52 protein-coding genes, 2 tRNA genes and 2 pseudogenes (2 of these 56 cut by a window edge) are annotated in these 56,749 nt (G+C 70.4%); 21 read left to right on the forward strand and 35 right to left on the reverse strand.

From position 1 onward, the window contains the following. Window positions 1–1,207: the 5' portion of a DAK2 domain-containing protein gene (locus G6N48_RS11655; protein ID WP_179969938.1), read on the reverse strand. 455 nt of this gene lie to the left of the window's left edge; 1,207 of the gene's 1,662 nt are visible here — the first part of the coding sequence; it begins with the start codon at window positions 1,205–1,207; its stop codon lies beyond the left edge, outside the window. A gap of 277 nt (window positions 1,208–1,484) precedes the next feature. On the opposite strand from G6N48_RS11655, the gene rpmB reads away from it, so the two are divergent. Further along, window positions 1,485–1,679: a 50S ribosomal protein L28 gene (gene rpmB, locus G6N48_RS11660; protein ID WP_085268014.1), complete on the forward strand. Its 195-nt coding sequence runs from the start codon at window positions 1,485–1,487 to the stop codon at window positions 1,677–1,679. 21 nt (window positions 1,680–1,700) lie between these two features. On the opposite strand, the pseudogene G6N48_RS11665 reads toward rpmB, so the two are convergent. The 3 genes and pseudogenes from G6N48_RS11665 to G6N48_RS11675 all read right to left on the reverse strand — a co-directional run bounded on the left by G6N48_RS11665 (window position 1,701) and on the right by G6N48_RS11675 (window position 4,338). Then, window positions 1,701–2,654 (reverse strand): annotated as a pseudogene (locus G6N48_RS11665) (NADP-dependent oxidoreductase). A 5-nt stretch (window positions 2,655–2,659) separates the two neighbouring features. Next, window positions 2,660–3,343 carry a uracil-DNA glycosylase gene (locus tag G6N48_RS11670; protein WP_085268013.1) on the reverse strand — a complete coding sequence of 228 codons (684 nt, stop codon included), beginning with the start codon at window positions 3,341–3,343 and terminating at the stop codon, window positions 2,660–2,662. A gap of 23 nt (window positions 3,344–3,366) precedes the next feature. After that, on the reverse strand, window positions 3,367–4,338 hold the full coding sequence (locus G6N48_RS11675) for a thiamine-phosphate kinase (protein ID WP_085268012.1): 972 nt from the start codon (window positions 4,336–4,338) through the stop codon (window positions 3,367–3,369). 112 nt (window positions 4,339–4,450) lie between these two features. Here G6N48_RS11675 and G6N48_RS11680 point away from each other — a divergent pair, with 112 nt between their 5' ends. Then, window positions 4,451–5,011: a DUF3515 domain-containing protein gene (locus G6N48_RS11680; protein WP_085268011.1), complete on the forward strand. Its 561-nt coding sequence runs from the start codon at window positions 4,451–4,453 to the stop codon at window positions 5,009–5,011. On the opposite strand, the pseudogene G6N48_RS28905 reads toward G6N48_RS11680, so the two are convergent. From G6N48_RS28905 to G6N48_RS11695, 3 genes and pseudogenes are all read right to left on the reverse strand, one after another. After that, window positions 5,012–5,219 (reverse strand): annotated as a pseudogene (locus G6N48_RS28905) (2-isopropylmalate synthase); the annotation flags it as partial. It lies immediately after the preceding gene. 2 nt (window positions 5,220–5,221) lie between these two features. Continuing rightward, window positions 5,222–6,331, reverse strand: a complete 1,110-nt coding sequence (locus tag G6N48_RS11690) for a D-alanine--D-alanine ligase family protein (protein WP_085268010.1) — start codon at window positions 6,329–6,331, stop codon at window positions 5,222–5,224. 101 nt (window positions 6,332–6,432) lie between these two features. Continuing rightward, window positions 6,433–7,464: an NAD(P)H-dependent glycerol-3-phosphate dehydrogenase gene (locus G6N48_RS11695; RefSeq protein WP_163670823.1), complete on the reverse strand. Its 1,032-nt coding sequence runs from the start codon at window positions 7,462–7,464 to the stop codon at window positions 6,433–6,435. A gap of 99 nt (window positions 7,465–7,563) precedes the next feature. Here G6N48_RS11695 and cofC point away from each other — a divergent pair, with 99 nt between their 5' ends. The 3 genes from cofC to mutT1 all read left to right on the forward strand — a co-directional run bounded on the left by cofC (window position 7,564) and on the right by mutT1 (window position 11,530). Then, window positions 7,564–8,226, forward strand: coding sequence for a 2-phospho-L-lactate guanylyltransferase (gene cofC / locus G6N48_RS11700; protein WP_085268008.1), 663 nt, complete (start codon window positions 7,564–7,566; stop codon window positions 8,224–8,226). 87 nt (window positions 8,227–8,313) lie between these two features. Continuing rightward, entirely contained in the window at window positions 8,314–10,506 is a 2,193-nt protein-coding gene (locus tag G6N48_RS11705) for an RNA degradosome polyphosphate kinase (RefSeq protein WP_085268007.1), read from the forward strand. Window positions 10,507–10,588: 82 nt separating this feature from the next. Next, window positions 10,589–11,530: an 8-oxo-(d)GTP phosphatase MutT1 gene (gene mutT1, locus G6N48_RS11710; RefSeq protein ID WP_085268006.1), complete on the forward strand. Its 942-nt coding sequence runs from the start codon at window positions 10,589–10,591 to the stop codon at window positions 11,528–11,530. Between the two features lie 69 nt (window positions 11,531–11,599). Here mutT1 and G6N48_RS11715 read toward each other — a convergent pair whose 3' ends face one another. From G6N48_RS11715 to leuC, 3 genes are all read right to left on the reverse strand, one after another. Further along, entirely contained in the window at window positions 11,600–12,220 is a 621-nt protein-coding gene (locus G6N48_RS11715) for an HU family DNA-binding protein (protein WP_085268005.1), read from the reverse strand. A gap of 212 nt (window positions 12,221–12,432) precedes the next feature. Then, window positions 12,433–13,029 (reverse strand): 3-isopropylmalate dehydratase small subunit, encoded by a 597-nt coding sequence (leuD, locus tag G6N48_RS11720; RefSeq protein ID WP_085268004.1) that lies wholly within the window; start codon window positions 13,027–13,029, stop codon window positions 12,433–12,435. 22 nt (window positions 13,030–13,051) lie between these two features. After that, entirely contained in the window at window positions 13,052–14,500 is a 1,449-nt protein-coding gene (leuC, locus tag G6N48_RS11725) for a 3-isopropylmalate dehydratase large subunit (protein WP_085268076.1), read from the reverse strand. Window positions 14,501–14,586: 86 nt separating this feature from the next. Between leuC and G6N48_RS11730 the strand changes: the two genes are divergently transcribed. Together G6N48_RS11730 and G6N48_RS11735 are read left to right on the forward strand one after the other, a co-directional pair. Further along, a complete protein-coding gene (locus G6N48_RS11730; protein ID WP_085268003.1) occupies window positions 14,587–15,288 on the forward strand; it encodes an IclR family transcriptional regulator in 702 nt (233 codons plus the stop codon). A gap of 75 nt (window positions 15,289–15,363) precedes the next feature. Further along, window positions 15,364–15,873: a pyridoxamine 5'-phosphate oxidase family protein gene (locus tag G6N48_RS11735; RefSeq protein ID WP_085268002.1), complete on the forward strand. Its 510-nt coding sequence runs from the start codon at window positions 15,364–15,366 to the stop codon at window positions 15,871–15,873. A 7-nt stretch (window positions 15,874–15,880) separates the two neighbouring features. Here the strand turns inward: G6N48_RS11735 and G6N48_RS11740 are convergent. The 4 genes from G6N48_RS11740 to G6N48_RS11755 form a co-directional block, all read right to left on the reverse strand. Continuing rightward, window positions 15,881–15,953 (reverse strand) — tRNA-Glu (locus G6N48_RS11740). Between the two features lie 72 nt (window positions 15,954–16,025). Further along, window positions 16,026–16,097 (reverse strand) — tRNA-Gln (locus tag G6N48_RS11745). Window positions 16,098–16,237: 140 nt separating this feature from the next. Beyond that, entirely contained in the window at window positions 16,238–17,704 is a 1,467-nt protein-coding gene (gene gltX / locus G6N48_RS11750; RefSeq protein WP_085268001.1) for a glutamate--tRNA ligase, read from the reverse strand. Further along, the gene (locus G6N48_RS11755) at window positions 17,701–18,498 is read right to left on the reverse strand and encodes a fumarylacetoacetate hydrolase family protein (RefSeq protein ID WP_085268000.1); all 798 of its coding nucleotides are present in this window, start codon (window positions 18,496–18,498) and stop codon (window positions 17,701–17,703) included. Before G6N48_RS11755 ends, gltX begins: the two co-directional genes overlap by 4 nt. Window positions 18,499–18,602: 104 nt before the next feature. Here G6N48_RS11755 and G6N48_RS11760 point away from each other — a divergent pair, with 104 nt between their 5' ends. Next, window positions 18,603–19,907: an MFS transporter gene (locus G6N48_RS11760; protein WP_085267999.1), complete on the forward strand. Its 1,305-nt coding sequence runs from the start codon at window positions 18,603–18,605 to the stop codon at window positions 19,905–19,907. Here G6N48_RS11760 and G6N48_RS11765 read toward each other — a convergent pair. Further along, complete coding sequence (locus G6N48_RS11765; RefSeq protein ID WP_085267998.1) at window positions 19,807–20,817, reverse strand: 3-isopropylmalate dehydrogenase; 1,011 nt, start codon at window positions 20,815–20,817, stop codon at window positions 19,807–19,809. The genes G6N48_RS11760 and G6N48_RS11765 overlap by 101 nt on opposite strands. Next, window positions 20,814–22,400, reverse strand: coding sequence for a phosphoglycerate dehydrogenase (gene serA, locus G6N48_RS11770; RefSeq protein ID WP_085267997.1), 1,587 nt, complete (start codon window positions 22,398–22,400; stop codon window positions 20,814–20,816). The genes G6N48_RS11765 and serA overlap by 4 nt, the downstream gene beginning before the upstream one ends. Before the next feature lie 139 nt (window positions 22,401–22,539). Between serA and wrbA the strand changes: the two genes are divergently transcribed. Further along, window positions 22,540–23,142, forward strand: a complete 603-nt coding sequence (gene wrbA, locus G6N48_RS11775; RefSeq protein WP_085267996.1) for an NAD(P)H:quinone oxidoreductase — start codon at window positions 22,540–22,542, stop codon at window positions 23,140–23,142. Window positions 23,143–23,213: 71 nt separating this feature from the next. Here wrbA and ilvC read toward each other — a convergent pair whose 3' ends face one another. From ilvC to G6N48_RS11790, 3 genes are read right to left on the reverse strand one after another with little or no spacing between them, the layout of a single operon-like run. Beyond that, window positions 23,214–24,215 (reverse strand): ketol-acid reductoisomerase, encoded by a 1,002-nt coding sequence (gene ilvC / locus G6N48_RS11780; RefSeq protein ID WP_085267995.1) that lies wholly within the window; start codon window positions 24,213–24,215, stop codon window positions 23,214–23,216. Window positions 24,216–24,270: 55 nt separating this feature from the next. Then, window positions 24,271–24,777: an acetolactate synthase small subunit gene (gene ilvN, locus G6N48_RS11785; RefSeq protein ID WP_085267994.1), complete on the reverse strand. Its 507-nt coding sequence runs from the start codon at window positions 24,775–24,777 to the stop codon at window positions 24,271–24,273. Next, a complete protein-coding gene (locus G6N48_RS11790) occupies window positions 24,777–26,642 on the reverse strand; it encodes an acetolactate synthase large subunit (protein WP_085267993.1) in 1,866 nt (621 codons plus the stop codon). Before G6N48_RS11790 ends, ilvN begins: the two co-directional genes overlap by 1 nt. A gap of 306 nt (window positions 26,643–26,948) precedes the next feature. Here G6N48_RS11790 and G6N48_RS11795 point away from each other — a divergent pair, with 306 nt between their 5' ends. Then, complete coding sequence (locus G6N48_RS11795; protein WP_085268075.1) at window positions 26,949–27,287, forward strand: PH domain-containing protein; 339 nt, start codon at window positions 26,949–26,951, stop codon at window positions 27,285–27,287. A gap of 7 nt (window positions 27,288–27,294) precedes the next feature. Here G6N48_RS11795 and G6N48_RS11800 read toward each other — a convergent pair whose 3' ends face one another. Beyond that, window positions 27,295–28,152 carry a DoxX family protein gene (locus G6N48_RS11800; protein WP_085267992.1) on the reverse strand — a complete coding sequence of 286 codons (858 nt, stop codon included), beginning with the start codon at window positions 28,150–28,152 and terminating at the stop codon, window positions 27,295–27,297. Window positions 28,153–28,402: 250 nt separating this feature from the next. On the opposite strand from G6N48_RS11800, the gene G6N48_RS11805 reads away from it, so the two are divergent. Further along, entirely contained in the window at window positions 28,403–29,533 is a 1,131-nt protein-coding gene (locus G6N48_RS11805; RefSeq protein WP_085267991.1) for a PQQ-dependent sugar dehydrogenase, read from the forward strand. 87 nt (window positions 29,534–29,620) lie between these two features. Here the strand turns inward: G6N48_RS11805 and gatB are convergent, their stop codons facing one another. The 4 genes from gatB to gatC all read right to left on the reverse strand — a co-directional run bounded on the left by gatB (window position 29,621) and on the right by gatC (window position 34,457). Further along, window positions 29,621–31,135, reverse strand: a complete 1,515-nt coding sequence (gene gatB, locus G6N48_RS11810) for an Asp-tRNA(Asn)/Glu-tRNA(Gln) amidotransferase subunit GatB (protein WP_085267990.1) — start codon at window positions 31,133–31,135, stop codon at window positions 29,621–29,623. Between the two features lie 475 nt (window positions 31,136–31,610). Beyond that, window positions 31,611–32,642 carry an ATP-dependent 6-phosphofructokinase gene (locus tag G6N48_RS11815; RefSeq protein WP_085268074.1) on the reverse strand — a complete coding sequence of 344 codons (1,032 nt, stop codon included), beginning with the start codon at window positions 32,640–32,642 and terminating at the stop codon, window positions 31,611–31,613. Between the two features lie 37 nt (window positions 32,643–32,679). Continuing rightward, entirely contained in the window at window positions 32,680–34,161 is a 1,482-nt protein-coding gene (gene gatA, locus G6N48_RS11820; protein ID WP_085267989.1) for an Asp-tRNA(Asn)/Glu-tRNA(Gln) amidotransferase subunit GatA, read from the reverse strand. Continuing rightward, window positions 34,158–34,457 (reverse strand): Asp-tRNA(Asn)/Glu-tRNA(Gln) amidotransferase subunit GatC, encoded by a 300-nt coding sequence (gatC, locus tag G6N48_RS11825; RefSeq protein ID WP_085267988.1) that lies wholly within the window; start codon window positions 34,455–34,457, stop codon window positions 34,158–34,160. The genes gatA and gatC overlap by 4 nt, the downstream gene beginning before the upstream one ends. Window positions 34,458–34,562: 105 nt before the next feature. Here gatC and G6N48_RS11830 point away from each other — a divergent pair, with 105 nt between their 5' ends. Next, window positions 34,563–35,219 carry an ACT domain-containing protein gene (locus G6N48_RS11830; RefSeq protein WP_139825653.1) on the forward strand — a complete coding sequence of 219 codons (657 nt, stop codon included), beginning with the start codon at window positions 34,563–34,565 and terminating at the stop codon, window positions 35,217–35,219. Between the two features lie 98 nt (window positions 35,220–35,317). Here the strand turns inward: G6N48_RS11830 and ligA are convergent, their stop codons facing one another. Both ligA and G6N48_RS11840 read right to left on the reverse strand, forming a co-directional pair. Next, window positions 35,318–37,396 carry an NAD-dependent DNA ligase LigA gene (ligA, locus tag G6N48_RS11835; RefSeq protein WP_085267986.1) on the reverse strand — a complete coding sequence of 693 codons (2,079 nt, stop codon included), beginning with the start codon at window positions 37,394–37,396 and terminating at the stop codon, window positions 35,318–35,320. 30 nt (window positions 37,397–37,426) lie between these two features. Next, window positions 37,427–38,464 carry a uroporphyrinogen decarboxylase/cobalamine-independent methonine synthase family protein gene (locus G6N48_RS11840; protein ID WP_085267985.1) on the reverse strand — a complete coding sequence of 346 codons (1,038 nt, stop codon included), beginning with the start codon at window positions 38,462–38,464 and terminating at the stop codon, window positions 37,427–37,429. 95 nt (window positions 38,465–38,559) lie between these two features. On the opposite strand from G6N48_RS11840, the gene G6N48_RS11845 reads away from it, so the two are divergent. Continuing rightward, window positions 38,560–39,195, forward strand: coding sequence for a sensor domain-containing protein (locus G6N48_RS11845; protein ID WP_085267984.1), 636 nt, complete (start codon window positions 38,560–38,562; stop codon window positions 39,193–39,195). Between the two features lie 9 nt (window positions 39,196–39,204). Here G6N48_RS11845 and G6N48_RS11850 read toward each other — a convergent pair whose 3' ends face one another. Further along, window positions 39,205–39,462 (reverse strand): hypothetical protein, encoded by a 258-nt coding sequence (locus G6N48_RS11850; RefSeq protein ID WP_232066601.1) that lies wholly within the window; start codon window positions 39,460–39,462, stop codon window positions 39,205–39,207. 245 nt (window positions 39,463–39,707) lie between these two features. On the opposite strand from G6N48_RS11850, the gene G6N48_RS11855 reads away from it, so the two are divergent. Beyond that, entirely contained in the window at window positions 39,708–41,096 is a 1,389-nt protein-coding gene (locus tag G6N48_RS11855) for a HAMP domain-containing sensor histidine kinase (RefSeq protein WP_085267982.1), read from the forward strand. A 16-nt stretch (window positions 41,097–41,112) separates the two neighbouring features. Here G6N48_RS11855 and G6N48_RS11860 read toward each other — a convergent pair whose 3' ends face one another. After that, complete coding sequence (locus G6N48_RS11860; RefSeq protein WP_085267981.1) at window positions 41,113–42,363, reverse strand: COG4705 family protein; 1,251 nt, start codon at window positions 42,361–42,363, stop codon at window positions 41,113–41,115. A gap of 80 nt (window positions 42,364–42,443) precedes the next feature. Then, window positions 42,444–43,109: a response regulator transcription factor gene (locus tag G6N48_RS11865; RefSeq protein WP_085267980.1), complete on the reverse strand. Its 666-nt coding sequence runs from the start codon at window positions 43,107–43,109 to the stop codon at window positions 42,444–42,446. A 294-nt stretch (window positions 43,110–43,403) separates the two neighbouring features. On the opposite strand from G6N48_RS11865, the gene G6N48_RS11870 reads away from it, so the two are divergent. Further along, window positions 43,404–44,711 (forward strand): MFS transporter, encoded by a 1,308-nt coding sequence (locus tag G6N48_RS11870; RefSeq protein ID WP_085267979.1) that lies wholly within the window; start codon window positions 43,404–43,406, stop codon window positions 44,709–44,711. Between the two features lie 11 nt (window positions 44,712–44,722). On the opposite strand, the gene mnmA is transcribed toward G6N48_RS11870, so the two are convergent. The 4 genes from mnmA to G6N48_RS11890 are packed head-to-tail and all read right to left on the reverse strand — an operon-like array spanning window position 44,723 to window position 48,751. Further along, window positions 44,723–45,799, reverse strand: a complete 1,077-nt coding sequence (gene mnmA, locus G6N48_RS11875; RefSeq protein ID WP_139825652.1) for a tRNA 2-thiouridine(34) synthase MnmA — start codon at window positions 45,797–45,799, stop codon at window positions 44,723–44,725. Further along, window positions 45,800–46,978 carry a cysteine desulfurase family protein gene (locus G6N48_RS11880; RefSeq protein WP_085267977.1) on the reverse strand — a complete coding sequence of 393 codons (1,179 nt, stop codon included), beginning with the start codon at window positions 46,976–46,978 and terminating at the stop codon, window positions 45,800–45,802. It lies immediately after the preceding gene. Window positions 46,979–47,024: 46 nt separating this feature from the next. Beyond that, window positions 47,025–47,906, reverse strand: a complete 882-nt coding sequence (locus G6N48_RS11885) for a lysophospholipid acyltransferase family protein (protein WP_085267976.1) — start codon at window positions 47,904–47,906, stop codon at window positions 47,025–47,027. Beyond that, entirely contained in the window at window positions 47,903–48,751 is an 849-nt protein-coding gene (locus tag G6N48_RS11890; protein ID WP_085267975.1) for a GNAT family N-acetyltransferase, read from the reverse strand. Before G6N48_RS11890 ends, G6N48_RS11885 begins: the two co-directional genes overlap by 4 nt. Window positions 48,752–49,013: 262 nt before the next feature. Between G6N48_RS11890 and G6N48_RS11895 the strand changes: the two genes are divergently transcribed. Next, window positions 49,014–50,498: a cryptochrome/photolyase family protein gene (locus G6N48_RS11895; protein WP_232066603.1), complete on the forward strand. Its 1,485-nt coding sequence runs from the start codon at window positions 49,014–49,016 to the stop codon at window positions 50,496–50,498. A gap of 7 nt (window positions 50,499–50,505) precedes the next feature. Next, complete coding sequence (locus tag G6N48_RS11900; RefSeq protein ID WP_085267973.1) at window positions 50,506–50,880, forward strand: SRPBCC family protein; 375 nt, start codon at window positions 50,506–50,508, stop codon at window positions 50,878–50,880. Window positions 50,881–50,887: 7 nt separating this feature from the next. Here G6N48_RS11900 and G6N48_RS11905 read toward each other — a convergent pair whose 3' ends face one another. Both G6N48_RS11905 and G6N48_RS11910 read right to left on the reverse strand, forming a co-directional pair. Further along, window positions 50,888–51,844 carry an electron transfer flavoprotein subunit alpha/FixB family protein gene (locus G6N48_RS11905; RefSeq protein ID WP_085267972.1) on the reverse strand — a complete coding sequence of 319 codons (957 nt, stop codon included), beginning with the start codon at window positions 51,842–51,844 and terminating at the stop codon, window positions 50,888–50,890. A 48-nt stretch (window positions 51,845–51,892) separates the two neighbouring features. Continuing rightward, window positions 51,893–52,693: an electron transfer flavoprotein subunit beta/FixA family protein gene (locus G6N48_RS11910; protein WP_085267971.1), complete on the reverse strand. Its 801-nt coding sequence runs from the start codon at window positions 52,691–52,693 to the stop codon at window positions 51,893–51,895. A 226-nt stretch (window positions 52,694–52,919) separates the two neighbouring features. Between G6N48_RS11910 and G6N48_RS11915 the strand changes: the two genes are divergently transcribed. The 4 genes from G6N48_RS11915 to G6N48_RS11930 all read left to right on the forward strand — a co-directional run. Continuing rightward, the gene (locus G6N48_RS11915; RefSeq protein ID WP_085267970.1) at window positions 52,920–53,735 is read left to right on the forward strand and encodes a class I SAM-dependent methyltransferase; all 816 of its coding nucleotides are present in this window, start codon (window positions 52,920–52,922) and stop codon (window positions 53,733–53,735) included. A gap of 26 nt (window positions 53,736–53,761) precedes the next feature. Further along, entirely contained in the window at window positions 53,762–55,315 is a 1,554-nt protein-coding gene (locus G6N48_RS11920; RefSeq protein WP_179969939.1) for a 1,4-alpha-glucan branching protein domain-containing protein, read from the forward strand. 94 nt (window positions 55,316–55,409) lie between these two features. Continuing rightward, window positions 55,410–56,654 carry a glycosyltransferase family 4 protein gene (locus G6N48_RS11925; RefSeq protein WP_085267968.1) on the forward strand — a complete coding sequence of 415 codons (1,245 nt, stop codon included), beginning with the start codon at window positions 55,410–55,412 and terminating at the stop codon, window positions 56,652–56,654. Between the two features lie 4 nt (window positions 56,655–56,658). After that, window positions 56,659–56,749, forward strand: the beginning of a protein-coding gene (locus G6N48_RS11930) for a TIGR01777 family oxidoreductase (protein WP_085267967.1). 1,262 nt of this gene lie beyond the right edge of the window; the window shows 91 of its 1,353 coding nt (coding positions 1–91); the start codon lies at window positions 56,659–56,661; its stop codon lies off the right edge, out of view.

The following is a 56,749-nucleotide window of genomic DNA, read 5'->3' on the forward strand; positions in this document are numbered from 1 at the left end:
CCCAGCCGATGGCCGCGGTGCAGCCGGCGACCAGCTCTTCGGCGGCCACGTAGCCGTTGGGCAGCAGCATCACCTGCGCGGCGCCGGTGTCGACCACCGCCCGCATCAGCCGGTGGGCGCTGACGTCGGTCGCGGGATCGCTCGCCGACGGGCCCGGGCGCAGCACGCTGGCCCCCTCGCCCGAGAACAGCTCGGCCGCGCCGTCGCCGTCGACCACGGCAAGCACCGCCCGTTCCCTGGTCCAGCCGCCCGCCGGCAGCCCGGTGACACCGGAGCTCAGGGCCGAGATCACGATGCGGCTCAGCCGGCCGGCCGCCAGCCCCGCCTCGACGGCGGCGCCCGCGTCGTCGGTGTGCACGTGCACGGAGTAGGTGGCCCGGCCGGTCGCGGGCGCGGCGGTGATGGCCACCGAGTCACCCAACTCCCCCAGCCGGTCGCGGAGCACGTCCGTGGCGGCGGCGTCACAACCGTCGAGCCGGTACATCACCTCGAACTGCGGCGCCGGGCGGTCGGCGACGGCTTCGGGTTCCGCGGCCCGCGGCGAGAGCTCGTACACCGTGCGGGCGGGCGCCTGCCCGCTGACGGTGGAGCGCAGGGCGTCCAGCAGCACCAGCAGGCCCCTGCCGCCGGCGTCCACCGCGCCGGCGTCGGCGAGCACGTCGAGCTGCTCGGTGGTCTTTTCCAGCGCGACGACGGCCGCGTCACCGGCCGCGGTGATCGCCGCGCCCAGCCCGTCCCCGGCGCAGTCGCGCGCGGCGCCCGCGGCGGCCCGCAGCACCGAGACGATGGTTCCCGGCACCTCCTGCCCGCCCATCGACGAGATGACCAGCTCGACGCCGCGCTGGAGCGCGGCCGCCAGGGTGGGCGCATCGATGTGAGGCAGTTCACCGCCGGCTCCGGCGGCCGCGGTCGCGGTGACGTCGGCGATGCCGCGCAGGATCTGCGACAGGATCACGCCGGAGTTGCCGCGGGCGCCGTTGAGCGCACCGGCCGACAGGGCCGCGGCGGCGCGGGCGACACACGCCGTCCCGTCGGCGCCGGCTCCGGCGTTCGCCTCGGCCAACGCCGAACGCATGGTGAACAGCATGTTCGCCCCGGTGTCGGAGTCGGCGACCGGGAAGACGTTGAGCCGGTTGATCTCGTCGATGTGGGTGATCAGGTCGCTGACGGCGGTGTGCGCCCACTCCCTGAGGGTCACCGCGTCCAGCAGGCGATCCTGCGACGTGCCAGAAGTGCCCAGAGTGACCCACCTCCTCTGTCTCCTCCGTGCATCCCGGTGCGCGCCAGCGTAGCCCGGCGCGAGGCGCGCCGGCTGACCGTCAATCACCGCGGGCGAGCCGGCCCATCGAGCCTAGCCAGACCCGACGACAGTGGTGGCGACCGTTTTGGCGGTAGCCGCAACTGTCGGTATCCTGGTACGGCCCGGTCAACCTGGGCAGTCCCGGCCCGCTTGCCGGACCCCCGAGATCTGAGGAGCTTGAACAATGGCCGCTGTGTGCGACATCTGCGGGAAAGGCCCCGGCTTCGGTAAGTCGGTGTCGCACTCCCACCGCCGCACCAGCCGCCGTTGGGACCCCAACGTCCAGACCGTGCACGTGGTGGCGCGTCCCGGCGGCAACAAGCAGCGCCTCAACGCCTGCACGTCGTGCATCAAGGCGGGCAAGGTCGTCCGCGGCTGAACGCGCCGCACTCTTGCGCCGTCAGTCGGCCAGGCGCGGCGGTCCGTCGGCCCGCACGACGATGACGGTCTTGCCCGCACCCCGGGCCGGGCGCCCGCGGCTCTCGAACGCCTCGCGGCCCTGGGCCATCGCAAAGGTGGCCGCCACCGGGACCCGCAACCGGCCGGAGTCGACGAGCGTCGCCAGTTCGGCGAGCTGATCGCGGTTCGGCGTGACGACGAAGAACATCGCGCTGACCCCGTACTCGCCGGCCATACCGCCCGGCGGGGGCGCCGACAGGGTGACCAGCCGGCCGCCGCGGCGCAGCATCCCGAACGACCGCAGCAGCGTGTCGCCGCCGACGGTGTCGATGACGACGTTGTACGCGCGAGCGTCGTCGAAGGGTTCCGCGCGGACGTCGACCACCCGGCGGGCGCCCAGGTCCCGGACCAGCCCGGCGGTGTCGCTGCGGACGGTCGCGGTGACGTCCGCGCCCAGTGTCGCGGCCAGCTGCACAGTCAACGCGCCGACCCCGCCCGCGCCGCCGAGCACCAGCACCGCCTCCCCGGGCCGTACCGCGGCGTGGTCCACCAGGGCCTGCAGCGCCGTCAACCCCGCCAGCGGCAGCGCGGCGGCGGCGACGTGCGACACCGTCGAGGGCTTCCGGGCCAACCCGGCCGCCGGCACGGCGACGAAATCGGCCGCCGCACCGTCCCGGTCGAAGTCGATCAGCCCGTACACCTCGTCGCCGGGCCGCAAATGCGTTGCCTACGAACCGATCTCGGACACCACGCCGGACACCTCGTGTGACGGGATGATCGGGACCCGGCTCATGCCGTCGCGGGTCCACGTCTGCTCCCACGTCAACTCGTCGAACGTGATGGCGGCTGCGTGGACGGCCACCAGGACTTCGCCGGCGCCCGGGACCGGCACGGGCGCCCGCTCGACGACCAGTTCCTCGGGACCCCCGCGGCGGTGCGCCCGTAGCGCCGTCATCTCCCTCAAGGCAGCCGCCAGTCGACCGGGTCGGCGCCCATCTTCGTCAGCAGGTCATTGGCGCGGCTGAACGGGCGCGAGCCGAAAAACCCCCGCGACGCCGACAGCGGCGACGGGTGCGGCGACTCGATCGCCGCGCAATCGCCCTCGGCCAGAATGGGTTTCAGCGTGGACGCGTCGCGGCCCCACAGGATCGCCACCATCGGCTGCGAGCGCCCGACCAGCGCGCGGATCGCGCACTCGGTGATCGCCTCCCACCCCTTGCCGCGGTGCGAGGCCGGCGTGCCGGGCCGCACCGTCAGCACCCTGTTCAGCAGCAGCACGCCGCGCTGCGCCCAGGGCGTCAAATCTCCGCACGACGGCGGGGGGTGGCCCAGGTCGGCGGAGTACTCGTCGAAGATGTTGGCCAGGCTGCGGGGCAGCGGACGCACATCGGCGGCCACCGAAAAGCTCAGCCCGACAGCGTGTCCCGGTGTCGGGTAGGGGTCCTGGCCGACGATCAGCACCCGGACGGCGTCGAACGGGAAGGTGAAGGCGCGCAACACATTCGGGCCCGCGGGCAGATACCGGCGCCCGGCGGCGACCTCGGCGCGCAGGAACCGCCCCATCTCGGTCACCCGGTCGGCGACGGGCTCGAGCGCCGTTGCCCAACCCGGGTCGACGAGTTCGTGCAGCGGTCGTGCCGTCATCGCGCCACCCTCCTCAAGTCCGTTCATCTCCCCTCGTAGGACTGCCAGCCGGCATACCCGCTCCACTCCCGCCCGTCGACCAGCACCCGGGCCGGGCCGGGGAGCACGCGTCCGATCGCCCGCCACCCGGGCGGCACCGGACCCGCGAAACAGGCGACCAGAGCGTGGTCCTCGCCGCCCCCGAGCACCCACGGCCAGGGGTCGGCGCCGGCGGCGGCCGCGGCTTCGGCCACCGCGTCGTGGTCGGCGCGAAGCGCCTCGGTGGCCAGGTCCATGGCCACCCCGGACGCCGCGGCGACGTGCCGCAGGTCGCCGATCAGGCCATCGGACACGTCGATCATCGCCTGCGCGCCGGCGGCCGCGGCCGCCGCGCCCTGCCCGTAGGGCGGCTGGGGAACCAGGTGCCTGCGCCGCAGCCCCCCGAAGCCGCCGATCCCCCGCTCCCACAAGGCATAGCCGGCCGCCGAGCGGCCCAGTTCACCCGCGACGGCGATCACCGAGCCGGCCTTCGCACCGGAGCGCAGCACCGGGGCGCGGCCGTCCAACTCGCCGAGCACCGTCACCGACAGCACCCACTGCGGGCAGCTGACCAGGTCGCCGCCGGCGATGCCGGCGCCGACACGCTCGGCCTCGTCCCACATCCCGTCCACCAGCTCGTCGGCGGCCGCGGCAGGGGTGTCGCCGGGCGCCGCGAACCCGACGACGAACGCTGTCGGGCGCGCGCCCATCGCCTCGATGTCGGCGGCGTTCTGCGCGATGGCCTTGCGGCCGACGTCGTGCGGTGTCGACCAGTCCAGCCGAAAGTGCCGGTCCTGCACGAGCATGTCGGTGGACACCACCGTGCGACCGTCCCGGGCGGCCACCACCGCCGCGTCGTCACCGGGCCCGAGCTGGACCGCGGGGGGCTGCCGGCGCCCGCGCACCATGCGGTCGATGACGGCGAACTCGCCGAGGCGCCCCAGCGTCGGCGGCTCCCCCGAGTTATCGTCGCGCACGCCACCTCCTTGGGGCCTCTGCGGCCGGGGCACGGTCGCCGACCTGCGGTACGTTGGGAGCCTGCTGCAACGGACGGCCCGCGCCAGTGTATGAGACAGGAGGTGCCGGCCGGTGAAGGCCGCATCGGATCCCGACGCGGGGCCCCCGCGTGCGGCGATCGTCGCCGCGGTGGCGCTGGCCGTCGCGGTGATCGGCGCGATCCTGGTCATCGCGGCGACCCGGCAGGGGCCGCCGCAACCGGTCGCCGTCCCCGACGCCCCGGCGCCGCAGGCCGCCGATCCCGCGTGCCAGGCGCTGGCGGCCGCGCTGCCGCCGCGGCTCGGGGACTACCGGCTCGCGCCGCTGGCTCAACCGGCCCCGCAGAGCGCCTTCGCCTGGCGGACGGGGTCCGACGGCGAGCCGGTCGTGTTGCGCTGCGGGCTGGACCGCCCGGACGAGTTCGTGGTCGGTTCGCCCATTCAGGTCGTCGATCGGGTGCAGTGGTTCGAGGCGCGGCCCGAACAGCAATCCGCCGGTGACGCGGGCACCTCCACCTGGTACGCGGTCGACCGGCCGGTGTACGTGGCGCTCACGCTGCCGTCGGGGTCGGGGCCGACGCCCATCCAGCAACTCTCCGAGCTGATCGACCGCACGATGCCGGCGGTGCCCATCAAACCGGGACCGCCGCGCTAGGTGGCGACCCGCTTCGCCCGGCCCCGCCGCGCTCGCGATCGCCACGTACCCGATGGTGACGACCCGCTTCGCCCGGCTCCGCCGCGCTCGCGATCGCCACGTACCCGATGGTGGCGACCCGCTTCGCCCGGCTCCGCCGCGCTCGCGATCGCCAGGTTCGATGGTGGCGACCCGCTTCGCCCGGCTCCGCCGCGCTCGCGATCGCCACAGCTAACGCAGGCCCACCCCGCGCGCCAGCGCCGTGTCGACCATCGTCGACAGCAGCGTGGCGTAGTCGACGCCGCTGGCCGCCCACATCCGGGGATACATCGAGATCGTGGTGAAGCCCGGCATCGTGTTGATCTCGTTGATCACCGGGCCCTCCTCGGTGAGGAAGAAATCGACCCTCGCCAGGCCCTGGCAGTCGATGGCCTTGAACGCCCGGATCGCCAATTGGCGCACGGCGTCGGCGATGTGGTCGTCGACCTTCGCGGGCACATCCAATTCGGCTGCGTCGTCGAGGTATTTGGTCTCGAAGTCGTAGAACGAGTCCTCGCGCCCGCGCACCCCGGCCACGCGGATCTCGCCGACGGTGCTGGCCTCGACTGTGCCGTCCGGCATTTCGAGGACGCCGCACTCCAGCTCACGCCCGTTGATCGCCGCCTCGACGATCACCTTGGGATCGTGCCGGCGCGCTTGGGCCACCGCGGCGGGCAGCTGGTCCCAGCTCGCCACCCGGCTGACGCCGATCGACGAGCCGCCGCGGGCCGGCTTGACGAACACCGGCAGCCCCAGCCGTTCGCACTCCTCGGGGTGCAGGGTCCGCCGCGTGGGGCGCAGCACGGCGTGCGCCCCGACGGGCAGTCCCTCGGCGGCCAGCAGCTTCTTGGTGAACTCCTTGTCCATCCCGGCCGCGCTGGCCAGCACGCCGGCGCCCACGTAGGGCACGCCGGCGAGCTCGAGCAGGCCCTGAACCGTGCCGTCCTCGCCGTACGGACCGTGCAACACCGGGAACACCACGTCCACCGACGCCAGCACCTCGCCGGCCCCGGGCGCCAACGAGACCAGCTGGCCGCCGCGCCGAGGGTCCGCGGGCAGCGCCAGTTCGGCGCCGGATTCGGCGGTCACCTCGGGCAGTCGCCGATCGCTGATGGCCAGCGCGTCCGGATCGCCGTCGGTGAGCACCCACGACCCCTGCGGGGTGATGCCGACCGCGACCACGTGGAACCGCCGGGGGTCGAGATTGCGCAGGATGCTGCCCGCGGACACGCACGAAATGGCGTGCTCGTTGCTGCGCCCGCCGAAGACGACGGCCACACGCACCCGGTCGCTGGCGTTCACAACCTCTAGAGGCTACCGGCCGCCCCGCGAGCATGCGTGTTTGCACGACGACACGCCGCCCGGCCCGTACGCCCGCGCCCGCGCGGGGGCGCGGCCGGGCCTCACTCCGGCTTGGTGCGGCGGCCCAGCAACAACGTCATCGCCTCGTCCACCGACAGGCCCATGTGGCACACCCGGTGCACGGCGTCGGTTAACGGCATCTCGACGTCGTAACTGGAGGCCAGTGCCAGGACCGACTCGCACGACGTCACGCCCTCGACCACGTGCCCGTCGCCGCTGTCGGGCGTGCCGTGCAGCACCGACTGGACGGTCGCGCCGCGGCCCAGCCGTTCGCCGAACGACCGGTTGCGCGAGCACGGCGACGTGCAGGTGGCCACCAGGTCACCCACGCCGGCCAGCCCGGCCAGCGTCGCGCCCTTGGCGCCGAGCGCAATTCCCAGCCGGATGATCTCGGCCAGACCGCGGGTGATGATGGCCGCCGCCGTGTTCTCACCCAACCCGACGCCGGCCGCCATGCCACACGCGAGCGCGATGACGTTCTTGCACGCCCCGCCGATCTCGGTGCCGACGACGTCGCTGTTGGTGTACGGGCGGAAGTATCCGGTGTTGAGCATGCGCTGCAGGGCGACGGCGCGGCCGGAGTCGCTGCACGCGACGACGGTGGCGGCCGGCTGCCCGAGCGCGATCTCGCTCGCCAGGTTCGGACCCGACACCACCGCCACCTGCGCGGGGTCGACACCGGTGACCGAGACGATCACCTGGCTCATCCGCATCAGCGTGCCCAGTTCGATCCCCTTGGCCAGGCTGACCAGCGTGGCGCCGTCGGTCAGCAGACCGGTCCAGGGCCCGAGGTTGGTGCGCAGCGTCTGCGCCGGCACGGCCAGCAGCACCGTCGTGACGCCGCTCAGCGCCTCACCGGCATCGGCGGTGGCGCGGACGCCGGGCGGCAACACGGTGCCGGGCAGGTAGTCGCGGTTGCAGCGGGTGGCGTTGATGCGCTCGGCGACCTCAGCCCGCCGGGCCCACAACCTGACCTCCGTCTCGGGGCCGCCGGCCTCGACGAGGACCTTGGCCAGCACGGAGCCCCATGCACCGGCGCCCATGACGGCGACGGCGTTAGATGTGCTGCCCACGTTGCACCCCCGTCTCTTCGCCGACCTGCGGACGCTACACCCTAGAACAGCGACGGGACGGCCGTCACCCGCGCGCGGCGCCGCTGGCAGGATGACCGCATGAGCGGCACACGGGCCGGCGGTGCGGGGGACGTCTCGGGTGACGTGGCGCTGATCGTCGCCGTCAAGCGGCTGGCCGCCGCCAAGACCAGGCTGGCCCCGGTGTTCTCGGCGGGGACCCGGGAGAAGGTGGTACTGGCCATGCTGGTCGACACACTGACCGCCGCGAGACGCGTTGCGGCCGTGGGATCCATCACCGTCGTCACCCCCGACGACGCCGCGGCGGCCACGGCGGCCGAACTCGGCGCCACGGTGCTGGCCGACCCGACGCCCGACGGGCACCGCGACCCGCTCAACAACGCGATCGCCACCGCGGAGCGCGCATCGGCCGATTTTTTCTCCAATACCGTTGTGCTGCAAGGAGATCTACCCGCGTTGCAGACGCAGGAACTCGCCGAGGCGGTGGCCGCCGCGCGCGCGCACCGGCGCAGCTTCGTCGCCGACCGGCTGGCGTCGGGAACCACCGCGCTGCTCGCGTTCGGGACCGCGCTCGATCCGCGGTTCGGGCCTGATTCGTCCGCGCGGCACCGCCGTTCGGGCGCCATCGAGCTGACGGGCGCGTGGCCCGGTCTGCGCTGCGACGTGGACACCCCCGCCGACTTGACCATCGCCCGCAGGCTCGGGATCGGCGCGGCCACCGCGCGAGCCATCGCGCAGCGCTGACGTCGGCCGCGCGCGGCAACCTGTCGCTCGGGTGAACGCCACACCAACGGCGAATGGATGTCCGCAGAGCGCTGGCAGCACCGACGGGTGATGAGCAATGATCGCAGGGTGACCGAAATCGAAGCTGAGGCGCGCCCCGACGAGAACATCTGGCAACCCGGCGAGTCGGCGGTGTCGGCGCCACCGGCCGCGACCACGGCCGCGGTCACCGACCTGCCCGAAGACCGTTACCTCAACCGCGAATTGAGTTGGCTGGATTTCAACGCGCGGGTCCTCGCGCTGGCCGCCGACAACTCCCTGCCCCTGCTGGAGCGGGCCAAGTTCTTGGCGATCTTCGCCTCCAACCTCGACGAGTTCTACATGGTGCGGGTGGCCGGCCTCAAGCGGCGCGACGAGATGGGGCTCTCGGTGCGCTCGGCCGACGGTCTGACGCCGCGCGAGCAGCTGGCCCGCATCGGCGAGCAGACGCAGCGGATCGCGACCCGGCACGCGCGGGTGTTCCTCGACTCGGTGCGCCCGGCGCTCGCGGAGGAGGGCATCCACATCGTCACCTGGGCCGACCTGAACGAGGCCGAGCGCGACGAACTGTCCACGTATTTCACCGAACAGGTGTTCCCCGTCCTGACCCCGCTGGCCGTGGACCCGGCGCACCCGTTCCCGTTCGTCAGTGGGCTGAGCCTGAACCTGGCGGTCATGGTGCGCCAGCCCGATGACGGCGGCCACCACTTCGCCAGGGTCAAGGTGCCCAACAACGTCGACCGCTTCGTCGAACTGAGCGGCCCCCGCGACGCCGACGACGGCGAGGGCCCCGGCATCGTGCGCTACCTGCCGATGGAGGAGCTCATCGCGGCGTTCTTGCCGGTGCTGTTCCCGGGCATGGAGATCGTTCAGCATCACACATTCCGCATCACCCGCAACGCCGACTACGAGGTCGAGGAGGACCGCGACGAGGACCTGCTGCAGGCGCTCGAAAGGGAGTTGGCCCGCAGGCGTTTCGGTTCGCCGGTGCGGCTCGAGATCGCCGACGACATGACCGAGAGCATGCTCGAGCTGCTGCTGCGTGAACTCGACGTGCACCCCGGTGACGTGATCGAGGTGCCGGGGCTGCTCGACCTTTCGTCGCTGTGGCAGATCTACGGGATAGACCGGCCCGCGCTCAAGGATCGGGCGTTCGTGCCCGCCACGAGCCCCGCCTTCGTCGACCGCGAGACGCCCAGGAGCATCTTCGCGACGCTGCGCGAAGGCGATGTGCTGCTTCACCATCCATACGAGTCGTTCTCCACCAGCGTCCAGCGGTTCATCGAGCAGGCCGCCGCCGACCCGAACGTGCTCGCCATCAAACAGACGCTCTACCGCACCTCCGGCGACTCGCCGATCGTGCGGGCCCTGATCGCCGCCGCCGAGGCAGGCAAGCAGGTGGTGGCAATGGTGGAGATCAAGGCGCGCTTCGACGAGCAGGCCAACATCCGTTGGGCACGAACTCTGGAGCAGGCGGGCGTGCACGTGGTCTACGGGTACGTCGGGCTCAAGACGCACTGCAAGACCTGCCTCGTGGTGCGCCGCGAAGGGTCGAACATCCGTCGGTACTGCCACATCGGCACCGGCAACTACAACGGGAAGACGGCGCGACTCTACGAGGACGTCGGGCTGCTGACGGCATCGCCCGAGATCGGCGCCGACCTGACCGACCTGTTCAATTCGCTTACGGGATATTCGCGCAAGGTCTCCTACCGCAATCTTCTGGTCGCCCCCCACAGCATTCGCACCGGCATCATCGAACGCGTCGAGCGCGAGATCGCCGCCCACCGCGAACACGGCGGGGGCCGCATCCGGATGAAGATGAACGCTCTGGTCGACGAGCAGGTGATCGACGCGCTCTACCGCGCGTCGCGGGCCGGCGTGGAAGTCGAGGTGGTGGTCCGCGGCATCTGCGCGCTGCGCCCCGGCGCCGACGGCTACTCCGAGAACATCTCGGTGCGTTCGATCCTCGGCCGCTTCCTGGAGCACTCGCGGATCATGCATTTCAACAAGATCAACGAATTCTGGATCGGCAGTGCCGACATGATGCACCGCAACCTCGACCGCCGGGTGGAGGCACTGGTGCAGGTCAAGGATCCGCGGCTGACCTCCTATCTGGACGACCTGTTCGAATCCGCGCTCGATCCGTCCACCCGGTGCTGGGAACTCGGGCCCGACGGCCAGTGGACCGCGTCGCCGCAGGCGGGGCATTCGGTGCGCGACCACCAAGTATCGTTGATGGAGCGCCATCGCAGCCCCTGACCGCAGTCGGGTGAATCTCTCGGTTGTTTTCGGCCGCATCCAACCAGCGCGACCCTCACCGAATTGACCCGCAGGAGTTCACGTGCCCTCTAAGAGCTCGTCCGCCCCTCGGCGTTCGGGAAGCCGGATCGTGTACGCCGCCGGTGCGGTGCTGTGGCGACCGACGGAATCGGACAACCCCGGCCTGGAGATCGCCGTCATCCACCGCCCCCGTTACGACGACTGGTCGCTGCCCAAGGGCAAGGTGGATCCCGGCGAGACGGCGGCCGTGGCCGCGGTGCGCGAGGTCTGGGAGGAGACCGGTCACCAGGCGACCCTTGGCCGGCGGCTCGACATGGTGAGCTATCCGATCGAGGCGGGCGTCAAGAAGGTGTACTACTGGGCGGCCCGCAGCAACGGCGGGGATTTCGTCCCGGGAAACGAGGTCGACGAATTGGTGTGGCTCCCCCTCGCGGACGCCCTGCCGAAGCTCAGCTATGCGCACGATCGAACGATGTTGCGCCACTTCATGAAACATCCGGCGGACACGCACACGGTGCTGGTGGTGCGGCACGGCACGGCCGGCCGCAAGTCACGCTTCTCCGGTGACGACTCCAAGCGACCGCTGGACAAGCGCGGACGCGCGCAGGCCGAAGCTCTGGTCCCGCAACTGTTGGCCTTCGGCGCGTCCGACGTCTACGCCGCCGACCGGCTCCGGTGTCACCAGACGGTGGAGCCGCTCGCCGAGGAACTGGGTGTGACGGTGCACAACGAGACCGCCCTCACCGAAGAGGCCTACGCGAAGAACCCCAAGCGCGCCCGCAACCGGATGCTGGACATCGCCGCGCAGGCCGGCACGCCGGTGGTCTGCTCGCAGGGCAAGGTGATACCGGACCTCATCGAGTGGTGGTGCGAGCGCGACGGTGTGCGCGCCGACAAGTCCCGCAACCACAAGGGCAGCACCTGGGTGTTGTCGCTGTCGGGCGGAAAGCTGGTGGCGGCCGACCACATCGGCGGCGCGCTCGCCGCCAACGTGCGGGCCTAGCACGCAGACACCCCCCGGGGGCGTCACTGCCGCCCGGAGGGTGACTGGTCTGAATCCTCCGCTGCTGCCTTACTTACGGCCGCGACGCGTGGTCGTCGTCGTCTTCTTGGCGGGAGTCTTCTTGGCCGGGGCCTTGGTCGCGGCCTTCTTGACCGGAGCCTTGGTCGCGGCCTTCTTGACCGGAGCCTTGGTCGCGGCCTTCTTCACCGGAGCCTTGGTCGCGGCCTTCTTCACCGGAGCCTTGGTCGCGGCCTTCTTGACCGGAGCCTTGGTCGCGGCCTTCTTCACCGGGGCCTTGGTCGCCGTCTTCTTCGCCACGGTCTTCTTGGCGGGAGCCTTCTTGGCCGCGGTCTTCTTGGCCGCGCCTGCAACAACACCACGCTTCACGGCGGGTCCTTCCGACGGGAGGCGCTGCGCGCCAGAGACAACCGCTTTGAATTGGGCACCGGGACGGAACGCCGGGACCGAGGTCGGCTTCACCTTCACCGTCTCGCCGGTACGCGGATTGCGAGCCACGCGAGCCGCGCGACGCCGCTGTTCGAATACCCCGAATCCGGTGATGGTTACGCTGTCGCCCTTGTGCACCGCACGCACAATGGTGTCGACGACATTCTCGACGGCGGCGGTCGCCTGCCGACGGTCCGAGCCCAATTTCTGTGTGAGCACGTCAATGAGCTCTGCTTTGTTCATCCAATCCCTCCAAGCTAGTGGTCCTCGTTTCGGAACCGTCTAGTGGACACGGTAAACCCTCACCTGGCAAATTTCCAAGAGCCACGCGCAATTTCAGGGCCCGGCGATCGGCATTTTCGCAATCCGGTTGCCGCCCTTGACCGGTGGCGCGAGCCCGAAATGGACTCGGTTTACTTAGATGAGCGAGAAGAAATTCCGGCCCCGGCGGCCATTCACGACAACGGCAGAGTCCGCGGTTTCCACGCCGGATAGGCCGCCTCGAAAGACTCGATCTCGGGGAGTTTCCGCAGCGTAAGGCCTATATCGTCGAGCCCTTCGAGCAGGCGCCAGGCGGTGTGGTCGTCAATCTTGAACGGCAGCACCACCGTTCCGGCGGTGATATTTCGATCCTGAAGATTGGCAGTGATTTTAAGACCCGGGCTTTGCTCGATCAGCTTCCAGAGAAGTTCCACACCGTCTTGGGCGACTTCGGCCGCCAGCAGGCCCGCCTTGCCGGCATTGCCGCGGAAAATGTCACCGAATCGAGACGAGATCACCACCCGGAACCCGTAGTCCATGAGCGCCCACACGGCGTGCTCGCGCGACGAGCCGGTCCCGAAGTCGGATCCGGCGACCAGAACCGAACCCCGGTCAAAAGGGCTGAGGTTCAGCACGAACGAAGGGTCGGACCGCCAGCTTGCGAACAATCCGTCCTCGAATCCGGTTCGGGTCACGCGCTTCAAGAACTCCGCGGGAATGATCTGATCGGTATCCACATTGGAGCGCCGCAGCGGCACGCCGATGCCGGTGTGAGTGTGAAATGCCTCCATGGCCGTCCTCTTCTTTCGTTGGTCAGTTCAAGTCCGCCGGGGCGGAAAGGGTGCCGCGTACCGCCGTCGCCGCGGCGACGGACGGAGAGACCAGGTGGGTGCGGCCGCCTTTGCCCTGGCGCCCTTCGAAGTTGCGGTTCGAGGTCGCCGCGCAGCGCTCGCCCGGTGCGAGCTGGTCGGGGTTCATGCCGAGGCACATCGAGCAGCCCGCCTGCCGCCACTCGGCGCCCGCGGCCGTGAAAATCTCGCCGAGCCCTTCGGCTTCGGCCTGAGCGCGCACCCGCATCGAGCCCGGTACCAGCAGCATCCGCACTCCCGGAGCCACTTTGCGGCCCCGCAGCACGTCGGCGACCACCCGTAGGTCCTCGATGCGACCGTTGGTGCACGACCCGACGAACACGGCGTCGACCGCGATATCGCGCATCGGCGTACCCGGTCGAAGCCCCATGTAGGCCAACGCTTTCTCCGCCGCCTGGCGCTCGGCGTCGCCGGTCATCAGCTCGGGGTCGGGCACGTCCGCGGCCAGCGGCACACCCTGGCCGGGGTTCGTCCCCCACGTGACGAACGGGCTCAAGGACGCCGCATCCAGGTTGACCTCGGTGTCGAAGACCGCACCGGGGTCGGTGCGCAGCTGCTGCCAATACCGCATCGCCGCGTCCCACTGCTCGCCCGTGGGAGCGTGCGGACGCCCGCGCAGGAACTCGTAGGTGGTCTCGTCCGGGGCCACCATGCCCGCCCGGGCGCCGGCTTCGATGCTCATGTTGCAGACCGTCATGCGGCCCTCCATGGACAGCGATTCGATGGCGCTGCCGCGGTATTCGATCACGTGCCCCTGGCCGCCGCCGGTACCGATCCGGGCGATCAGCGCGAGGATGATGTCCTTGGCCGTCACCCCGGCCGGCAATTCCCCGTCGACGTTGACCGCCATCGTCTTGAACGGCCGCAGCGGCAGGGTCTGCGTGGCCAGCACGTGTTCGACCTCCGAGGTGCCAATTCCCATGGCCAGGGCGCCGAATGCGCCGTGCGTGGATGTGTGACTGTCACCACAGACGACCGTCATTCCGGGCTGGGTGAGGCCCAACTGCGGCCCGACGACGTGCACGATGCCCTGCTCGAGGTGGCCCATCGGGTAGAGCCGCACGCCGAATTCCTCGCAATTGCGCCGCAACGTCTCGACCTGGGTGCGCGACACCGGGTCGGCGATCGGCTTGTCGATGTCGACGGTGGGCACGTTGTGATCCTCGGTGGCCAGCGTCAGATCCGGCCGCCGCACCGGGCGTCCGGCGAGGCGCAGGCCGTCGAACGCCTGGGGGCTGGTGACCTCGTGCACCAGATGCAGGTCGATGTAGATCAGGTCGGGGGCGCCTCCTTGGTCAGAGCCGCCGCCGGACGCCACAACGTGGTCTTCCCAGACCTTTTCGGCCAGCGTCCGCGGTTTGTCGGCCCGGGCCGTCGCCGTGTCGGATTTCATCGCCACCTCGCCTCGCTCCATGTCGTTCGCGGCTCGCCGATCAGCGTGGGCTGTGCTCTCACATTGCGAGACGCTAGTATCTCCTTGTGAGACAGCATAGCGGTATCGGCGTTCTGGACAAATCCGTGACGGTGCTGCACACCATCGCGGAATCCCCCTGCGGCCTGGCCGAACTGTGTGAGCGGACGGCGTTGCCCAGGGCCACCGCCTACCGGTTGGCGGCGGCCCTGGAAGTGCACAGGCTGCTGGCCCGCGACGACGAAGGGCGTTGGCGGCTGGGCCCTGCGGTCACCGAACTCGCCGCGCAGGTCAACGATCCGCTGCTGGCCGCGGCCGCGGCGGTGCTGCCGCCGCTGCGCGAGACCACCGGGGAGAGCGTGCAGCTGTACCGCCGCGAGGGCACGTCCCGGGTCTGCGTGGCCGCCCTGGAACCCGCTGCGGGCCTTCGCGATACCGTGCCCGTCGGAGCGCGGCTACCGATGACCGCCGGGTCGGGGGCCAAAGTGCTGCTGGCCCACAGCGACTTGGCCACCCAGGAGGCCGTGCTGCCGGCGGCCGCGTTCACCGAGCGCACCTTGGCCGAGGTGCGGCGGCGCGGTTGGGCGCAGAGCGTGGCCGAGCGCGAGCCGGGGGTGGCGAGCGTGTCGGCCCCGGTGCGCGACGGCTGCGGCGTCGTCGTCGCCGCCATATCGGTGTCCGGGCCAGTCGACCGGATCGGCCGGCGTCCGGGAGTTCGCTGGGCCGCGGATCTTTTGGCCGCCGCCGAGGAAATCACCCGCCGGCTCTAGCTCGCGCGCGAGGCTCGGCGCCGCCCGCGCAGACTCGGGGCAAAGTTCGCGTGGACCACCTGAGAGACTGGCGCCATGGGAACAAATCAGCGCGCGTCCATCGTCATGTCCGAGGAAGAGATCGCGGATTACGTCGTCAAAAGCCGCACCGGCACGCTGGCCACCGTCGGCCCCGACGGCCAGCCGCACCTGGTCGCCATGTGGTACGCCGTCGTCGACGGCGAGATCTGGCTCGAAACGAAGGCCAAGTCACAGAAGGCGGTCAACCTCCGGCGAGACGCGCGGGTGAGCTTTCTCATCGAGGACGGCGACACCTACGACACGCTGCGCGGGGTCTCCTTCGAGGGCGTCGCGGAGATCGTCGACGACCCCGAGGTGGCACACCGGGTCGGCGTCAGCGTGTGGGAGCGCTACACCGGCCCCTACACCGACGAGATGAAGCCGTTCGTGGATCAGATGATGAACAACCGGGTCTGCGTGCGCATCGTGGCCCGCCGCGCCCGCTCCTGGGATCACCGCAAACTCGGCCTGCCCCCGATGCCGGTGGGCGGCACCACCGCACCGTCCGTGCAGACCGGCCGGTAGATACTTGTAGCCCCGATGGGATTCGAACCCACGCTACCGCCGTGAGAGGGCGGCGTCCTAGGCCGCTAGACGACGGGGCCAGAACCGATCCGAGCTGTCAGCATAGCCCAACCCGGTGGGCCCACCTAATCGCTTGGGGTGGAGCCGTTTTGCTGGGGTACCAGGACTCGAACCTAGAATGGCTGAACCAGAATCAGCTGTGTTGCCAATTACACCATACCCCATCGGCTGCCTTAAACCGCTGGTCAGCGGCCGTTTGCGGGTTGTCGACGCACCCCCGCGGACTGCCGTGCCAGCCGTTGCCGGGCCGACGTGCAGACTACCAAAGACTCGCGTCGTAATCCGAACGCGTGGTCGGGGTCTGTCAGCCGATCGTCTCGCGTGCCGCGCGAAGCCGCTGCATGCTGCGGTCGCGGCCGAGTAATTCGAGCGACTCGAACAACGGCGGGCTGATGGTGGTCCCGGTGGCCGCGACCCGGATCGGGCCGAACGCCTTACGCGGTTTGAGGGCCAGATCGTCGATGAGGGCCGTCTTGAGGGCGGCCTCGACGCCGGCCGCGGTCCAGTCGGTCACGCCGTCCAGGGCGGCCAGCGCGGCGTCCAGCACCGGCGCGCCGTCGGGTCCGAGCTCCTTGGCGGCGGCCTTCTCCTCGATCGCGTACGAGCCCTCGTCGAGGAACTTCAGCAACTCCCACGCGTCGCCGAGCACCACGATGCGGGTCTGCACCAGCTGGGCGGCCACGGCAAACCCCGCCTCGTCCAGCCCCGTGTCGTGGCCGTGCTCCGCGAAGTACTCGCGCAGCCTGGCGGCGAAGTCGGCCGGGTCCAGCATCCGGATGTGCTCGGCGTTGAGCGCGTCGGCCTTCTTCTGGTCGAAGCGGGCCGGATTGGAGTTCACATTCACGACGTCGAACGCGGCCACCATCTCGTCGAGGCTGAACACGTCGCGGTCGTCGGCGATCGCCCAGCCCAGCAGCGCGAGGTAGTTGAGCAGTCCCTCGGGGATGAAGCCGCGCTCGCGATGGGTGAACAGGTTGGACTGCGGGTCACGCTTGGACAGCTTCTTGGTGCCCTCCCCCAATACCGTTGGAAGGTGCGCGAACTGCGGGACCCGCTCGGCGACGCCGATCCGCATCAGCGCCCGGTACAGCGCGAGCTGGCGTGGGGTCGACGGCAGCAGGTCCTCGCCGCGCAGCACGTGAGTGATCTTCATCAGCGCGTCGTCGACCGGGTTGACCAAGGTGTATAACGAATCTCCGCTCGCGCGGGTCAGCGCGAAGTCGGGCACGCTGCCCGCTGCGAAGGTGGTGGTGCCGCGCACCAGGTCGTCCCAGCTGTGGTCCTCGTCGGGCATCCGCAGCCGCACCACCGGCCGGCGGCCCTCGGCGATGAACGCCGAGCGCTGCTCGTCGGTCAGCTCGCGGTCGAAGTTGTCGTAGCCCAGCTTGGGGTTTCGCCCGGCCGCCACGTGCCGGGCCTCGACCTCCTCCGGCGTCGAGAAGGCTTGATAGGCCTCACCGGCCGAGAGCAGCTTGTCGACGACCTCGCGGTAGACGTCCTTGCGCAGCGACTGCCGATACGGGCCGTAGGGTCCGCCGACCTCGGGGCCCTCGTCCCAGTCCAGGCCCAGCCAGCGCAGCGCGTCGAGCAGGGCCAGGTAGCTTTCCTCGCTGTCGCGCTCGGCATCGGTGTCCTCGATGCGAAAGACGAAGGTGCCCCCGGTGTGTCGGGCGTAGGCCCAGTTGAACAACGCGGTGCGGACCATGCCGACGTGGGGGGTGCCGGTGGGCGAGGGGCAGAACCGCACGCGCACACCCGACGGGGAACTCACGACTTGCCCTTGCGGACCACGGGATTGGACAGGGTGCCGATACCTTCGACGGTCACTTCGACGGTGTCGCCGTCCTCGATGGGGCCGACCCCGGCCGGCGTCCCGGTGAGGATGAGATCGCCGGGCAGCAGGGTCATCACGGCCGAGATCCATTCGACGATGGCGCCGACGTCGTGGATCATCAGCGAGGTGCGGCTGTGCTGCTTCACCTCGCCGTTGACCTCGGTGCGCAGTTCGAGGTCCGCCGGATCGACATCGGTGACGATCCACGGGCCCACCGGGCAGAAGGTGTCATGGCCCTTGGCGCGGGTCCATTGCACGTCGGCTTTCTGCTGGTCGCGCGCCGACACGTCGTTGCCGATCGTGTAGCCCAGGATGAAATCGGCCGCCCGCGCGGCCGACACGTCCTTGCACGGCCGTCCGATCACAACGGCCAGCTCGCCCTCGAAGTGCACCGGTGATGCGTTGGCGGGCAACCGGATCGGCACGTTGGGCCCGATGATCGCCGTGTTGGGCTTGAGGAAGATCACCGGGTCCGCCGGCGCCGGCCCCGTCATGTCGCTCATCTCCGCGATGTGGTCGGCGTAGTTCTTGCCGACGCAGACCACCTTGCTCGCCAGCATGGGCGCGAGCAGCCGGACGTCGGCCAGCGGCCACGACCGGCCGGTGAAGGTGGGTGTGCCGAAGGGATGTTCGGCGATCTCGCGGGCGGTCAGGGCTGCGGGGTCGCCGGTGTCGCCCTCGACGCTGACGAAGGCGACACCGTCCGGGCTTGCGATTCGGCCAAGGCGCATTCCGATGAGCCTAGTCGGGCGACGATGCGGGCGTCCGGGCCCCACGGTGCACGGCTGGCACCGTCCTCACCTGCGGTTTTCGCGTCCTGTGTCAGCATGGGGTGATGCCGAACGACGCGACCGGCGAGGTCGGGCTCGGCGCGGGGGCGCGGTGGTCGGTGATGATCGTGTCGCTCTTCGCGACCGCGAGTTCCTTCCTCTTCATCAACGGTGTCGCCTTCCTGATTCCGTCGCTGGAGTCCCGCCGCGGAATCCACCTGACGGAAGCCGGCCTGCTGTCGTCGATGCCCAGCTGGGGCATGGTGGTCACGCTGGTTTTGTGGGGCTACGTGCTGGACCGGGTGGGCGAGCGGCTGGTGCTGGTCGTCGGTTCCGCGCTGACGGCCGCCGCGTCCTACGCCGCGGCGTCGGCGCAGTCACTGGTCGCGGTCGCCGTCTTCCTGTTCCTCGGCGGCATGGCCGCCGCCAGCTGCAACAGCGCGGGAGGCCGGCTGGTCTCCGGGTGGTTTCCGCCGCACCAGCGCGGCCTGGCCATGGGCATCAGGCAGACCGCGCAGCCGCTGGGAATCGCCCTGGGCGCGTTGGTGATGCCCGAACTCGCCGAGCACGGGCCGCGCGCGGGGCTGATGTTTCCCGCTGCGGCGTGCGCGCTGGCGGCGGTGGCGAGCGCGATCGGCATCGTCGATCCGCCGCGCAAACCCCGCGAATCCGCTTCGGACCGGGAACTGGCCAGCCCCTACCGCGGGTCGTGGACGTTGTGGCGGATCCATGCGGTCGCGGGTCTGATGATGATGCCGCAGACGGTGACCGTGACCTTCATGCTGGTGTGGCTGGTCAAGAACCTGAACTGGTCGGTGGCCGCCGCCGGCGGCCTGGTCACCCTCTCGCAGCTGCTGGGCGCCCTCGGCCGCGTCCTGGTCGGCCGCTGGTCGGACCGCATCGGCTCGCGGATGAGACCGGTCCGCCTCATCGTCGCCTCCGCCGCCGTGGCCCTGTTCCTGCTGGCGTGGGCGGACTACCTGGACTCGGTCTACCAGGCGCCGCTGATGGTCGCCGTGTCGGTGATCGCCGTGCTCGACAACGGACTGGAGGCAACGGCCATCACGGAATTCGCCGGCACGTTCTGGAGCGGGCGCGCGCTGGGCATTCAGAACACCACCCAGCGGCTGATGGCGGCCGCGGGACCGCCGATGTTCGGCGCGTTGATCAGCGCGGCGAAGTATCCGCCGGCGTGGCTGCTGTGCGGGCTGTTCCCGCTGGCGGCGCTGCCGTTGGTGCCGGCGAAATTGCTGCCGCCGGGCCTCGAGACTAGAGCGCGGCGGCGATCCGTTCGCCGACTTCGCTGGTGGCGAGGCGTTCGGTCCCACGTGTTGCCAGATGACTCGCCACGGCACGGTCGACCCGGCTAGCGGCGTCCTCCTCGCCGAGGTGCGAAAGCAGCAGCGACACCGACAGAATCGCCGCCGTCGGATCCGCGATGCCCCGGCCCGCGATGTCGGGCGCGCTGCCGTGCACGGGTTCGAACATCGAGGGGTTGGTGCGCGTGGCGTCGATGTTTCCGCTGGCGGCCAGGCCGATTCCGCCGCAGACCGCCGCGGCCAGGTCGGTGATGATGTCGCCGAACAGGTTGTCGGTGACGATGACGTCGAAGCGCCCGGGGTCGGTCACCAGGAAGATGGTGGCCGCGTCGACGTGCTGGTAGGCCACCGCGACGTCGGGGTAGCTCTCGCCGACCTCCGCCACCATGCGGGCCCACAACGTGCCCGCGAACGTCAGCACGTTGGTCTTGTGCACCAGCGTCAGATGTTTGCGACGACGCCGCGCTCGCTCGAAGGCGTCGGTCACCACCCGGCGCACACCGAACGCGGTATTGAGGCTGACCTCGGTCGCCACCTCGTGGGGGGTGCCCACACGGATCGCGCCGCCGGTGCCCGTGTAGGGACCCTCGGTACCCTCCCGAACCACCACGAAGTCGATGTCGGCCTTCTCGGCGAGCGGGCCGCTCACCCCGGGGTACAGCCGGGCGGGCCGCAGGTTGACGTGGTGGTCGAGCTCAAAACGCAAGCGCAGCAACAGGCCCCGCTCGAGCACGCCACTGGGCACCGAGGGATCGCCGATCGCGCCGAGCAGGATGGCGTCGTGCTCACGCAACTCGCCCAGCACCGACTCGGGCAGCAGCTCGCCGGTGGCGTGAAACCGCCGGGCGCCCAGATCGTAGGGGGTCTTCTGCACGCCGGGCAGCACCGCGTCGAGGACCTTGAGCGCCTCGGCCACCACCTCAGGGCCGATGCCGTCCCCGCTGACGACAGCGAGCTTCACGACAGGTCAACCACCTTCAGCTTGTTGGCGCCCACCGCCGCCGTGATCGCCGACCGCACGTCCTCGGAGACGTCCTGGTCCAGCCGCAGCAGGATGGTGGCGCCCGGGCCCTCGGCGTCCTCGGAGAGCTGCGCGGCCTGGATGTTCACCCCGGCGGCGCCCAGCAAGGTGCCGATCTTGCCCAGCGCGCCGGGCGCATCGACGTAGTTGATCACCAGGTTGGTGCCCTGGGCCCGCAGGTCGAAGTTGCGGCCGTTGATCTGGACGATCTTCTCGACCAGCTGCGGACCGGACAGCGCGCCGGCGACGTTCACACACGAGCCGTCATGGGCGACGGCCCGCACGTCCACGACGCTGCGGTGGTTCGGGCTTTCGGAGGCCTTGGACAGCTCGGCGGTCACGCCACGTTCGGACGCCAGCGCCGGCGCGTTGACGAACGTCACCTGATCCTCGATGACCGCCGAGAACAGGCCGCGCAGCGCCGAAAGCTTCAGCACCTCAACGTCTTCGGCGGCCAGCTCGCCGCGAACCTGAACCGACAGCGAGACCGGCAGGCCGTCGGACAGCGCCGCGACGAGCACACCGAGCTTGCGCACCAGGTCCAGCCAGGGCGCCACCTCCTCGTTGACCACGCCGCCGCCGACGTTGACGGCGTCGGGCACGAATTCCCCTGCCAGGGCCAGCTTCACGCTTGCGGCGACGTCGGTGCCGGCCCGGTCCTGAGCCTCGGCCGTAGATGCGCCCAGGTGGGGCGTGACCACCACCTGCGGCAGCTCGAACAGCGGGGAGTCGGTGCACGGCTCCTTGGCGAACACGTCGATGCCGGCCGCGCGCACATGGCCACTGGACACCGCGTCGGCCAGCGCCGCCTCGTCCACCAGGCCGCCGCGCGCGGCGTTGACGATGATCACTCCCGGCTTGGTCTTGGCCAGCGCCTCCTTGTCGATCAACCCCGCCGTTTCGGGCGTCTTGGGCAGGTGCACCGAGATGAAGTCGGCGCGGCCCAGCAGCTCGTCGAGCGCCAGCAGCTCGATGCCCAGCTGGGCGGCGCGCGCCGGGGACACGTACGGGTCGTAGGCCACCAAATGGGCACCGAAGGCCGCCAGGCGTTGGGCGACCAGCTGGCCGATCCTGCCCAGACCGACGACGCCGACGGTCTTGCCGAAGATCTCCGTGCCCGAGAACGACGACCGCTTCCAGGTGTGCGCCCGCAGCGACGCGTCGGCCGCCGGGATCTGGCGCGCCGCGGACAACAGCAGCGCCAGCGCGTGTTCGGCGGCGCTGTGGATGTTCGATGTCGGGGCGTTGACCACCAGCACACCGCGCTCGGTGGCCGCGTCCACGTCCACGTTGTCCAGTCCGACGCCGGCGCGGGCCACGATCTTGAGCTTGGGGGCCGCCGCCAGCACCTCGGCGTCGACGGTGGTGGCCGAGCGAACCAGCAGCGCGTCGGCCTCAGGCACCGCGGCCAGCAGCTTCTCGCGGTCGGGACCGTCCACCCAGCGCACCTCGACCTGGTCTCCCAGCGCGGCCACGGTGGATTGGGCGAGTTTGTCGGCGATCAATACAACAGGCAGAGTCACCCGGCCAGCCTATCGGCTGCGTTTACGGCGCCGACGTCGCCATCATCGACTTCGGCGCACAGTCACATGCGCCTGCCAGGCTGGCCCGTCACGGCGTCATCCAGGTCCGGCAAACGGCCGCCGCGCCTACGATGACGCGGTGACCAAACTTGCGATCATCTACTACTCGGCGACCGGGCACGGCACCGCGATGGCGCGGCGCGTCGCCGCGACCGCCGAGGCGGCGGGCGCCGAGGTTCGCCTGCGCCACGTCGCCGAAACCCACGACCCGGCGACGTTCGCCCACAACCCCGCCTGGACCGCGAACTACGAGGCCACCAAGGATCTTCCGGCGGCCACCGGCGACGACATCGTCTGGGCCGACGCGGTGATCTTCGGCTCGCCGACACGCTTCGGTTCCCCGGCCGCGCAGCTGCGCACGTTCCTGGATTCGCTGGGCGGGCTGTGGGCGGAGGGCAAACTCGCCGACAAGGTGTACGCCGGCTTCACATCCTCCAATACCGCCCACGGCGGGCAGGAGACAACGCTGGTCGCGCTTTACGTCACGCTGATGCATTTCGGGGGCATCATCGTGGCGCCGGGATACACCGATCCGTCCAAGTTCGTCGACGGCAACCCCTACGGCGTGAGCCTGGTCGCCACCCACGACAACATCACCGACTTCGGTGACGTCACGGGCAACGCGCTGGATCACCTGGCCCGCCGGGTGGTGGCGGTCGCCGGGCGGCTCAAGGCGTCCTGAGCCACCGAACGTGCACTCAGTGCGAAAAAATCGCCGAAGATTCGCGCTGAGTGCACGTTGGGCGACAGCTGTTACGCCGTCTCGGTGATCGGCCGGTCGACCCAGCTCATCAGGTCGCGCAGCTTCTTGCCGGTGACCTCGATGGGGTGCTCGGCGTTCTCCTTGCGCAACTGCTCGAGTTGGGTGTTGCCGCCCTCGACGTTGGCGACCAGCTTCTTGGTGAAGCTGCCGTCCTGGATGTCGCGCAGGATCTCACGCATCCGCTCCTTGGTGCCGGCGTCGATGACGCGGGGACCAGAGAGGTAGCCGCCGAACTCCGCGGTGTCGGACACCGAGTAGTTCATCCGGGCGATGCCGCCCTCGTACATCAGGTCGACGATCAGCTTGAGTTCGTGCAGCACCTCGAAGTACGCCATCTCCGGCGGGTAGCCCGCCTCGACCATCACGTCGAAACCGGTCTTCACCAATTCCTCTGTGCCGCCGCATAACACGGCCTGCTCGCCGAACAGGTCGGTCTCGGTCTCGTCCTTGAACGTGGTCTTGATGACGCCGGCGCGGGTGCCGCCGATGGCCTTGGCGTAGGACAGCGCCAGCGCCTCGCCCTGTCCGGTCGGGTCCTGGTCGACGGCGATCAGGCAGGGCACGCCCTTGCCGTCGACGAACTGGCGGCGCACCAGGTGGCCGGGACCCTTGGGGGCGACCATCGCGATGGTCACCTCGGCGGGCGGCTTGATCAGGCCGAAGTGGATGTTGAGCCCGTGCCCGAAGAACAGCGCGTCGCCGGGGCGCAGGTTGGGCTCGATGTCGTTTGCGAAGATCTCCGCCTGCGCGGTGTCGGGCGCCAGCAACATGATCACGTCGGCCCACTTCGCGACCTCGGCGGGGGTGTCGACCTCCAGGCCCTGCTCGGCCACCTTGGCCCGCGACTTCGAACCCTCCTTGAGGCCCACCTTCACCTGAACGCCGGAGTCGCGCAGGCTCAACGAGTGTGCGTGGCCCTGGCTGCCGTACCCGATCACGCCGACCTTGCGGCCCTGAATGATCGACAGGTCGGCGTCGTCGTCGTAGAACATCTCCAATGCCTGCGATGGCATTTGTCTTTCTCCTTCTCGTTACTGCCGCTGAAAACTACTTGGCCGTGCCGATACCGCGCGGACCGCGCGACAGCGACACCATTCCCGATTGGACGATCTCGCGGATCCCGAAGGGTTCCAGCACCCGCAGCAGCGCCTCGATCTTGCCGCGGTCGCCGGTGACCTCGATCGTCAGCGCCTCCGGCGCCACGTCAATCACCTTGCCGCGGAACAGGTTCACCGCTTCGATCACCTGGCTGCGACTGCCCGCGTCGGCCCGCACCTTGATCAGCGCCAGCTCCCGCGACACCGAGTTGTCGTCGTCGAGCTCGACAATCTTGATGACGTTGATCAGCTTGTTGAGCTGCTTGGTGATCTGCTCGAGCGGGGTCTGTTCGGCGGAGACCACGATCGTCATCCGCGACATGTCCTTCTGCTCGGTGGCGCCGACCGCGAGCGACTCGATGTTGAATCCGCGCCGCGAGAACAGCGCCGCGATCCGTGCCAGCACACCGGGTTTGTCCTCGACCAGCACCGAGAGGGTGTGCGTCTTCGCGCTCATCAGGCGTGCCCCTCGCTCTCGTCGTCGAACAGCGGCCGGATGCCGCGGGCGGCCTGGATCTCGTCGTTGGAGGTCCCGGCGGCCACCATCGGCCACACCTGGGCGTCGGCGCCGACGATGAAGTCGATCACCACCGGGCGGTCGGTGACCGAGCGGGCCGCATTGATCACGTCCTCGACGTCTTCCGCACGCTCGCAACGCAATCCGACGCAGCCCAGCGCCTCGGCGAGTTTGACGAAGTCCGGGATGCGGCGCGAGTGCGTGGCCAGGTCGGTTTGCGAGTAGCGCTCTTCGTAGAACAGCGTCTGCCACTGGCGCACCATGCCCAGGTTGCCGTTGTTGATCAGCGCCACCTTGATCGGTATGCCCTCGATGGCGCAGGTGGCCAGCTCCTGGTTGGTCATCTGGAAGCAGCCGTCGCCGTCGATCGCCCAGACCTCGGTGTCGGGGCGGGCCAGCTGCGCCCCCATGGCCGCCGGGATGGCGAAGCCCATGGTGCCCAGGCCCCCGGAGTTGAGCCAGGTCCGCGGCTTCTCGTAGGAGATGAACTGCGCCGCCCACATCTGGTGCTGGCCGACGCCGGCGACGTACACCGCGTCCGGGCCGGCGATCTGGCCCAGCTTCTCGATCACGTACTCCGGGCTCAGGCTGCCGTCGCTCTGCGGGCCGTAGCTCAGCGGGTAGGTGGACTTGACGCTGTCCAGGTAGGCCCACCACTCGCTCATGTCTGAGGTTTCGGTGGCGCGGGCGCCACCGTGGTGGCGCAGCATCGCGATGAGTTCGGCGATGACGGCCTTGACGTCCCCGACGATCGGCACGTCGGCGTGCCGGTTCTTGCCGATCTCTGCGGGGTCGATGTCGGCGTGGATGACCTTGGCTTCCGGGGCGAAGGTGTCCAGCTTGCCGGTCACCCGGTCGTCGAAGCGGGTGCCCAGCGCGATCAGCAGGTCGCTGCGCTGCAACGCCGCCACCGCGGCCACGGTGCCGTGCATGCCGGGCATGCCCAGGTGCTGACGGTGGCTGTCCGGGAACGCGCCGCGCGCCATCAGCGTGGTGACCACCGGGATGCCGGTCAGCTCGGCCAATTCGCGCAGCTGCTCGGTCGCCTCGCCGCGGATGACGCCGCCGCCGACGTAGAGCACCGGCTTGCGCGCGGCCGCGATCAGCTTTGCGGCCTCACGGATCTGGCGGTTGTGCGGCTTGGTGTTCGGCTTGTAACCGGGCAGGTCCATGCGCGGGGGCCAGCTGAACGTGCACTGGCCCTGCAGCACGTCCTTGGGGATGTCGACCAGCACCGCGCCCGGGCGGCCCGAGGCGGCGATGTGGAACGCCTCGGCGAGCACCTGCGGGATCTCGTCGCCGGAGCGGACCAGGAAGTTGTGCTTGGTGATCGGCATCGTGATGCCGGAGATGTCGGCCTCCTGGAAGGCGTCCGTGCCGATCAGCGTGCGACCGACCTGCCCGGTGATGGCGACCACGGGGATCGAGTCCATCTGCGCGTCGGCCAGCGGGGTCACCAGGTTGGTGGCGCCGGGACCCGACGTGGCCATGCAGACGCCGACCTTGCCGGTCGCATGCGCATAGCCGCTGGCGGCGTGGCCGGCGCCCTGCTCGTGGCGAACGAGTACGTGGCGCAGTTTCTTCGAGTCGAACAGCGGATCGTACACCGGCAGCACCGCACCGCCGGGGATCCCGAAAATGACCTCGACGCCGAGTTCCTCGAGCGAGCGGATCACCGACTGCGCCCCGGTAAGTTGCTGAGGGTCAACGGGTTTGGGGTGCTTGGCCGGAGCCGCCGCGGGTGTTTCCGCCGCGTCGGAGGCGATGTCGGCCGCACGGGCGTGTGGCCTGGTGGGTGCGCTCACTGTCTTAATCCTTGTTCGGTCTGGAATTGGCCTTGCTGCGCAAGAAAAAACCCCCGTCAGCTCGGCTGCTGATCGAGGGTTGCGCGTCGGTGCCGGGTCGCTTCAAATGCTGACGTGCTGGTCAGGCACCAACGCGCTGACGAATTACTACGAGCATTCCGGGCTTTCCGGCGGTATCCATAACCTCCGACGGTAGCCAACGCACTGCTCAACCGTCAAATCCCGCCGTGTGCGGGGCGCCGGGGCCGCCGGTGCAATGATGCGAGGGTGGTTACCGATTCCCCCGTCGTGATCAGGGTGTCGCCGATGGCGCACCTGGCCGTCGGCTTCTTCGCGCTGGGGCTGCTGATCCCGGTGCTGGTGTGGCCGCTGTCCGCACCGCTGCTCGTCATCCCGGTGGCGTTGTCGGCAATGGTCTTCCGGCTGCGCACGGTCGCCGACGACCGCGGCGTGACCGCCCGGGACCTGCTGCACAGCCGCGCGGTGGCCTGGGAGGACATCGACGGGCTGCGGTTTCACCGCGGCTCCTGGGCGCGCGCCCACCTCAAGGACGGGACGGAACTGCGGTTGCCTGCCGTCACGTTCGCGACGTTGCCGGAGTTGACGGCTGCCAGTTCGGGGCGGGTCCCCAATCCCTACGGTTGACGCCCGGTCAGGCGATCGGGTTGACGCCGTTGAGCAGCACCCACACACCGACACCGGCGGCGATGCCCGCCAGCAGCGCGACGAACGACCCGATGAAGGGCCGGTGCGCCCATCCGCGCCCGGCGTCGAACCCGTAACGGCCGGGCCCACACAGGATGACTGCGGCGGCCAGCACGATCAGGGTGATCTGGTACTCGTGCCCCTGCGGCAGGAAGAAGGAGAAGGTGTGCGAGTGCGGCCGCGCCGAGATCGTGGCCAGTAGGCCGTTGATCAGGAAGGCCAGCGCGCCCGCCGCCGCCAGCGGGGTGAACAGGCCCAGGATCAGCAGCACACCGGCAACCACCTCGCCGCCGGCGCTGACGTAGGCCAGGATGTCGGCGTGCTGGTAGCCGACGTCGGACAGCGAGTTGCGGAAGGCGGTGACCCCCGAGCCGCCCCACCAGCCGAAGAGCTTCTGCAGCCCGTGGGCGCCCAGCACCACTCCCAGGCCGAGACGCATGATCAGCAAACCCAGGTTCTGGGTGCCGCGGCGGCCGGCCGCGCGCAGCCGGTCGTGTTCGTCGTCCGGGTAGATCTGGGCCGGCTCGGTCGCCGAGATCGGCGCCGCCTGCACCGGCGACGCCGGCTGTACGTACGGCAACGGCTCCTGCTGGTCGAGGAGGCCGTACTTGCCCGCGCCGGGGCCGGCCGCGGCGGCCAGGTCGGTGTGGGGGATGACGGTCGTGGTGCCGAAGTCGCCCGGGTAACCGACTGGCGTCAGGTCGTCTTCGGGGTCCACCAAACGCGCCGAGGCGGGGCGCCCCGGAGTTGGCGCCGGCGATTCGCCGGGCCGCTGCCAATGTGCGTCATTCGATTGACTGGTCACGGGAGTCAGGGTAAGGGCATTTGGTCCTGAATTGGGGATTTGAGCGGCGCTTTCGCCATGCAATCGGACCTCGGTGCGCAAAATAGGCCCGGATTTGCCCGAAACGGTATCGGTCGTATCTCGGGACGGGCTCGAACGCGTAAACCCGGTATGAATCGGCGGGGATCCGGCGCGCGGCGCACGCGGCACGCGGCGCACCGCGCGCCGGGCGTGTGGCGGCGCCACCCGCGGGGTCCGTAGCCTGTCGGTCATGCGAGGTGCGCGATGGGGGCGATCGGTTCGGTGCGCGCTGGCCGCGCTCTGCACCGTGATGCTGGTGTCGAGTGGGTGCGCACGGTTCAACGACGCCCAGTCCCAGCCGTTCACCACGGAGCCCGAGCTTCATCCGCAGCCCAGCTCGACGCCTCCCCCGCCGCCGCCGCTGCCGCCCACACCGTTCCCGAAGGCCTGCCCGGCGCCGGGAGTGATGCAGGGCTGCCTGGAAAGCACCAGCGGCCTCATCATGGGCCCCGACAGCAAAACCGCGTTGGTTGCCGAGCGCACCACCGGCGCGGTCAAGGACATCTCCGTCAGCGCCGAGCCGAAGGTGAAGACGGTGATCCCGGTCGATCCCTCGGGGGACGGCGGCCTGATGGACATCGTGCTGTCGCCTACCTACACCCAGGACCGCCTGATGTACGCCTACATCAGCACGCCCACCGACAACCGGGTCGTCCGTATCGCCGACGGTGACATCCCCAAGGACATCCTGACCGGGATCCCCAAGGGCGCCACCGGAAACATGGGAGCGCTGATCTTCACCAGCCCCACCACCCTGCTGGTGATGACCGGCGATGCTGGCAACCCGTCGATGGCCGCCGACCCCAAATCGCTTGCCGGCAAGGTGCTGCGCATCGAGCAGCCGACCACGATCGGGCAGGCGCCCCCCACCACCGCGCTGTCCGGCGTCGGCTCCGGGGGCGGCATGTGCGTCGACCCCGTCGACGGCTCGCTCTACGTCGCCGACCGCACCCCCACCGCGGACAGGTTGCAGCGCATCACCAAGACCTCCGAGGTCTCCACGGTGTGGACCTGGCCCGACAAGCCCGGCGTCGCCGGCTGCGCAGCGATGGACGGGACGGTGCTGGTCAACCTGATCAACACCAAGCTGACCGTGGCCGTCCGGCTGGCGCCGTCGACGGGTGCGGTCACCGGCGAACCCGACGTCGTCCGCAAGGACACCCACGCGCACGCATGGGCGCTGCGGATGTCGCCGGACGGAAACGTCTGGGGCGCAACCGTCAACAAGACGGCCGGGGATGCCGAGAAGCTCGACGACGTGGTGTTCCCGCTATTCCCGCAGGGCGGCGGCTTCCCCCGCAACAACGACGACAAGACGTAGCTCCGGCGCCTTCCTTGCCGCGCCGAACATGAAGCACACCAAGCATTTTCGGCGCGTCGCGCCGTCCCGCACGCACGCGGGCGCGGGTCAGCCCTGGCCGCAGGCGGCCAGGACCAGCTCACGAACTCGGGCGGCGTCGGCCTGCCCGCGGGTTGCCTTCATGACCGCGCCGACGATCGCGCCGGCCGCGGCCACCTTTCCGCCGCGGATCTTCTCCGCCACATCGGGATTGGCGGCCAGGGCTTCGTCGACGGCCGCCTGTGTCACCGAGTCGTCGCGCACCAGCGCGAGGCCGCGCGCGGTCATCACCTGCTCGGGCTCCCCCTCCCCGGCCAGCACGCCCTCCACGACCTGTCGCGCCAGTTTGTTCGACAGCTTGCCCTCGTCGACCAGCGCCACCACGGCGGCGACCTGCGCCGGGGTGATAGGCAGCTCTTCGAGGCCGATGCCGGCCTCGTTGGCCTTCTGGACCAGGAAGTTTCCCCACCAGGCGCGCGCCTGCTCGCTGGGGGCGCCGTGCTTGACGGTAGCGATCACCAGGTCAACCGCGCCGGCGTTGACGAGGTCGCGCATGACCTCGTCGGAGACTCCCCACTCCTGCTGAATCCGCTTGCGGCTCAACCACGGTAGTTCGGGAATGGTCTGCCGCAACTGCTCGACGAGCTCGCGGCTGGGCGCGACGGGTTCCAGGTCCGGCTCCGGGAAGTAGCGGTAATCCTCGGCCGTCTCTTTGGCGCGGCCGGGGCTGGTGTAACCGGACTCGTGAAAGTGCCTGGTCTCTTGGCGGATCCGGCCGCCGGACGCCAGAATCGCCGCTTGGCGCTGCATCTCATAGCGCACGGCCACCTCGACGCTGCGCAGCGAGTTGACGTTCTTGGTCTCGGTGCGGGTGCCGAACTCCGTGGCCCCCTTCGGCATGAGCGACACGTTGGAGTCGCAGCGCATCGAGCCCTGGTCCATGCGGACGTCGGAAACCTCCAACGAGCGCAGCAGGTCTCGCAATGCGGTCACGTAGGCCCGGGCGACCTGGGGCGCGCGGTCGCCGGTTCCCACGATCGGCTTGGTGACGATCTCGATGAGCGGGACACCGGCGCGGTTGTAGTCGATCAGCGATGTGGTCGCGCCGTGGATGCGGCCCGTCTCGCTGCCCAGGTGGGTGAGCTTGCCGGTGTCCTCCTCCATGTGCGCCCGCTCGATGTCGACGCGCCACGTGGTGCCGTCGTCCAGCGGCACCTCGAGAAAGCCGTCGATCGCGATCGGCTCGTCGTACTGCGAGATCTGGTAGTTCTTCGGCATGTCCGGGTAGAAGTAGTTCTTCCGGGCGAACCGGCACCACGGCACGATCTGGCAGTTGAGCGCCAGGCCGATCCGGATCGCCGACTCGACCGCGGCCTGGTTGAGCACCGGCAGCGAACCGGGCAGGCCCAGGCACACCGGGCACACCTGGGTGTTGGGCTCGGCCCCGAACGCGGTGGCGCAGCCGCAGAACATCTTCGTCAAGGTGGACAGCTCGACGTGCACCTCGAGGCCGAGCACGGGGTCGAAGCGCGCGATGACGTCCTCGTAATCCATCAACTCGGCACCGGCGGCGGCAACACTCATGCCTCGATCCTAGTGGTGGTCGCGAGGCCGGCGGAGCCGGGCGAAGCGGGCCACCACCAACGTCCCCGTGGTGGTCGCGAGGCCGGCGGAGCCGGGCGAAGCGGGCCACCACCAACGTCCCCGTGGTGGTCGCGAGGCCGGCGGAGCCGGGCGAAGCGGGCCACCACCAACGTCCCCGTGGTGGTCGCGAGGCCGGCGGAGCCGGGCGAAGCGGGCCACCACCAACGTCCCAGTGGTGGTCGCGAAGCGGGCCACCACCAACGTCCCAGTGGTGGTCGCGAGGCCGGCGGAGCCGGGCGAAGCGGGCCACCACCAACGTCCCAGTGGTGGTCGCGAGGCCGGCGGAGCCGGGCGAAGCGGGCCACCACCAACGTCCCAGTGGTGGTCGCGAGGCCGGCGGAGCCGGGCGAAGCGGGCCACCACCAACGTCCCAGTGGTGGTCGCGAGGCCGGCGGAGCCGCAGGGCCGCGCCCGGTCAGCCGAAGAAAGCGGCGGCGTCGTCGTAGCGGGACTGGGGCACCAGCTTGAGCTGGCGCACGGCATCCGCGAGCGCCACCCGCCCGATCTCCTGCCCGCGCAGCGAGACCATCTGGCCGTACTCCCCCGCATGGGCCGCGTCGGCGGCGTTGACGCCGAACCGGGTTGCCAGCACGCGGTCATACGCCGTCGGCGTGCCGCCCCGCTGGACGTGGCCCAGCACGGTGACCCGGACCTCCTTGTTGATCCGCTTCTCCACCGCCACGGCCAGCTGGGCGGCCACCCCGGTGAAACGCTCGTGGCCGAACTCGTCAAGCCCGCCCTCGCGCAACGTGATCGACCCCTCGACCGGCTTGGCGCCCTCGGCGACCACGCAGATGAAATGCGAATCACCGCGCTGGAAGCGCCGTTTCACCAGCCGGCACACCTCTTCGATGTCGAAGGGCTGCTCGGGGATCAGCGTCATGTGGGCGCCGGAGGCCATGCCCGCGTTGAGGGCGATCCAGCCGGCGTGCCGGCCCATCACCTCCACCAGCATCACCCGCTGGTGCGACTCGGCGGTGCTGTGCAGGCGGTCGATGGCGTCGGTGGCGACGGTCAGCGCGGTGTCGTGGCCGAAAGTCACGTCGGTGCAATCGATGTCGTTGTCGATGGTTTTGGGCACCCCGACCACGGGCACGTTCTCCTCGGACAGCCAGTGCGCGGCGGTCAGCGTGCCCTCGCCCCCGATCGGGATGAGGACGTCGATGCCGTTGTCGTCCAGGGTCTGTTTGATCTGGTCGAGGCCGGCCCGCAGCTTGTCCGGATGAACGCGCGCGGTGCCCAGCATCGTCCCGCCCTTGGCGAGCAGCCGGTCGTTGCGGTCGTCGTTCGCGAGCTGCATGCGCCGGTTCTCCAGCAGCCCGCGCCACCCGTCCTGGAACCCGACCACCGAGGAGCCGTACCGGGCGTCGCACGTGCGCACCACCGCCCGGATGACGGCGTTGAGGCCGGGGCAGTCGCCTCCGCCGGTGAGAACTCCGATCCGCATGCCCTTCATCTTGCACTGCGGCCTCGTTGGTTGCCGCCTAGATGGCGCTGGGCAACTCCCCGCGCGCGGCCTCGTACGCGGCACCCACCCGGTAGAGCCGGTCGTCGGCCAGCGCCGGCGCCATGATCTGCAGCCCCACCGGCAGGCCGTCGTCGGGCGACAGGCCCGACGGCACCGACATGCCGCAGTGCCCGGCCAGGTTCAGCGGCAGCGTGCACAGGTCGAACAGGTACATCGCCAGCGGGTCGTCGACCTTCTCGCCCAGCCTGAAGGCGGTGGTCGGGGTCGCCGGGGACACCACGACGTCGACGGACTCGTAGGCCCTGTCGAGGTCGCGGGCGATCAGGGTGCGCACCTTCTGCGCCTGGTTGTAGTAGGCGTCGTAGTATCCGGCCGACAGCGCGTACGTGCCGATCATGATGCGGCGCTTGACCTCCGGACCGAGCCCGGCCGCCCGGGTCTGCGCCATCACCTCTTCTGCGCTGTGGCTGCCGTCGTCGCCGACCCGCAGCCCGTAGCGCATCGCGTCGAAGCGCGCCAGGTTGCTCGACACCTCCGACGGCAGGATCAGGTAGTAGGCGGCCAGCGCGTACTCGAAGTGCGGGCAGTCCACCTCGCTCACCTCGGCGCCGAGCTTGGTCAGCTGCTCGACGGCGGCCTCGAACGAGGCCAGCACGCCCGGCTGGTAGCCCTCGCCGCGCAGCTGCTTGACGACTCCGACCCGCACACCGCCCAGGTCACCGGCGGCTCCGGCCCTGGCGGCGGCGACCACGTCGGGCACCTCGGCGTGCAGGGAGGTGGAGTCGCGGGCGTCGTGGCCGGCGATCACCCGGTGCAGCAGGGCGGTGTCGAGCACGGTGCGCGCGCACGGGCCGCCCTGGTCCAGCGAGGACGCGCAGGCCACCAGCCCGTAGCGCGAGACGGTGCCGTAGGTGGGCTTGACCCCGACGGTCGCGGTCAGCGCGGCCGGCTGGCGGATGGAGCCGCCGGTGTCGGACCCGATGGCCAGCGGCGCCTGGAACGCGGCCAGCGCCGCCGCGCTGCCGCCGCCTGAGCCGCCGGGAACCCGGTCGACGTTCCACGGGTTGCGGGTGGGGCCGTAGGCCGAGTTCTCCGTCGAGCTGCCCATCGCGAACTCGTCCATGTTGGTCTTGCCCAGGATCGGGATGCCGGCCGCGCGCAGCCTCAGCGTGAGGGTGGCGTCGTAGGGGGAACGCCAGCCTTCGAGGATCTTCGACCCGCAGGTGGTGGGCATGTCGACGGTGGTGAAGACGTCCTTGAGGGCCAACGGCACCCCGGCCAGCGCCGACGGGAGCCGCTCGCCTGCGGCCACCGCCTGGTCGACGGCGGCCGCCGCCGCCAGCGCCTCGTCGGCCGCCACGTGCAGGAAGGCGTGGTAGCGCTCGTCGGTGGCGTCGATCTGGTCCAGGCAGGCCCGGGTGACCTCGACCGACGACAGCTCTTTTGCGGCGATCCTGGCCGCCAGTGTCGCGGCGTCGGACCGGACGATATCGCTCACTCGCTGTCCCCCAGGATCTGGGGCACCGCGAAGCGGCCGTCGACGGCCTCGGGCGCCTGGTCAAGCGCCTCACGCTGGGTCAGGCACGGGGTCGGCCGGTCGGGACGCGTGACGTTGACGTCCTTGAGCGGGTTGTCGGTGGCTTCGACGCCGGTGACGTCGACGGCCTGCACCTGGCTGACGTGGGTCAGGATGGCGTCGAGCTGGCCGGCGAAGCTGTCCAGCTCGCTGTCGCTCAACGCCAGCCGGGACAGCCGGGCCAGGTGCGCCACCTCGTCGCGGGAGATCTGGGACACGGGTGAAAAGCCTAGCCGGGCGGCGATGTGGCGCGGCACGCGCGGCCGCGGATGCCGGGCCCAGCCGAAATGCCGTGCGGGCATCGCTGTGAAACAGTGTTGGCCGTGCCCTCGTATCTCTTGCGCATCGAGCTGGCCGACCGGCCGGGTAGCCTCGGTTCGCTGGCGGTCGCGCTCGGTTCGGTGGGCGCCGACATTCTGTCGCTGGACGTGGTGGAACGCAGCTCGGGATACGCGATCGACGACCTTGTCATCGAGCTGCCGCCGGGCTCGATGCCCGACACCCTGATCACGGCCGCCGAGTCGCTGCCCGGGGTCCGCGTCGACAGCGTGCGCCCGCACACCGGGCTGCTCGAGGCGCACCGGGAGCTCGAGCTGCTCGACCATGTCGCCGCTGCCGTCGACGGCGCCTCGCGGCTACAGGTCCTGGCCGACGAGGCGCCCAAGGTGCTGCGGGTGAGTTGGTGCACGGTGCTGCGCGATTCGGATGGGGCACTCGAGCGCGTGGCGGCCAGCGCCGGCGCCCCGGAGACCAAGGCCGACAAAGCCCCGTGGCTGCCCATCGAGCAGGCCAAGGCGCTGGACAACACGGCCGAGTGGGTGCCGCAGGCGTGGCGCGACATGGACACCACCATGGTCGCGGCCCCGTTGGGCGACCCGCACACCGCGGTGGTGCTCGGCCGTCCGGGCCCGGAGTTCCGGCCCTCGGAGGTGGCTCGGCTGGGTTACCTGGCCGGGATCGTCGCGACGATGCTGCGCTGAACCGCCGCCCGGTTACGCGGGCACCCGGTCCAGCAAGCCGTTGTAGATCGCGACGATCTTCTCGGTCTCCGTGGTCGCGGGTACCCGGCGGCGACCGGCTACTGGCCGGATCTGTCGGGGCCGTCGGCGAGCAACCGCCGGAACCCGTCCTCGTCGAGGACCGGCACGCCGAGCTCGACGGCCTTGTCGTACTTGGAGCCGGGCGAGTCGCCCGCGACGACGTAGTCTGTCTTCTTCGAAACCGAACCGGCGGCCTTGCCGCCGCGGGACACGATCGCCTCCTTGGCGTCGTCTCGGGAGAAGCCGGTCAGCGACCCGGTGACCACGACGGTCAGGCCCTCCAGTGTGCGCGGCACACCGGCGTCGCGCTCGTCGGCCATCCGCACGCCGGCGGCACGCCACTTGTCGACGATCGCCCGGTGCCAGTCGACGGTGAACCACTCGGTGAGGGCCGCGGCAATGGTCGGTCCGACGCCCTCGACGGCGGCCAGCTCCTCTGTGGACGCGGACATGATCGCGTCCAAGTCGCCGAACTCGGTAGCCAGTGCCCGCGCGGCCGTCGGCCCGACGTGCCGGATGGACAGCGCCACCAGCACCCGCCACAACGGCACCTGCTTGGCCTTGTCCAGGTTCTCGAGGAGCCGACGTCCGTTGGCGGACAACGCGCCGGCCTTGGTCCGGAACAGCTCGGTGGCCAGCAGGTCGTCCTCGGTCAGGCTGAACAGGTCACCCTCGTCGGCGATCACCCCGGCCTTGAGCAGCGCGGTGGCCGCCTCGTAGCCCAGCCCCTCGATGTCCAGCGCACCTCGGCCGGCGACATGGAACACCCGCTCCCGCAGCTGCGCCGGGCAGGACCGTGCGTTGGGGCAGCGGATGTCGGCGTCGCCCTCCTTGGCCGGGGCCAGCGGTGTCCCGCACTCGGGACACGTTGTCGGCATGACGAATTCGCGTTCGGACCCGTCGCGCAGGTCGACGACGGGGCCCAGCACCTCAGGGATGACGTCGCCGGCCTTGCGGATCATGACGGTGTCGCCGATCAACACGCCTTTGCGCTGCACCTCGGCGGCGTTGTGCAGGGTGGCCAGCCCCACGGTGGACCCGGCGACCTTGACCGGCGTCATGAACGCGAACGGCGTCACGCGCCCGGTGCGCCCGACGTTCACCCGGATGTCGAGCAGCTTGGTCTGCGCCTCCTGGGGCGGGTACTTGTACGCGACGGCCCACCGCGGCGCCCGCGACGTCGTCCCCAGCCGCCGCTGCAGCGCGACGTCGTCGACCTTGACCACCACGCCGTCGATCTCGTGGGAGAGCTCGTAGCGGTGCTCGCCCCAGTAGCCGATCCGCTCCTCTACGGCGGCAAGGCCGCTCACGCGGGCGGTCTGCTCCGCCACCGGCAAGCCCCAGGACTTCAGCGCGGCGTACGCCTCGTGCAGCGTCCTCGGCGCGAATCCCTCGGCGCGGCCCAGGCCGTGGCAGATCATCCGCAGCCGGCGCCGCGCGGTGACGGCCGGGTTCTTCTGGCGCAGCGACCCGGCCGCGCTGTTGCGCGGATTGGCGAACGGCGCCTTGCCCTCCTGGACCAGGCTGGCGTTGAGCGCCTCGAAGTCGGCCAGCAGAAAGAAGACTTCGCCGCGCACCTCCAGCAGGGCGGGCGTCGGGAACTCGTCACTGCCACTGAGCCGTTCGGGCACGTCGTCGATGGTGCGCGCGTTCAGCGTGACATCCTCGCCGACCCGGCCGTCGCCGCGGGTGGCCGCCCGTTCGAGCCGGCCGTCGCGGTAAACCAGTGACAGCGCCACGCCGTCGATCTTGAGCTCGCACAGGTAGTGGGGGTCGCGGCCGATCTCGTTCTCGACCCTGGCGCTCCAGGCGGCCAACTCGTCGCTGTCGAACACGTCGTCGAGGCTGAGCATCCGCTCGAGGTGGGCGGCCTCGGTGAAGTCGGTCGCGAAGCCGGCCCCGCCGACGAGCTGCGTCGGCGAATCGGCGACCCGCAGCTCCGGGTGGCGCTCCTCCAGCGCGAGGAGCTCGTTGAACATCGCGTCGAACTCGGCGTCGGAGACGATCGGGGCGTCCTTGACGTAGTAGCGGAACTGGTGCGCCCGCACCTCGTCGGCCAGTTCCTGCCAGTGCCGCCGGACCTCGGGCGGCACCGGATCAGCTTCTGCTGAGCTCACCCACGCAGGCTAGCCGAGCGCACCGACAGCTCAGATGGCGTCCGGGTCCTCGGCGAACGCCTCGGCCGCCTTACGGGCGAGCTCGATCGCCGTGCGGGCCCACTGCGGCGTCGCGCCGGCCAGCCCGCAGGCCGGGGTGACGCCGACGCGATCGCGCAGCGCCGAGCGCCCGAAGCCGAGGCGGTCGGTCACCGCCACGACGGCGGCGGCCACCTGCTCCGCAGACGGGCGCCGCTCCGGCGCCCGGACGGCCACCACCCCGACCATGACGGTGCGGCCCGACTCGACGAACGCGGCGATGCCGTCCAGATCCGGCGCGGCCAGCGTGCTCGCGTCCACCGATACCGCGCCAATTGCGCTGCGCCGCAACAAGTCCCACGGAAGCTGCGGAGTGCAGCTGTGCAGCAGAACGTCGCGGCCCAGCGCGTCGGCGCAGGTTTGCAGCAGCGCCTCGGCCACGGCCTCGTCGAGCGCGGCGACCGGGCTCAGCGCCGTCACCCCGGCGAGCTGACCGCCCAGGGCCGCCGGCAGCGACGGCTCGTCGAGCTGCACCACCACCGGGGTGTCGAGGCGCCGGGCCAGCGCCGCGCGGTGCGCGGCGACACCTTCGGCCAGCGACGCCGCGAGGTCCCGCACCGCCCCGGGGTCGGTGATCGCCCGGTGGCCGTTGGCCAGCTCCAGCCCGGCGGCCAGCGTGATCGGCCCGGGAGCCTGGACCTTGACCACTCGCCCGGCACCGCGCAGCCCGGCGGCCTCCCACGCCTCCTCCAGGGCGTCGCAATCCTCGTCGAGCAGGCTGCGGGCCCGGCGCGTCACCGCGCCGGGCCGGGCGGTCAGGCGATAACCCCGGGGGACCGTGTCGATGGCCATGTCGATCAGCAGCCCGCCGGCCCTGCCGAGCAGGTCGGCGCCCACACCGCGCGCGGGCAGCTCGACGATGTGGGCCAGCGCCCCGGCCAGTTCGCCGACGACCACCTCGGCGGCCTCGCGCGCGCTGGTGCCGGGCCACGAGCCGACGCCGCTGGCCCTGGCAAAGGGATGCGCGAAGCCATCCGTGAAATCACTCACCGGGCAACCGTATTCGATGTCGCCGCGCGCGCCGGTCGCGAGGGGTGTTCGCAGCGAGTAGGTTGTGCTGCGAAGGGTGCGAAACGGTGGGGCGTATGGCGAGGTTGACCCGACCGCTGCTGTTGTGTGGCGCAGCGCTGCTAGCGGTTGCGTGCACCCGGGTGGTCGACGGCACGGCCCTGCCGGGCCCCGGGGCGACGCGCAAGGTGGTGCACGGCGTCGACGTCGACACGATCCTGCTGGACCAGGCGCGGATGGGCGCCATCACAGGCGCCGGTGAACACTTGACCATCATTCCCTCGATGGACGGCACAAACCCGGTGGACATCGAGTCCCTCGCCGGCAGCGCTCCCCGGGAATGCCGGTTCCTGTTCGCCGAGACGGCGACGTTCGGGCCCGACATCGAGGAGTTCCACAAAACCACCTTCCAGGATCCGCCGGACGGCGCGCTGATCTCCGAGGGTGCCGCGGCGTACCGGGACGCCGACACCGCGCGGCACGCTCTGGGCGCCCTGGCGCACGAAGTCGGGGCCTGCGCGGGCGACGCGGACGGCCAGCAGTTCGTCGGCGACTGGAACGCAGGCGCCGACTCGCTGCACCTGGGCCCGGGCGGCTGCGGGCGCGACTACCGGGTCGTGTCGGTGGCCATGGTGGAGGTCACCTCCTGCGGCTTCCCGCAGTCGGTGTCCGACATCGTGATGACGAACATCGCTTCCAACGTGCCGGGTTGAGTCGTGTGGTCAGCGAGCGGTCGACGGCTCACCCGGCCGTGGTCTCGGCAACCACTTGACGATGCCCTGCCGAATGCCCAGCGTGATCTCGTCCCTGCGGGCGGGGGTACCGGTCGGGGCCGTCTCCGGACAGCCACAGCCGAGGGTGCTGAACGGATTCGGATCGGCACCCGCCGGCGCCGTCCCCGACCCGCCGAAACCGAGCGCGCCGCCGGCGCCGATCAGCACCACGACGAAGGCGCGCGCACAGCGCTGCATTGCCGGCATATGACATCTCCTCCCGGCGGGTCGGCGTTCGGCACAGCCCACGACTAAATCCACTGCGAAACAGGCGGATTCGTTATCCTCTGCCCCCGAAGCGAGGGCGCGGTGCTGAACACGTCGGCACCAGCCTACGAGCAGGGCGCTTAGAAGACGCTGAGAAGCCGGTGCGCCGGCATCCGCGGACGGCCTTCTGCGCCCCGCGGCGGCCCGGCAGAATGGGAAACGTGCGCCCACCTGCTGTCCGGCCGATGCGAGGAGGCCGTCGCCGGCGGTCCATGTGGCCGCGCGATCTGGGTATCTCAGCACGCTCGGCCGCAGTGTCAGCGATCGTCGTGTTGTTGGCGCTGACCGCTGCTGGGGCGGCACTGGACGCGATCCTCTACCGGTCACTGCTGGCAGGTGTCGACGACGCCGCCGCCGGCAGAATCCACAACATCGCCGAGGCCCTGGAATCCAATCCGCCGGACGACATCAGCGGTGCGCTGTTCTCCGTCGACCAGCGAGTGGTGGCGATTCAACTGATCTCCCCCGACGGCAAGGTGGTGAGACGGTCCGGATCTGCGGCCGAGACGCCATTGGCTCCGTTGCGCGAGTTCGGATTTCAGCTTCGCCGCGGGATCACCGACGACGCCGTGCCCGGTGACGACATGCGGGTGAGCGGCCAACGGGTCGACACCCGGTTCGGTCAATACACCATCATCGTCGCGGGTGGCAGCGAGACGGTCGAGGCGACGGCCCGAACCGTCGCCCTGCTACTGGCCGCCGGCGCTCCCATCGTGATCACCGTCGCCGGAGTCGCGAGCTACTGGCTGGTTCGTCGGTCGCTGCAGTCCGTGGACGCCATCCGCAGCAGGGTCGCCGAAATCACGACGTCCGATCTGGCAGAGCGGGTACCGGTGCCCACCAGCCGCGACGCCATCTCGGCGCTGGCGGTCACGATGAACGAGATGCTGGCACGCATCGAGGCCGGCCATCGCGCACACCAGCGCTTTGTCAGCGACGCCTCGCACGAACTTCGCAGCCCGCTGACCACCATCATCTCCGGGCTGGAGGCTGCGGAGGCGCATCCCGAACTGCTCGACGCCGAGCTGGCGATCAACACGCTTCTCCCCGAGGCGCAACGCATGCGTGCCCTGATCGAAGACCTGTTGCTTTTGACCCGCGCCGACGAGCAGAGCCTGAGGCTGCGCAAGGAGCCGGTGCCGCTGGGCCGTCTCGTCGAGGTCGAAGCGGAACGGGTCAGACACGGCGCGGGCTGCGAGATCCATACGGAGATCGAAGCCGCGCAGATACTCGGCGATGCGAACGCCATCTCGCGCGTGATCCGCAACCTCGCCGATAACGCTGTGCGACATGCGACGTCACGGGTCGACATCCGGGTGGTCACCCGCGACGCGACGGCGATCCTCACCGTCAGCGACGACGGTCCGGGCATCGACCCGGACGAGCGCAGCCGGGTCTTCGAACGTTTCGTGCGCCTGGACTCGGATCGCGCCCGCCGCGGTGGCGGGACCGGCCTGGGACTGGCCATCGTGGCCGAGGTCGTCGCCGCTCACGGCGGGACGGTGACCGTCGACGGCCGCGCGGAGGGAGGAGCCTTGCTGGCCGTGACGCTGCCCCGGTTCCCGCTCGATTGACGAGTCGACTTGCGGCTCAGCCGAAGTCGGCGAGCAGGGCCTTCAGAGCCGCCGTCTCCCCGGCCGCGTCGGGTCGGCTCGCCCGCACCGCGTGCAACGCGTCGTCGATCTGATGGTCGAGGACACCCCAGGCGCCCTGGTCCATCGGCTTCAGGCTGGATTCGTCTTCATCCCAAGCTCTTTCCAGTTCCTTGATGCGCGCCTTGGCGCCGCTTTGATCGCCGGCTCGCACCTTCTCCAGGGTGGACGCGGCGATGGCGCGGAACTTTGCGATCTCCGCCGGCGGGAAGTGAGCCGTCAACTCGCCGGAGGCGACCGTGGCGGTCGGAACCGCGGTGGGCGCTTCCTCCTCCGGTGCCGCCGCGGAATGTGGACGGTGCGCGAAGAAGATCAGCAACGCCCCGGCGGCCGCGGCCAGCAGGAGGTAGTAGGCGAGCAGAATCCGTTCGCGCATGGGGCTTGTCGGGATGAGCCCCTGCTGCGGGCGCTCCTCGATGACGTCGGTGCCGGTGGCGGTGAGGAATGCCACCGTGGCCACGATCGCGGCCAAAAAAAGCACGCTCGTGGCCGCGGTCCCCAGGTTCAGGCCGTGACCCGAGCGCGGCGAGGCCAACCAGTCACCGAGGTTGGCGCCCAGCGGGCGGGTCAGTGTGTACGCGAGCCAGAACGACAGCACCGGGTTCGCGCCGATCGACCATCCCCCGGCGATGGCGGCGATCAGTGCGGCGGGCAGGAGCACCGAAACCCCTGGACCCCAGCCGGTGAGCTGAAGCGTCCAGTCGCCCGCCGCGGTACCGAGCGCGAAAGTCACCAGCACGGCAAGCCAATAGAACGACTCGCGCGGCAGCGTCACGATACTGTGGATCGACAGGCTGCGTTCCCGCGCGTACCACACGCCGAAGACGACGGCCAACGCGACGGCGAATGCGGTGGTGCTCACCGCCAGGGGGACACCGAGATCGTCGGTGAGGATGTCGGTGTAAAGCGTACCGGTCACACTGAAGACGACCACGGTCAGCCAGTAGGCGTAGGGACGATAGCGGTCGAGGCGCAACTGCCAGGCCAGGACCGCGGCCAACAGCAGCGTAAAGATCAGTGCGGTGGCGTGCAAACCCGCCCCAAGCGCGACGCTGACCCAGTCCGCGACGCTTTCACCCACCGTCGTGCACAGGATCTTGATGACCCAGAACCACACCGTCACCGCTGGGACTTTGCTCAGCGGCACTTGATGTTTGGTGGCGGTCACAGACAGGGTTGGCTCAATCATGGCGCAGACCCTACAAAAGACTTGCTGAGTCGACGCTGAGGAGACCGCGGCCCGGCCGACGCGGGACACCCCGCCGTCGTTCACCTCAGCCGGTAGCCCACTCCGCGAATCGTCTCGATCGTGTCGGTCGCGAATGGGACATCGATCTTGCGGCGCAGATATCCCACATACACCTCGACCACGTTGTCGGGGCCCTCGTGGTGGGCATCCCAGACATTGGACAGGATCTCGGCTTTGGTCACCACCATGTCCTTCTTGCGCATCAGATACTCCAGCACCCCGTATTCGCGGGGGGTCAGGTTGATCGGCGTCGAGCCACGCTGGACCGTATGCCGCGCGGGGTCCAGCGACAGCGATCCCGCGGTCAGCACCACCGGGCGCTCGGGAGCGCCGCGGCGCTCCAGCGCCCGCATGCGCGCGACCAGGACCCGAAACGAAAACGGTTTGGTCAGGTAGTCATCCGCGCCAAGATCGAAGGCGTCGGTCTCGTCGTACTCACCGTCTTTGGCGGTCAACATCAACACGGGGGTCCACACGCCTTGCGCCCGCATCCGGCGCAGCACCTCGTATCCGCTGTGGCCGGGCAGCATGATGTCGAGTACCACCACGTCGAAGTCGTTCTCGATCGCCTCGTGCAGGCCCTCGATGCCGTCCTCGGCGGCCACCACGACGAATCCCTCCGCCCTCAACCCCCGCGCCAAGGCCGCCGCCAGCAGTGGCTCGTCCTCGACGAGCAAGACTTTCATAGCGGCAGGCTACTTCGTGCCCCGCGTGGCGGGCTGGAACTGGTCCGCCCTTTGCCGGATCTCAGCGATTCCTCAGTGCCCCCATGCCAATGTATGGCGCCCGGGTTAGCTACCTTTGGTGTCGACATCGTTCGTTGAGCCATGCTTTCTTCAGTGTCCGCCCGCAAGCTCAGCCAGTGAAGAGGTGCCGTCATCGACGCCAAGCGATCCCCGGGGGTGGCGGGTGCACCGAAACCCGTTCTTCACCAGCGCATTACATCGTCAGAGTCTAGAGAGCCCGGCATCGCGGCCAGGATGGATCGGCTGCCGATCACCTCGTGGCACCGACGCGCCGTGGTGGTCGTCGGACTGGGCCTGTTTTTCGAGATCTACGAGGTGTTCCTGGCCGGTGTGCTCAGCGGAGTCCTGAGTCACCGCTTCCATCTCGGCAAATCCGAAGTGTCGATGCTCCTGGCCTCGGCTTTCTTCGGGATGTTCCTCGGTGCGCTGGCGTTCGGCCCGATCACCGACCGGTTGGGGCGGCGGTTCGGATTCCTTCTGTCACTGAGTGTTTACTCGGTGTTCTCCTTGGTCGGTGCGTTCAGCGTCGGTCCCGTGATGCTGGTGGCGACGCGATTCCTGGCCGGGCTGGGAATCGGTGCCGCACCCCCGATCGCCGACTGCTACCTCGCCGACCTGCTGCCGGCGAACGGGCGGGGCAGATACACGGCGTGGGCCTACACGTTGTCGTTCGGCGGAGTTCCGCTCGCCGGCTTCCTCGGCCGGTGGCTGGTGCCGAGGGCTCCGTTCGGCTTCGAGGGCTGGCGGTGGATGTTCGCGGTGGGCGCGCTCGGCGCGGTCGTCGTGTTCGCCCTGCGCGCCGCGCTGCCCGAGTCGCCGCGGTGGCTGGAATCGGTCGGGCGCGTTCGGGAGGCGGAGGCCATCGTCGAACGGCTCGAACTGCAGGCCGGTGCCGATCTGCTTCCCGAACCGGACGTTCGGGCTCCGGCGCCGGACCAGCCCGGCCGGCGCAGGCAACTGCTGATGCCGCCTTACCGGCGCCGCACGCTGATGATGATGGCCTTCCACCTGCTGCAGACCTGGGGTTACTACGGTTTCGGCACGCTGGCACCGATGGTGTTGAAGGCGAAGGGTTTTGACATCCCGGAGACGCTGCTGTTCAGCGCTATGACCTTCCTCGGGTACCCGATCGGGTCCGCGTTGTCGGTGCCGGTGATGGAACGCTTCGAGCGCAAGCACCTGGTGGTCGGCGCGGCCGCCGGAATGGCAGCTCTTGGGCTGGGATTCGGCCTGGCGACCTCCACCGGCCCGATCGTGGTGTGCGGGCTGGGCTACACCTTGGTGAGCAACATCTTCTCGAACACGTTCCACGTCTATCAGGCCGAGATCTTCCCGACGCAACTGCGCGCCACGGCGGTCGGCAGCGCCTACTCCCTGTCCCGGCTGTCCAGCGGACTGATGCCGTTCGTGCTCGTGCCCCTGCTGCACACCCGGGGTCCCGATGCGCTGTTCGCCGCGGTAGCGACCGCGCTGGCGATCGTCGCCGTGGACATCGGAATGTTCGGGCCGCGTACGACGGGGCGCGCGCTGGACGGGGTGTGAGGCGTGAACGACTAGCGCGAGGTGCCCGAGATGACGGCGCTGCCGAGCACCTCGTCACCGTCGGAGTCCGGGCGGTAGAGCACCAGCGTCTGGCCCCGCGCGACGCCGCGCAGCGGGTCGCGCAACCGCACCGTCAGCTCGTCGCCCACCAATTCGGCTACCGCGCTCACCGTTTCGCCGTGCGCGCGCACCTGTACGGCGCAGCCGAGGGGGCCCGTCGGAGCGGCGCCGGCGGTGAACACCGGTGCCCGCCCCACCAGCTTGCGCACCTCGAGGTCGTCCACGTCGCCCACCTGCACCGTGGCCGTCTCGGCGTCGATCGCGGTCACGTAGCGCGGGCGCCCGTCGGGCCCCGGGCCTGCGATCCCCAGGCCCTTGCGCTGGCCGATGGTGAAACCGTGCACGCCATCGTGCGCGCCCAGCACCGCGCCGTCCGCGTCGACCACGCTGCCGCGCCGGACACCGATGCGCTCACCGAGGAAGGCACGCGTGTCCCCGGACGGGATGAAGCAGATGTCGTGGCTGTCCGGTTTCTCGGCGACCGCCAGGCCGCGGCGGGCCGCCTCGGCGCGGATGCCGGGCTTGGCCGTGTCGCCGATCGGGAATGCGGCGTGGCGCAGCTGTTGCGCGGTCAGGACGGCCAGCACGTAGGACTGGTCCTTGTCCCGGTCGACGGCCCGGCGCAGCCGCCCGCCGGACAGCCGGGCGTAGTGGCCGGTGGCAACGGTGTCGAAGCCCAGCGCAAGGGCTTTGGCCGACAGCGCCGAGAACTTGATCCGCTGATTGCATCGCACGCACGGGTTCGGCGTCTCCCCGCGCGCATAGGACGAGACGAAGTCGTCGATGACGTCCGTCTGGAATCGTTCGGCGAAATCCCAGACGTAGAAGGGTATTCCGAGCACGTCGGCGACGCGACGCGCGTCCGAGGCGTCCTCCTTCGAGCAGCAGCCCCGCGAGCCGGTGCGTAGGGTGCCGGGCGCGGCCGACAGCGCCAGGTGCACGCCCACCACGTCGTGCCCGGCGTCGACCATGCGGGCGGCGGCGACCGAGGAGTCGACGCCACCGCTCATGGCAGCGAGAACCTTCACCTACGGGGCCCCCGTCGCGGCCAGCGCCGCCCGGCGGGCGCGGTCCACCGCCCCGGGCAGGATCCGCAGCACCGCGTCGACGTCGGCGTCGACGCTGGTGTGCCCCAACGAGAGTCGCAACGACCCGCGGGCGCTGGCCGGGTCGGCACCCATCGCGGTCAGCACGTGGGAAGGCTGCGCGACGCCGGCGGTGCATGCCGAGCCCGTCGAGCACTCGATCCCGTTGGCGTCCAACAGCATCAACAACGCGTCGCCCTCACAGCCGCGGAAGGTGAAGTGCGCGTTGCCGGGCAGCCGCATCGGGTCCCGGGCGCCGTTGAGCGCGACGTCCTCGATGCCGTTCAGTACACCGGTGATCAGGCGGTCACGCAACGACCGCAGCCGCGCGCTGTTGGCCTCGAGCGCGTCGACGGCGATCCGGGCCGCGGCCGCCATCCCCACCGCTCCGGCGACATCGGCGGTGCCGGAGCGGATGTCGCGCTCCTGCCCGCCGCCGTGCAGCAGCGGGGCGCAGGCGGCGTCGCGGCGCAGCAGCAGCGCGCCCACGGCCGGCGGACCGCCGAACTTGTGCGCGGCCACGCTCATCGCGGACAGGCCGCTGGCGGCGAAGCCGACGGGCAACTGGCCCACCGCCTGAACGGCGTCGCTGTGCATCGGGACACCGAACTCCGCGGCCACGGCGGCGAGTTCGGCGACGGGCATGACGGTGCCGACCTCGTTGTTGGCCCACATCACCGTGACCAGGGCGACGTCGTCGTGGCTCTGCAGCGTCTCGCGCAGGGCCGCCGCCGACACCGAGCCGTCGGCGGCGGTCGGCAGCCATGTCACCTCGGCGCCTTCGTGTTCGGCCAGCCAGTGCACCGAGTCGAGCACGGCGTGGTGTTCCACCTCACTGGCGACGATGCGCCGGTGGCGCGGTTCGGCGTCGCGGCGCGCCCAGAAGATGCCCTTGACGGCGAGGTTGTCGCTTTCGGTGCCGCCCGCGGTGAAGATCACCTCGGAGGGGCGCGCGCCCAGCCGGTCGGCGATCGACTCGCGGGACTCCTCGATTCGCCGGCGCGCCGCCCGGCCGCTGGTGTGCAGCGACGACGCGTTGCCGACGGTGCCGAGCACGGCAGTCATCGCCTCGACGGCGGCGGGGTGCATCGGGGTGGTGGCGGCGTGATCCAGGTAGGCCATTACGCGCCCCACGATACCTGCAGGTCTACGACGCGAGACCGGGACGTCAGGCCACCAGCGCGTGCCCGTGACCGGGGTGCCGCGCGGCGCCCACCCCCACCGCGTACTGGCAGCGGCCGGCCAGGTCGCGGCGGTCGGCCCCCGGTAGCTGCAGGGACTCGACGCGCACCCGCGCGATCGTGCGGCGCACGGTGAGCAGGCGGGCGATCGAGCGCCCGAGCGTGTCGTCGCCGACGAAGGCCGGGGCGGTCGAGACGCTGCCGTCGGTGTGGTGATAGGTCAGGCGCAGGGGTTGCACCGGGCGGCCGGCGTCGATGGCGGCCTGGAACATCGCCGGGTAGAAGGCCCCGCAGCCCTGATGCGATGGCCCGTGGCGCCCCGCGCTGTCACCGCGCGCGCCGCACCAGGTGGTGCCTTCGGGGAAGGCGACGACGGTCTGGCCGGCGCGCAGCCGGCCGGCGACGGCGTCGACCACCGCGGGTAGCCGCCGCAGGCTGGCCCGCTCGATCGGGATGATTTTCAGGGTGCGGGCGACGACGCCCACCGCGCGGCCGGTGAACATGTCCGCGCGCGCCACGAACGATCCGGGCAGCACCGAGCCGATGGTGAAGACGTCCAGCCAGGAGATGTGCGGGCTGACCACCAGAACGCCGCGCAGGTTGCGAATCGGGTTGCCCGACACCGTGATCCGGACTCCGAGACACCGCAGCACCAGGCGGCAGTAGAGGCGTTGCGCCCGGCTGCGGCCCGGCATCGGCACCACGATCAGCGGCAGGCCCGGGGCCAGCAGCAGCGCCAGTGCCAACCGAAGCGCGACGCGGAGCATGACCCGCAGGCGCGCCTCGGTGGCGTCGCCGACGCCGACGCAGCTGCTGTCGCATTTCGCCAGGGGCAGCCAGGCGTGGGCGGCGGCCGCGGGGACGTTCACCGGACGCCGCCCGCCATCTCGGCGGCCGCGGACACCGATCTCAGTCGCTTGAGATATCGGGTGTCGGCGCGCCGCTTGTCCAGCAGCACGCAGAAATCGCCGACGCCGAAGTCCGGGTCGTGCGCGGGTTCGCCGCAGACCTGCGCGCCGAGCCGCAGGTAGCCGCGCATCAGCGCCGGGACGGCGGGCCGGGCCGGCGGCGTGATCTCGTCGAGCGGCTTGCCCTGGACGACCACCGGCCGGTAGGGGCGCACCCCGTATTCCGGGGGCGCGGCGTGCCGGCTGAGGATGAAGTCGCGGACCCCGCGCAGCTGTACGCCCGGCGCCTCGTCAGCCGTTTCACCGGCGATGGGCACCGACACGCACCCGGTCACGTAGTCGTAGTGGTAGCGGTCCAGGTAGGCGAGGATGCCGGCCCACATCAGCAGCACGACGCCGCCGTTGCGGTGCCCGTCGCGAACGACCGCGCGTCCCATCTCCACCAGTGACGGCTTGAGCGGGTCGAAGGCCCGGACGTCGAATTCGGTCGCGGTGTAGAGGCCGCCGGCCGCGATGGCGCCGGCCGGCGCCAGCATCCGGTAGCAACCCACCAGCTCCCCGGTGCCGTCCTCGCGGACCAGCAGGTGGTCGCAGTACTCGTCGAACCTGTCGACGTCGCGGCGGTCCCCGTCGACCGTCGGCAGCGCGAAGCCGGGCGTGCTGGTGAACACGTCGTACCGCAGCCGCTGCGCGGCCTCGATCATGCTGGCATCGGTGGACAGCAGCAGGGAGTAGCGCGGCGCGGCGGAGTCGACCGCTGGGTTGTCCGGTTTCTCGCTCGGTATCAGGACAGAGGCAACGCTCACGTCACCCAACGTGGCGTAGCCGATGAGCTAATCGGCGTCGCAGCGCTGACGTGTCGGTGCACGCCAGATGACGAAATGTCGCGGCAACGGCTCGCCGCCGGCCTGCGATTACGGCGTCGACGGCGGCGCCGACCAGCGGACATGGTGGCGCCGCCCGTTGACACCGGCGCCGTAGTCGTTAACTTGGTGAACAGACCTTCGGTCTATGACGGTCAAGCCCCTGGCCGGTCGACCATCGTTTGCGATCCGAACGGGGCCCCTCGTGACAGAAACCGACGCGCTGCGCTGGTGCTTCGCCGATCAGCTCGGCCCGCACTTCCTCGACAGCCCCGACCAGCCGGTGCTGCTCATCGAGTCCCGGGCCGTGTTCGAGCGCCGCGCCTTCCACCGCCGCAAGGCGCACCTCGTGCTGTCCGCGCTGCGGCACCGGGCGGCCGAACTCGGTGACCAGGCGACCTTCCTGCAGACCCGCACCTACGGGGAGGCGCTACGCCGCGTCAAGGCCGACGTCAGCGTGTGCGCACCCACTTCCCGGGCGGCGGACCGGTTCGTCCGGTCGATGCCCGGCATCGAGGTGCTGCCCGCCCGCGGATTCTGCACCGGGCGCGACGAGTTCGAGCGGTGGGCGCAGCGCCAGCGCACTCTGCGACTGGAGAACTTCTACCGCGACGCCCGCCGCAGGTTCGACCTGCTGATGGACGGCGACCAGCCCGCCGGGGGACGGTGGAACTTCGACGCCGACAATCGCGAACCGCCGCCGAAGAACGCCGACACGCTGGACGTCCCCGCGCCATGGCGGCCCGACGAGGACGAGATCGACGAGCAGGTGCGCGCAGACCTGGACCGCTGGGAGCGTGACGGCTCGGTGGCGTTTGTCGGGCGCGACGGACCCCGCGAATTCCCCGTCACCGCGGCCGAAGCCGCGAAAGCATTCGATATCTTTCAGCGAAAACGCTTGCCGCACTTCGGTCCTCACGAGGACGCCATGCTCGCGGGTGACCGTTTCATGGCGCACAGCCTGCTGTCGGCCCCCATGAACCTCGGCCTGCTGGATCCCGTAGCGTGCGCGTATGCGGCCGAGGACGCCTACCGGGCGGGCAGGGCGCCGCTGGCCGGCGTCGAGGGATACATCCGCCAGCTGATCGGGTGGCGCGACTACATCTGGCACGTCTACTGGCACTTCGGTTCCGGCTACCGCCGGCACAACGCGCTGCAGGCCCGCGGCAGGCTGCCGAAGTGGTTCGCCGAACTCGACGCCGACGCGGTGGAGGCCCGGTGTCTGCGGGACGTGCTAACGCAGGTGCGCGACCACGGCTGGGTCCATCACATCCCCCGGCTGATGGTGCTGTCGAACTATGCGCTGCAACGGGGCTGGAACCCCGCCGCGGTCACCGACTGGTTCCACCGCTGCTTCGTTGACGGCTACGAATGGGTGATGGTGGCCAACGTCGTCGGCATGGCCCAGCACGCTGACGGCGGGCTGATGGCGACCAAGCCGTATGCGGCCGGCGGCGCGTACATCAACCGCATGAGCGACTACTGCGGCGACTGTGCGTACCGCCCCGATGAGCGGGTCGGCGAGCGCGCCTGCCCGTTCACCGCCGGTTACTGGTGGTTTCTGGCCCGCAACAGGCAGCACCTGGCCGGCAACCACCGGATGCGCCAGCCGCTGGCGGGTCTGGGTCGCCTCCGCGACCTGGACGACGTCGTCGAACAACAGCGCCGACTCGGCCAATCCGCTCCGTAGGGGGAACGTGCTCACCGCGCAAAGAACGATCGCCGCGCCGCCGGAGGCGGTGTGGAACCTGCTCGTGGACCTCGACGCCTGGCCGGAATGGGGCCCGACCATCCGCGCAGCCCGGCTCGACGAGCCGCACACCGAACTGGCGCTGCACGCGACCGGCACGGTGCAGACGTCGCTGCTGGTCGCGGTGCCGTTCGTGGTCACCGAGTTCGACCCCGGGCGGCACTGGGGCTGGAAGGTGGCCGGCATCCCGGCGACCCGCCACCGCGTCGACGCAGCGGGCGAGGGCGCGCGGGCGGGCATCGAGGTGCCGTGGTGGGCGGCGCCCTACCTGACGGTGTGCGCGGTCGCCCTGCGCCGCATCGACGCGATGCTGACCGGGTGACCCCGGCTCAGCCCTTGCGGGCCTTGACCGCGTCGGTCAGCTGCGGTGCGACCTTGAACAGGTCGCCGACAATGCCGTAGTCGGCGATCTCGAAGATGGGAGCCTCTTCGTCCTTGTTCACCGCGACGATGGTCTTGGACGTCTGCATGCCCGCGCGGTGCTGGATGGCGCCCGAGATGCCCAAGGCGATGTAGAGCTGCGGCGACACGGTCTTGCCGGTCTGGCCGACCTGGAACTGGCCCGGGTAGTAGCCGGAGTCGACCGCGGCACGCGACGCACCGACGGCCGCACCCAACGAGTCCGCCAGCGCCTCGACCACGCTGAAGTTCTCCGCGCTGCCCACGCCGCGGCCGCCGGACACCACGATGGTGGCCTCCGTCAGCTCGGGACGGTCGCCAGCCACCGCGGGCTCCCGGGACGTGATCTTGGTGGCGTTCTCGGCGGGCGCGGGCACCTCCACGGTGACCTGCTCACCGGCGCCGGCCTTGGGCTCCGCGTCGACGGCGCCACCGCGCACCGTGATCACCGGGGTGTCCCCGTTGACCTGTGACTCGACGGTGAACGCGCCACCGAAGATGGAGTGGACGGCCTTGTTGCCCTCCTGCACGCCCACGACGTCCACCAGCAAACCGGATCCGATCCTGGCCGCGAGCCGGCCGGCCACCTCCTTGCCGTCGGCGTTGGCGGACAGCAGGACGGCGGCGGGCGAGTTCGACTCGGTCAGCGACGCCAGCACGTCGACCACCGGGGTGATCAGGTAGTTCTGCGCGTCGTCGGACTCTGCGACGTAGATCTTCTCCGCCCCGGCCTCTTTCAGACCGTCGACCAGCGGGGCGGCCGTCCCCGGCGCGCCCACCACGACGGCGGACGGCTCGCCCAGAGCGCGGGCGGCGGTGATCAATTCGGAGGTGACCTTCTTCAGGGCGCCCTCGGCGTGCTCCACGAGCACCAGTACTTCAGCCATGATTTGTCTCGCTCTTCTCGTCTGTGTCGTCTGGGGTCTTGTGCTCGATCAGATGATCTTCTGGGCGATGAGGTACTGCGCGATCTGGCTGCCGCCCTCGCCCTCGTCGGTGACCTTCTCGCCCGCGGTCTTCGGCGGCTTGGGTGTCGACGACAGCACGGTGGATCCGGCGTTGGCCAGCCCGACCTCGTCGGCCTCGACACCGATCTCGGCCAGGGTCAGCACCGTGACCTCTTTCTTCTTGGCGGCCATGATGCCCTTGAAGGAGGGGAAGCGCGGCTCGTTGATCTTCTCGGTCACGCTGACCACCGCGGGCAGCGTGGCCTCGAGCGCGAACACGCCGTCGTCGGTCTCACGCTCGCCCGTCACCTTGCCGTTTTCCAGGGACAGCTTGCGCAGGTGCGTGAGCTGCGGGAGGCCCAGGTATTCGGCGATGATGGCCGGCACGGCACCGCCGGAGCCGTCGGTGGACTCGTTGCCGGCGATCACCAGCTCGGTGCCCTCGATGGTGCCGAGGGCGCGCGCCAACGCCCACGCCGTCTGGACCACGCAGGAGCCGTGCATGCCGTCGTCCTTGAGGTGGACGGCCTTGTCGGCGCCCATCGACAGAGCCTTGCGGATCGCCTCGGTCGCGCGCTCGGGGCCAGCGGTCAGCACGGTCACCGACCCCTCCACGCCGTCGGCGGCTTCCTTCTCGCGGATCTGCAGCGCCTCTTCGACGGCACGCTCGTTGATCTCGTCCAGCACCGCGTCGGCGGCCTCGCGGTCCAAGGTGTAATCGCCGTCAGTCAGCTTGCGCTCCGACCAAGTGTCTGGGACCTGCTTGATCAGGACCACGATGTTCGTCATGAGAGTGGTTCGTCCTCCTCGAAGGGGTTCCGCAGTCCTGTCCCGCGGAACCTGGGTACGGATTTCGCTCGCACAGCCATGTTACTAATCGGTAACTTGTGTGCGGTCTGCCATCTCACCATAGCGGGTCGTATGGCACGTTCTTGCAGGCCGTCCGCCTCCGCGGCCGAGGGTGCCCACTTCGCCGGTTCGCGAATCCGACACTTCGCGTTAGCCTCCCTATGCAATGAGCGCTTCAGTCCCCGACGTTCCCCAGCAGCTGCCCGGCGACACCCCGCCGGCGGCCCCCTCGGTGCTGACGCTGACCGGCGAGCGCACCATCCCCGACCTGGATATCGAGAACTATTGGTTCCGCCGTCACCAGGTGGTCTATCAGCGGCTGGCCGCCCGTTGCGCGGGCGCCGACGTGCTCGAGGCAGGGTGTGGCGAAGGTTACGGCGCGGACCTGATCGCCGGTGTCGCCCGCCGGGTCCTCGCGGTGGACTACGACGAGACCGCGGTGGCCCACGTCCGCAGCCGCTACCCGCGGGTGGACGTGATGCAGGCGAACCTGGCCAAGCTGCCGTTGCCCGATTCCTCGATGGACGTCGTGGTGAACTTCCAGGTGATCGAACACCTATGGGACCAGGCACAATTCGTGGCCGAATGCGCCCGGGTGCTGCGCCCCGCCGGGCTGTTCATGGTGTCGACCCCCAACCGGATCACCTTCTCCCCGGGGCGTGACACCCCGATCAACCCGTTCCACACCCGCGAGCTCAACGCCGCGGAGCTCACGGAGCTTCTCGTCGACGCGGGTTTCTCCCACGTGTCGGTCAGCGGCCTGTTCCACGGTCCGCGGCTGCGGGAGATGGACGCGCGGCACGGCGGCTCGATCATCGACGCGCAAATCGCCCGGGCCGTGGCCGCCGACCCCTGGCCGCCGCAGCTCGCGGCCGACGTCGCCGCCGTCACCGCGGACGACTTCGACCTGGTCGAGGAGGGTGAACGAGGCCGCCACATCGACGACAGCCTCGATCTCATCGCGATCGCGGTGGCGCCGTGACCGCCGAAGCATCCGGGACCGACCGCGTGCCGGGACTTTTCACCCTGGTGCTACACACCCATCTGCCCTGGCTCGCCCACCACGGCCGCTGGCCGGTCGGCGAGGAGTGGCTCTACCAGTCGTGGGCGGCGGCCTACCTCCCGCTGCTGCGGGTGCTGCGCACCCTCGCCGGCGAGGATCGCCGCGGGCTGCTCACCCTGGGCATCACGCCGGTGGTCAACGCCCAGCTCGACGACCCGTACTGCCTCGACGGCATGCACCACTGGCTGGCCAATTGGCGGCTGCGGGCCACCGAGGCCGCCGGTGTGCGGGCCGTTCCGCGGTCGAAGTCGGCGGGATTCCAGTCGTGCACGCCGGAAGCGCTGCGCGCCTTGGGCGTTCGCGAGAGCGCCGAAGCGGACCGCGCGCTCGACGATTTCGGCACGCTGTGGCGGCACGGCGGCAGCCCGCTGCTGCGCGACCTGGTCGACGCCGGCGCGGTCGAGCTGCTCGGCGGCCCGCTGGCCCACCCCTTCCAGCCGCTGCTCGCCCCGCGGCTGCGTGAGTTCGCGCTGCGCGAGGGTCTGGCCGACGCGCAGCTGCGGCTGGCCCACCGGCCCGGCGGCATCTGGGCGCCGGAATGCGCCTACGCGCCCGGCATGGAGCACGACTACGCGGCCGCCGGGGTGACGCACTTCATGGTCGACGGCCCCTCGCTGCACGGCGACACCGCGCTGGGCCGGCCGGTCGGTGACACAGACGTGGTCGCCTTCGGGCGCGACCTGCAGGTGAGCTACCGGGTGTGGTCGCCGAAGTCCGGCTACCCCGGGCACGCCGCCTACCGGGATTTCCACACCTACGACCACCTGACCGGCCTGAAGCCGGCCCGAGTCACCGGCCGCGCCGTGCAGTCGGAGGGCAAGGCGCCCTACGATCCCGAGCGCGCCGACCGGGCCGTCGACGCCCACGTCGCCGACTTCGTCGAGGTGGTCCGCAACCGGTTGCTCTCCGAATCCCGGCGCATCGGCCGCCCCGCCCACGTCGTCGCGGCCTTCGACACCGAGCTGTTCGGCCACTGGTGGTACGAGGGGCCGACGTGGCTGCAGCGGGTGCTGCGCGCCTTGCCCGAGGCCGGCGTGCGGGTCGGCACCCTGCGCGACGCGATCGCGTCCGGATTCGTCGGCCACCCGGTCGCGCTCCCGCCCAGCTCGTGGGGCTCCGGCAAGGACTGGCAGGTGTGGGCCGGCGACCAGGTCGCCGACCTGGTCCAGCTCAACACCGAGGTGGTCGACACCGCGCTGACCACCATCGACAAGGCGCTGGCACAGAATGCCGACGGACCGCTGGCCCGCGACCGTGTCGCCGATCAGATCCTGCGCGAGACGCTGCTGACGGTGTCCAGCGACTGGCCATTCATGGTCAGCAAGGACTCGGCCGCCGACTACGCCCGCTACCGCGCGCACCTGCACGCCCACGCGACACGGGAGATCGCCGCGGCCTTGGCGTCGGGGCGCCGCGACACCGCGCAGCGCCTGGCCGACGGCTGGAATCGGGCAGACGGGCTGTTCGGAGCGCTCGACGCTCGTAGACTGCCACGGTGAGCACCCCCCTCCCCCGCGAGCGCGCGCCCTTGCCCGGCGACACGCCCCGGCGGACGGCATCGCGGGTACCGCCGCGCCCCGGGTTGGGCGCCGCGTGAAGATTCTGATGGTGTCGTGGGAGTACCCGCCGGTCGTGATCGGCGGGCTGGGCCGCCACGTGCATCACCTGGCGACCGCGCTCGTCGCGGCCGGGCACGACGTCGTGGTGCTGTCGCGCCGCCCCACCGGCACCGACCCCAGCACGCATCCGTCCACCGACGAGGTCGTCGAGGGCGTACGCGTCGTCGCGGCCGCCCACGACCCGCACGAGTTCACCTTCGCCCACGACATGATGGCCTGGACGCTGGCGATGGGTCACTCCATGGTCCGCGCCGGGTTGTCGCTGAAGAAGCGTGGCAGCGGCCGGCCGTGGCGCCCCGACGTGGTGCACGCGCACGACTGGCTGGTGGCCCACCCGGCAATCGCACTCGCCCAGTTCTACGACGTGCCGATGGTTTCCACCATTCACGCGACCGAAGCCGGCCGCCACACCGGCTGGGTGGCCGGGCCGATCAGCCGTCAGGTGCACGCCGTCGAGTCGTGGCTGGTGCGCGAGTCCGATTCGCTCATCACGTGTTCGGCGTCGATGTCCGACGAGATCACCGAGCTGTTCGGGCCCGGATTGGCCGAGATCACGGTGATCCGCAACGGGATCGACGCGGCGCGCTGGCCGTTCGCGGCCCGCCGGCCCCGCAGCGGCCCGGCCGAATTGCTCTACCTCGGACGCCTGGAATACGAGAAGGGAGTGCACGACGCCATCGCCGCGCTGCCGCGCATCAGGCGCACGCACCCCGGCACCACTTTGACCATCGCCGGGGACGGCACCCAGCAGGACTGGCTGGTCGAGCAGGCCCGTAAATACCGTGTGATCAAGGCTATTCGATTCGTCGGGCACCTGGACCACACCGAGTTGCTGGCCGTGCTGCACCGGGCCGACGCCGCCGTGCTGCCCAGCCATTACGAGCCGTTCGGAATCGTCGCCCTGGAGGCCGCGGCGGCCGGCACCCCGCTGGTGACGTCCAACATCGGCGGCCTGGGCGAGGCGGTGATCGACGGGCAGACCGGGGTGTCGTGCCCGCCCCGCGACGTCGCTCGGCTGGCCGCGGCCGTGTGCAGGGTGCTCGACGACCCCGAGGCCGCGCAGCGGCGCGCCCGGGCGGCCCGCGAGCGGCTGACGTCGGACTTCGACTGGGCCACGGTGGCAGGCAAGACCGCCCAGGTGTACCTGGCGGCCAAGCGCGGCGAGCGGCAGCCGCAGCCCCGCCTGCCGATCATCGAGCATGCGTTGCCGGACCGTTAGCGCGATGGGCCTGCAGTATTCGAGCGTCGTCGACGCCCCGATAGCCGAGGTCTTCGACTGGCACGCCCGGCCGGGCGCGTTCAAGCGGCTCTCGC

Origin of the sequence: Mycobacterium parmense (assembly GCF_010730575.1) — a bacterium.
GTDB classification, from domain to species: domain Bacteria; phylum Actinomycetota; class Actinomycetes; order Mycobacteriales; family Mycobacteriaceae; genus Mycobacterium; species Mycobacterium parmense.

What these genes read in the sequence shown, in the direction of transcription:
- rpmB (WP_085268014.1), top strand. Translation starts at nt 1,485, where the DNA reads ATGGCCGCTGTGTGCGACATCTGCGGGAAAGGCCCCGGCTTCGGTAAG.
- G6N48_RS11670 (WP_085268013.1), bottom strand. Translation starts at nt 3,343, where the DNA reads ATGACGGCACGACCGCTGCACGAACTCGTCGACCCGGGTTGGGCAACG.
- cofC (WP_085268008.1), top strand. Translation starts at nt 7,564, where the DNA reads ATGAGCGGCACACGGGCCGGCGGTGCGGGGGACGTCTCGGGTGACGTG.
- G6N48_RS11715 (WP_085268005.1), bottom strand. Translation starts at nt 12,220, where the DNA reads ATGAACAAAGCAGAGCTCATTGACGTGCTCACACAGAAATTGGGCTCG.
- leuD (WP_085268004.1), bottom strand. Translation starts at nt 13,029, where the DNA reads ATGGAGGCATTTCACACTCACACCGGCATCGGCGTGCCGCTGCGGCGC.
- leuC (WP_085268076.1), bottom strand. Translation starts at nt 14,500, where the DNA reads ATGAAATCCGACACGGCGACGGCCCGGGCCGACAAACCGCGGACGCTG.
- G6N48_RS11735 (WP_085268002.1), top strand. Translation starts at nt 15,364, where the DNA reads ATGGGAACAAATCAGCGCGCGTCCATCGTCATGTCCGAGGAAGAGATC.
- G6N48_RS11755 (WP_085268000.1), bottom strand. Translation starts at nt 18,498, where the DNA reads ATGCGCCTTGGCCGAATCGCAAGCCCGGACGGTGTCGCCTTCGTCAGC.
- G6N48_RS11760 (WP_085267999.1), top strand. Translation starts at nt 18,603, where the DNA reads ATGCCGAACGACGCGACCGGCGAGGTCGGGCTCGGCGCGGGGGCGCGG.
- ilvC (WP_085267995.1), bottom strand. Translation starts at nt 24,215, where the DNA reads ATGTTCTACGACGACGACGCCGACCTGTCGATCATTCAGGGCCGCAAG.
- ilvN (WP_085267994.1), bottom strand. Translation starts at nt 24,777, where the DNA reads ATGAGCGCGAAGACGCACACCCTCTCGGTGCTGGTCGAGGACAAACCC.
- G6N48_RS11795 (WP_085268075.1), top strand. Translation starts at nt 26,949, where the DNA reads ATGGCGCACCTGGCCGTCGGCTTCTTCGCGCTGGGGCTGCTGATCCCG.
- G6N48_RS11805 (WP_085267991.1), top strand. Translation starts at nt 28,403, where the DNA reads ATGCGAGGTGCGCGATGGGGGCGATCGGTTCGGTGCGCGCTGGCCGCG.
- gatB (WP_085267990.1), bottom strand. Translation starts at nt 31,135, where the DNA reads ATGAGTGTTGCCGCCGCCGGTGCCGAGTTGATGGATTACGAGGACGTC.
- G6N48_RS11815 (WP_085268074.1), bottom strand. Translation starts at nt 32,642, where the DNA reads ATGCGGATCGGAGTTCTCACCGGCGGAGGCGACTGCCCCGGCCTCAAC.
- G6N48_RS11845 (WP_085267984.1), top strand. Translation starts at nt 38,560, where the DNA reads ATGGCGAGGTTGACCCGACCGCTGCTGTTGTGTGGCGCAGCGCTGCTA.
- G6N48_RS11850 (WP_232066601.1), bottom strand. Translation starts at nt 39,462, where the DNA reads ATGCCGGCAATGCAGCGCTGTGCGCGCGCCTTCGTCGTGGTGCTGATC.
- G6N48_RS11855 (WP_085267982.1), top strand. Translation starts at nt 39,708, where the DNA reads ATGCGAGGAGGCCGTCGCCGGCGGTCCATGTGGCCGCGCGATCTGGGT.
- G6N48_RS11860 (WP_085267981.1), bottom strand. Translation starts at nt 42,363, where the DNA reads ATGATTGAGCCAACCCTGTCTGTGACCGCCACCAAACATCAAGTGCCG.
- G6N48_RS11865 (WP_085267980.1), bottom strand. Translation starts at nt 43,109, where the DNA reads ATGAAAGTCTTGCTCGTCGAGGACGAGCCACTGCTGGCGGCGGCCTTG.
- G6N48_RS11870 (WP_085267979.1), top strand. Translation starts at nt 43,404, where the DNA reads ATGGATCGGCTGCCGATCACCTCGTGGCACCGACGCGCCGTGGTGGTC.
- G6N48_RS11880 (WP_085267977.1), bottom strand. Translation starts at nt 46,978, where the DNA reads ATGGCCTACCTGGATCACGCCGCCACCACCCCGATGCACCCCGCCGCC.
- G6N48_RS11905 (WP_085267972.1), bottom strand. Translation starts at nt 51,844, where the DNA reads ATGGCTGAAGTACTGGTGCTCGTGGAGCACGCCGAGGGCGCCCTGAAG.
- G6N48_RS11910 (WP_085267971.1), bottom strand. Translation starts at nt 52,693, where the DNA reads ATGACGAACATCGTGGTCCTGATCAAGCAGGTCCCAGACACTTGGTCG.
- G6N48_RS11915 (WP_085267970.1), top strand. Translation starts at nt 52,920, where the DNA reads ATGAGCGCTTCAGTCCCCGACGTTCCCCAGCAGCTGCCCGGCGACACC.